Origin of the sequence: Chryseobacterium sp. Leaf405, from assembly GCF_001425355.1 — a bacterium.
Lineage (GTDB): Bacteria > Bacteroidota > Bacteroidia > Flavobacteriales > Weeksellaceae > Chryseobacterium.
Map to the genome: position 1 here is coordinate 1,153,431 of NZ_LMQN01000015.1, position 57,671 is coordinate 1,211,101.

The following is a 57,671-nucleotide window of genomic DNA, read 5'->3' on the forward strand; positions in this document are numbered from 1 at the left end:
AAACGGTCTTTCCGGAACCACTTTGCCCAATAATAAGATTTACTTTTCCTTTTTCAAAAGTTGTTGAGATCCCTTTTAGTACTTCAACTTCTTCAAAACTTTTCTTTAAATTTTTTACCTCAATCATTAGCTTAATATTAATTGGGTTAACAGCAATTCTGAAAGGATAATGAAAACCATCGTCCAAACTACTGCCTGTGTACTTGCTCTACCTACTTCCAAAGAACCTCCTTTTACATTATAACCGAAATATGAAGGTACGGTTGCGATGACAAATGCGAAAACAATAGTTTTAGTAAATGCATAATAGATGAAAAGATTAGGCATATACATTTGTATACCAGTGATATAATCGTTTGTTGTCCAGTTGCCTGTTAAAATTCCTGCAATATATCCTCCGCCAATACCAAAAACAATACTTATGGCAATTAATAAAGGATTAAAAATCATACAGGCGAGTATCTTTGGTAATATCAGGAAGTTAGGTGAGTTTACTCCCATAATGTCCAATGCATCAATCTGCTCAGAAACTCTCATTGTTCCGATACTTGATGCAATATATGAACCTACTTTTCCGGCTAAGATCAAACTGATAATGGTAGGTGCAAATTCCAATACCAGAACTGCTTTTGTTGCATATCCTACAAATGAAGTAGGTATAGGGAAATCTGAAGCGTCAAAGTTATTAAACATCTGAATAGCAACAACAGCCCCGACAAATATAGATGTAAAGATTACCAACCCAAAAGAGTTGACTCCCAAATCGTTGATTTCTCTCATGAACAGCTTCCAGAATACTCTCATTTTCTGAGGTTTCTGCATAGATTTACCCATGAGGATAATGTATTCTCCTACTGCTGTAAAAAACTTTTTTACCATTCTGCTAAATTAGACTTTTTTTATTGAATTAGATTAAAGTTAAAAGCAAGACTCAGACCAGATATATATTAAAAATTAATAAAATTTTTAAACTTTACTTGGCATTTTTATCTCCGCCAATAACCAGTAAAATGGTCTTCAAAATGATGACCAAATCCAGAACAAAACTCCAGTTTCTTACGTAAAAAGTGTCTGCCAATACTCGCTTGTTCATTTCCACTTCTACATCTCCTGCATCACCACGCAGTCCATTTACCTGTGCAAGTCCTGTAATTCCCGGATTTACCATGCTTCTCAAGCTGTAACGTCCGATTTTTGGTTTATAATAATTATCGACAGCCAACATGTGCGGTCTTGGTCCGACGATTGACATTTGTCCTTTTATTACATTCAAAAACTGTGGCATTTCGTCAAGACTTGTTTTCCTTAAAAACTTTCCTATTTTGGTAATTCTTGAATCATTTTCCTCTGTTGTTTTGGTGGAAGATTCATCATTTACGATCATCGTCCGGAATTTAATGCAGTCAAAAACCTCTTCATGAAAACCATATCTTTTTTGTATGAAAAAAACAGGCCCTTTTGATGAAGATTTAATTAAAATAGCGATAATTGGAAATAACCACGAACAAATTCCAACCAAAACGATAGCTGAAAAAATGACATCAAAGGTTCTCTTTAATAAAAAGTTAGAATAATAATCCAAAGGATATCTTGCCTGATTAAGAACGGGCTGCGTTTGAATATATCCCATATCATACAAGAAAAAATCGGTTTGTGTGATGCTGGGAATCAATGAAATATGAACTTTATTGGCTTCTGCTAGATTGAAAAGTTCTTTTTCCGTACTTTCATTATAAGAATTTTCCGTGGGTATAAATAAGGTATGAATCCCATTGGCTTTCCAAAATTCTATTAATTCGTTTGCTTGTATTTCAGGCTTGTCATATTCAAAGATTTTATAACCGTAATCTTTTCTTTCCTTTAAAATATTCTTTAAAACTTCTGTTGAACTGTTTTCATTTAAAAACATGATATTTCGGTGGTTAATCCCTAAACTTCGGAAATATTTAATTCCAAAATAAATTAAAGATTTAGCGAAGAAAATAAAGAAAAACAGATAAAACGAAAGCCAGTAGATATCAGAATTGAAAAATACATTATAACTGACTTTCCCGATCAGTAAAACACCGATAATAAACAATAGAAAATGTACTAAAAGTCTTTCTAAAAATAAAGTATAGGTAAGGTTTCTTGGAATATTATAAATTCTTGTTCTGCCGCTCAGAAGCATCCAGAACAAAAATAATAATACCAATGAAAAAATATTCTGATACCAGGTTTCCTGATTGTATTTCAGTTCTGCGTTTCTGCTTAGAAAAAAGAATATAAAAACCGATGCAATAACCAAAAGGTCAAGCAAAATAATAATCGATTTTAGGTATCTAGAGTATCGAATTCTCTGCATCTATCGGTTTTAACGGATACGAAAGGCTAAGTTACATATTTTTACGGGATATTCAGATACTTGTGAGTCTGAACTGATGCCCGCCATTCAGGATGCTTTAAAATGAAGTCTGTGATTTTCGGATACATTTCATCACGCTTGCTCCATTCGCTCTGAAGATATAATGTGCAGTTTTCTGAAACTTTTGCTGCCTGCTCCTGTGCAAATTTAAGGTCATTATTATTGAAAACAATTACTTTAAGTTCACTTGCCTTCTCATAAATTTCTTCTTTTGGAAGCCCTGTTTTCTTTGGGGAAAGCGTTATCCAGTCGATTTGCCCGCTCATCGGATAAGCACCGGAAGTTTCAATATGAATGGTACAGCCTAACTGTTTTAATTTTGAGGTTAAAATATCAAGATTCCACATCAAAGGTTCTCCACCTGTTAACACAATTATTTTACAGTGGCTTGCCGCCGTTTCTGCAATCTCCTCAGCATTCATTAAAGGATGAAGATTAGGATCCCAGCTTTCCTTCACATCACACCAATGACACCCCACGTCGCAGCCACCCAATCTGATGAAATAGGCTGCTTTTCCTGTGTGTGCTCCTTCTCCCTGAATAGTGTAAAAATGCTCCATCACCGGGAGCATTTTACCTTCTTTTAATAATATATCTTCTACTAAATTCATTTTAAATTAGTCATTATAGACTGAAGTTTTGTAGGCAATGATGGTATTTTTCATCAACATTGCTCTTGTCATAGGTCCAACTCCCCCCGGAACCGGCGTTATCCAGCTTGCTTTTGCGGCACAGCTGTCGAAATCTACATCACCTGCCAGATAATATCCTTTTGGAGAATCGTCATCTACTCTTGTAATTCCTACGTCTACAATCACCGCCCCGTCTTTAATCATTTCACCTTTCAAGAAGTGAGGATCTCCCAACGCTGTAATGACGATGTCTGCTTTTTTAGTATACTCTTCGATGTCTTTTGTGTAAGAGTGCGTCAGCGTAACAGTTGAATTTCCCGGGAAATCTTTTCTTCCCATCAAAATACTCATTGGTCTTCCAACAATTTTACTTCTTCCGATGATTACACAGTCTTTACCTTTTGTTTCAATATTGTATCTTTCCAATAATGTTAAGATTCCGAATGGAGTTGCAGGTAAGAAAGTATCCATTTCCAGAGCCATTTTCCCAAAATTTGTAGGATGGAAACCGTCAACATCTTTTCTCGGATCAATTGCATTGATTATTTTTTCCTGATCAACTTGGTCCGGCAAAGGCAACTGAACGATAAAACCATCTACAGATTTATCTTTGTTAAGTTCCTCGATTTTTTCCAACAATTCAGATTCAGAAACTGTGCTTGGAAATTTAACTAAGCTCGACTGGAAACCTACTTCTTCACAATCTTTTACTTTTGCATTTACATACGCCTTGCTCGCTCCGTTGTTTCCAACAAGAATGGCTACCAAATGTGGTGCTCTTCTTTTGCCTGCAAGGATTTTATCAACTTCAACCTTGATTTCCTGTTTTATTTCTTTAGATACTTTTAATCCGTCAAGAATTTCTGCCATTTTACTTTTATTGATTTATTTTTACTTTTTCTCTAAAATCAGCATATCCTGAAAGTTTACATCAGGATGTTTTCTGGAAAATTTGCTCCAGAAACCTTTTATTTCATTTACTTTTTTCAATCCGCTTTTTTCGATCATTTCTAAAAGCTTACTTTCTTCGATAGCAATATTTGCTTCCACAAGATTTTCATCCAAAAGCCTGTATCGATCTTTTTTCACAGGAAATTTAAAGCCCGGAAAATTTTCCAATTGGTCATTTTCGTGATACGTGAAAAAAGTAGCCAGACATTTTCCTCCCGTTTTTAAAACTCTGTGGATTTCATTCAAATAATTCTGAATATCCTCAATTTTCATGTGGGTAAACACCGAAAAAAGAAAAGTTTTATCAAAGCTATTATCTTCATAAGGAAATTTAAAATCTTCCGATTTTCCGCTGTGCGAGTTGTATAGCGAATTGTGTAGCGGAACATATTTAAAATTAAAATTAGGATATTCTTGGTGAATATTTTTGTTACACCAGTCAACTCCTTTTTTTACTACATCAAAACCATCATATTTACCTTTTGTGCCTAAATATTTGGTTAAAGGAACTGCCGTTCTTCCGATTCCGCTTCCGATATCCAAAACGGAGTCAGTTTCCTGAATATCAATATATTTCTTTAATAAATGTAACTGATGCTCACCTTGTTTTATGAAATCTCCGGAACCAATAAAAATATCTCCCCTGGCAGGAGTATATTGATCTCTTTTCCCTGTAAGTCTTTCATAAGTATCTATTGGAAAATAATAAATCTTCCGTGCATAGAACCTAAGTTCGGGCGACAGTTTATAATAAAGATTTCTTTTGATCATTGTATGTTACTTAAAATCCTTATAATAATTAATCAGTCCGTTTGTAGAACTGTCATGAGAACTGATTTTTTCACTATTTTCAAGCTCCGGAAGAATTTTAGTAGCTAAAACTTTTCCCAGTTCCACACCGAATTGATCAAAACTGAAAATATTCCAAATCACACCCTGAACAAAAATTTTATGTTCATACAAAGCGATTAATTGTCCTAATGTAAATGGAGTTAATTCTTTGAATAATATAGAGTTAGTAGGAGTGTTCCCTTGGAAAACTTTATAATTTAGTAAAAAATCAATTTCTTCATCAGATTTTCCTGAAGCTTTTAATTCTGCTTCAACTTCTTCTTCTGTTTTTCCGAAAGCTAATGCTTCAGTCTGAGCGAAAAAGTTTGCCAATAAAATGTCCTGATGGTTGGAAACTTTGTTGGGACTTTCTACATACGCAATAAAATCGGCAGGAATCAATTCTGTTCCCTGGTGAATCAATTGATAGAATGCGTGTTGTCCGTTTGTTCCGGGCTCTCCCCAGATAATTGGTCCTGTTTCGTATTCTACGAATTCACCGTTTCTGTCAACATATTTTCCGTTACTTTCCATATCTCCCTGTTGGAAATATGCCGGAAATCTGTCTAAATATTGAGAATAAGGAAGAATGGCAACCGTGGTGGCTGCATAAAAATTACGATACCAAATTCCAATTAATCCCATTAAAACAGGAATATTTTCACCAAAATCTGCTGTCTGGAAATGTTGATCTGTATCGTAAGCTCCTCTTAATAACTGTTCGAAATTTTCATAACCTACCGCAAGAACGATGCTTAAGCCAATCGCACTCCACAATGAGTATCTTCCACCAACCCAATCCCAGAATTCGAAGATATTTTCTTCTGCAATCCCGAAGTCTTTAACTGCTTGTACGTTAGTGGATAAAGCAACGAAATGTTTTGCTACATCTTCCTGTTTTCCAGCTTTTAAGAACCAATCTTTTGCAGAATTAGCATTGGTCATTGTTTCCTGAGTGGTAAATGTTTTGGAAGCAATAATAAATAAAGTTGTTTCAGGATTTAAATTCTTAACAACTTCTGCCATATGATTTCCGTCTACATTGGAAACAAAATGAACGTTTAACCTTGTTTTAAAATGCTTCAACGCTGAAACTACCATCACGGGTCCCAAATCTGAACCACCGATTCCGATGTTTACAATATCCGTAATTTCTTTTCCGCTAAAACCTTTATGATCTCCTGAAATAATGCTTTCAGAAAAAGATTTCATATGATCTAGAACTCTTTTGATCTGGGGTTTAATATTTTCACCGTCTACCAAAATTTCTTTATCAGAAAAATCTCTCAAAGCGGTATGTAAAACTGCTCTTCCTTCTGTCTCATTGATTTTATCGCCTGAAAACATTTTAGAAATTGCATCTTTCAGATTACATTCTTCCGCAAGATTTAATAAAATATTTTTTGTTTTAGAATCGATTAAGTTTTTAGAATAATCAAACAGGAAATTGGGTCTTTTGATTGAAAATTCATTAAAACGGTTCGGATTATATTCAAAAAGGCTTCTTAAATCGAAGTCATTATTTGCGAATTGCTCGTCAAGCGCTTTCCAGCTATTGGTTTGAGTAGGATTTATTTTTGATAGCATATTTTAGAAATTATGGTTTATAAAGCTTCGGATTTAGGATTGTTGAATACCAAATCCTCAAGCAAAATTATTGATTTGCAAATTTACGGAATTTTAATCCAATGATGTTAATTGATGATTAAAAATCAATCGGTGAGTTCGAGCTGAAGAGAAAGTCTTCGGTTATTATCTCTGTCGGAATTATTTTTATCGAGAAAATCTTTATAACTAAGCCAGCTTTCTTGTCTGGATGTTCCTGCTTTTTAGAACAATTTTTCCCAGAATTCAGATTTCGTTGTTGTTTTTCTAACGTTAACTACAAGGATTTATTGAATGGAACATTACTAATAATTTAAAACCTCCAGATGGATTCCGGAGGTTTCTTGTAAAACGTTAAAATTTATATGGATAACCCGAAGGTTAGAATAGTTTTATATTTCAGAAGTGTTTGAATTTGTTTTTTTAACTGATTTTCTCTTTTTATAGAAAAATAAAATAGCGGCTCCGATTAATAATATTGGCCAAATCACAATTAATCCTACAACAATTCTCTGAATTAAATAATATCCTTCTACAAAAGCTGATTTTGCACTGTATATGAAATCGAATTTATATTTATCGTCAATACTTTTTGTATTGGTAACGGCGATTTCAGCGATACGAACTTTCGGTTCTTTAATGTAAATATCGACGGTGCTGTATTTCAGATTATCAGTTACGTCCATATTTGCCAGTTTTTGTTGGTTGTTTTCCAACATATTTTCGTCGTCAAGTTTTACTTTGTCTTTGTTAGTTTTTAACTCAGAAATATTTTCACTCGTTTTTTTGATTCTCTTACCTTCTAATTCAGCGTATTTTATACTTGAAGTCACATCTTCCGCATTGATGGATCTTGAGTTCAGGAAAAGTTTTTTGTTATTGATGGATGTTAATAATTCTCCCAGTTTTTCGGTTGGAACTCTCACCTGCATCGTGTTTTCCGATTGATATTTTTTCACCAACATTGCTTCTTCATTTGAGGTGTCGTAAGTGTCTTCCGAAAGGACATTACTTTTTAAGTTACTGTGAGTTACAAATCCGCCCAATTCCTGAACCGATTTTTCGATTGAAATGGTTGCGTCATAAACATCTTTCACTTCCATATTCACATCTGCGGTTTTAATGAATTGCTTGTCTTTCAATTTCATTGTTGCCACAGAGGAAATACTGTCTGAAGTTATTACTGTTGCTGAATCTGCAGTTGCATAAGATTCGAAATCTGCTGTAGCTTCTCCTTTTTTACATGAATAAATTCCTAATAAAAGAACAGTTGCGATTGATAGTCTGATGTAAGTTGGTTTCATGATATTTATTTTTTAATGTTTTGCTTATTCCAAAGTTCAGAATGAATCCTTTGTAATATTTGAAAATCGCAGGTAAAAAATTTGTAAAAAGAAATTCTGTTTTAGATGATTAATATTCAGTTATTTGTAAAATAAGGTCGAATAAATCCGTTTGTTTTCGGAGTAATTTTTGCTTATCTTTTACAAGTCAAACACACAAACAATTACTATGTCAAATACTTTTTCCAAAATCAGAAACGCAATAGAATTATTCAAATCAATTGATTTTGATCAGTTAAGTACTATTTCTCAAAAAGTAAATCTTCCGAAATTGATGGAAAACTTTTCTAAACTCGATGATAAACAGTTGAGTGGAATGATGAAAATGCTCGATCCTAATAAAAAGAAGAAAGAACTTCCGCCAATTGACGGGGATTTTTACGATATTTATCACACACTTTCGCCAGAACAAAGAGAAATTCAACTAAAAGTAAGAGCTTTCATGGAAAAAGAAGTAAAACCTCTGGTGAATCATTATTGGTTAAGAGACGAATTTCCACATGAATTAATTCCAAAATTTCAAAAGCTTAATATTTGCGGTGTAACCTATGAAGGGTACGGCTGTCCAGGAATGCCTTTTTTAATGGAAGGTGTTATTGCTATGGAAATGGCAAGAATTGATGCTTCTATAGCGACTTTTTTTGGAGTTCAGTCGGGATTGGCAATGGGTTCAATTTATATTTGCGGTTCCGAAGAACAAAAGCAGAAGTGGCTTCCTCAGATGCAGAAGTTTGAAAAAATTGGTGCATTTGGTTTAACGGAACCGGAGGTTGGTTCCGGAGCTGCGGGAGGTTTAACAGTAACCTGCAAAAAAACTCCTGAAGGCTGGATTTTAAATGGTCAGAAAAAATGGATCGGAAATGCAACGTTTGCCGATTTAATTATTATTTGGGCAAGAGATTTAGATGACGGAGAAGTAAAAGGTTTTATTGTTGAAAAAGATAATCCTGGTTATTCTGTTGAAAAAATTAAAGGAAAAATGGCGTTGAGAATCGTTCAGAATGGGTTGATTACGTTAAAAGACTGTTTAGTTACTGAAGAAAACAGGTTGCAAAACGCAAATTCATTTAAAGATACAGCAAAAGTATTGAGAATGACTAGAGCGGGCGTTGCTTGGATGGCAACAGGTTGTGCAAGAGGTGCTTATGAAAGTGCCTTGGCTTACACAAGAACTCGTGAACAGTTCGGGAAACCGATCGCTTCTTTTCAAATGATTCAGGGACATTTGGTAGAAATGTTGTCTAATCTTACCGCAATGCAGACGATGGTTTTCAGGCTTTCTGAAATGCAGGATGAAGGAATTCTTAAAGATGAACATGCCTCTTTGGCGAAAGTTTTCTGCACGTTGAGAACAAGAGATATTGTTTCAAGAGCCAGAGAAGTGTTAGGAGGAAACGGAATTTTATTGGAATATGATGTAGCAAGATTTGTTGCCGATGCAGAAGCAATTTATTCTTATGAAGGAACGAAAGAAATCAATTCCTTAATTGTCGGAAGATCGATTACAGGCTTCAGTGCCTTTGTATAATATTGAAAGTGAATGGTCAATTGTCAATTCGCTTTGCCTGTCGATTTTAAAATTCACTTGCGAAGCAAAATTCACAATTGACCATTCATTATTTAACTCACTAAGGCTTTATATTTTTCTTTATTATCAATAATCATCCACAGATTGATGAGAAAAAGAACTCCGGCAATTGACATTCCCATTGGAGACTTATCCATAGTGAAAATGTGAACGACAATTCCAACCATTACAGGTAGAATAGCGATGGCGCCTAAAGCTCTTGTCTTCGGAAAAATAAATAATAATCCACCAATAATTTCTACAATTCCGACTAATGGCATCAACCAATGAATTTCTCCAAACGCAGCGAAAAGTTTCAACTGTTCCGGTGTTGGTTTTTCCATGGGCATATAATTAAAGAACTTGTTTAATCCGGCATTAATAAACATCAATCCGAAGAGTAAGGAGAAGATAAATTTTACGATTTTCATGATAATTGATTTTAATCAAATTTAAATAAAATTATAATCTGTTGATTAAAAAGGAAATAAATTTTAAATGTTTTGAAAATTATTCATGAATTAATCCATTTCTTTCAAAGTAATATTCTTTGAAATTTTGTAGCTCTTTTTCTTCTTATTAGGTTTTTCCTCTTCACCAAGAAGTTCCCCCCATGGTTGTAAGCCTTCCACTCGTTCAAAAATAATTTTAATGATGGCAATGGCTGGAATACAAAGAAACATACCGGAAATTCCCCATAAGTGTTCACCCAATAGAATGCCGATGAAAGAAAACAATGCGTTTATTTTTACTTTTGAACCAACAACAAAAGGAAGTACAATATTTCCGTCAATGGCATGTACAGCAACGTAGCCAATAGCCACATAAATACAAGTAGAAACTGAACCCGTAGCAAACGCTATAAAACACGAAATCAACAATGAAATGCAGATTCCGATGTAAGGAATGACATTTAATAATCCCGTTAAAACGCCCAAAAGGATAGCATATTTCACCCCAAGAACAGAAAGTAAAATGGTAGTAAAAGTAGAAACAATAATCACCTGAAGGCAAAGCCCAATGATGTATCGTTTGGTCATTATTCTTACTTCAGAAACCACCTCCTGTACGCTTGCCTGATGTTTTTCATTAAATACATTAACGATAAAATTATTTAAAATCCTTCTGTAGTTTAAGATAAAAATGAAAAACAGAATAAAAAACGCCAAAAATCCTAAACTGCTTGAAAATATACTGAATGTAAATCCTAAAATTACACCTGATGATGACAGAAGTTTGCTCAATCCCTGATCCAGATAATCAAGCTGTTCCTTAATTTTCACATTAAAAGTATGAGATACCCAGCTTTGAAGATTGGCAAAAACTTTGGTAGACTGCACTTTAAGATGTGGAATATCTTTTGAAAAATCCGATAACTGGGATCCGAAGAAAAATATTAATCCTGTAAGAATGACCAACATGATCATTACGGAAAGAATCGTAGAAAACGACCTGGGAAATCTTAATTTTCGTTCTAAAAAATTAGAGAACGGTAAAAAAAGCATTGCCATTAAAAATGCCAGAAAGAACGGCGCCAAAATGCTTTGACCTAATTTAACAAGATATCCAATGCCAATAATGGAAATGATTGCCAAAGCCAGTTTTAGCAAAAATGGAAGTTTAAAAAAGTTCATACTCAAAATTGTGATTGATAAAAATAACGAAAACTGATGAATTTGCAGATTAAAATATAATTAATTCAATATTCACTCCCTCTAAAATAGTGCCTAACTTATCTAAATCGAAAACACGTCCCAAAATATGAGACGTGTTTTCTTTTATTGAGAATGTTGATATAGTTACGAATTATTTTTCAATGGCAATTTCAATGACTTCCTCCATTTTGTTGACATAATGGACGTTCAGGTTTTTCAGATAATCTTTTTTGATTTCTTCAACATCTTTTCTGTTGGCTTCACAAAGAATTACGTCTTTAATTCCTGCTCTTGTTGCAGCGAGTAATTTTTCTTTAATTCCACCTACAGGAAGTACTTTTCCTCTTAAGGTAATCTCGCCGGTCATCGCAAGATGCGGTTTTACTTTTTTATTTTTAAAGGAAGAAACCATCGAAGTCAGCATTGCAATACCTGCAGAAGGTCCGTCTTTCGGAGTTGCCCCTTCAGGAACGTGAACGTGAATGTTTTTCTTTTCGATATCATCCTGAGAAATTCCCAGTTCATCGTGTTTTGCTTTAATGTATTCCAAAGCAATCGTAGCAGATTCTTTCATGACAGTTCCCAAATTCCCTGTCATCGTTAAAGCACCTTTTCCATTGCTTAAAATACTTTCAATGAATAAAATATCTCCGCCAACGCTTGTCCACGCAAGACCGGTTACCACTCCGGGAACATCGGTTAGCTCGGCTAAACTTTTCGGTCGTGGAACTCCTAAAATTTCATCTACTTTTTCAAGAGAAATTGTTGTGTTATATTCCTTAGCCAAAGCTGTCTGTAAGGCTACCCAACGGGCAATTCCGGCAAGTCTTTTTTCTAAACTTCTTACTCCGCTTTCAGATGTATGAGCTTCAATGATATGTTTTAATTCAGGATTTCCCAATTTGAAAGATTTTGCTGTCAAACCGTTTTCTTCCTGTTGTTTTTTAATTAAATGTCTCTTGGCAATCTCAATTTTTTCTTCTAATGTATATCCCGCAATCTGAATGATTTCCATTCTGTCCAATAACGGTGTCTGAATTGTTGATAATGAGTTGGCTGTAGCGATAAACATTACTTTAGACAAATCATAACCCATTTCCAGGAAATTGTCGTAGAAAGCTTTATTTTGCTCAGGATCAAGAACTTCTAATAATGCGGAACTTGGGTCGCCGTGCATTCCTTTTCCTACTTTATCAATCTCGTCCAGAACAATCACAGGGTTAGATGTTCCCGCTTTTTTAATGGATTGAAGGATTCTTCCTGCCATTGCGCCGATGTATGTTTTTCTATGACCACGGATTTCGCTTTCGTCATGAAGTCCGCCCAAAGAAACACGTACATATTTTCTTCCCAAAGCATCCGCAACCGATTTTCCCAATGAAGTTTTACCAACTCCCGGAGGTCCCACCAACAGTAGGATAGGGGATTTCATGTTATTTTTTAATTTTAAAACAGCCATGTGTTCCAAAATTCTTTTTTTGATATCTTCTAATCCGAAATGTGCTTTATCTAAAATTTTCTGTGCCTTTTCGATGTCGAAAGTATCTTTGGTAAAAGTATCCCAAGGTAAATCTGTAAAGAAATCCAGATAATTTCTCTGCACATTATAATCAGGAGAATTAGGATTCTGACGTTGTAAACGGTTGATTTCCTTTTGGAAATGCTCCTCAACTTCCGTATTCCATGTTTTCTTTCCGGCTTTAGCAATAAGATCTTCTACATCACTTTCTGGTCCGCCACCCAATTCTTCCTGAATGGTTCTGATTTGCTGGTTCAGAAAATATTCTTTCTGCTGCTTATCAAGATCTTTTGATGTTTTCTGATGAATCTGATTTCTCAATTCCAGTTTCCTGAAATCTTCATGCATCATTTCGTAGCACTTTTTGGCTCTTTCTATTAAATTTTTCTCTTCAAGCAGTTTCTGCTTCTCTGTGGAAGGGAAATTAGAGTTGGTGCAGATGAAATTTAACAGATCATCATTATTGTTGATATTTTTTATCGCAAAATTTGCGGCGTTTGGAATGTTAGGATCTAGTTCAATTATTTTTAACGCTAAATCTTTTACGTTTTCCAATAATGCTTCGTACTCTTCTTTATTTTTAGCTTTAGAATCTTTTAATTTAGAAATTTCAGCCTTAAAATAGGGTTGAAGTTCAACAAACTTTTTAACCTTAAATCTGTGAAAACCTTTTGTGATAGCCGTAATGTTTCCTTCAGGAAGTTTGATGATTTTAATGATTTTTGCCAATGTTCCCACCTGGTAAATATCTTTTTCAGAAGGTTGCTCCAAATCAGAGTTTTTCTGGCTAACAATTCCAATTAAATCACCGTTTTTTTGGGCTTCTTCCAGCAATTGTATAGATGTTTTTCTCCCTGCAGTAATAGGAATTACCACATTAGGAAACATTACCATATTTCTTACGGGAAGTATAGGGAATATCTTTTGTTCGGAATTTTTTTCACTTTCCGAAAGGTCTTCAAGGTTGATTTCTTCTGCTACAATATCAAATCCGTCACTTATCATTTCCTCAAGACTCATATCTTCAAATTCTGTCATAGTTAATCGAATGACAAATTGTCATTTTTCGTTTTAAATCGTTAACGTGAAATTTCACAATATGCGCTGAAAACGGATGGCATATTATGCTTTTGTAAAATGCACAAGACCTGTGCCATTTGTTTTTTACTAAAAAATACGGTCAAAATTTCCTTTTTTAGATAATTTAAATTTTAAAAACTAAAATAAATACTCAGGATTTCCGTAATTTCTTAAAAATGTGTATTTTCGCAAACTGATAAAAAACTATAATATATATAATGGCGATTTTAGGACAAATTAGGAGTAGACCTTGGCTTTTGATGGGAGTAATTGCACTGGCGCTTTTGGCGTTCCTTGTGAATCCCGACAGCATTGATAAGGTTTTTGGTAAAAATCCTGATGTTTTAGGAAAAGTGAACGGTGAGAAAATCACCCGGGAAGAGTTTAACGATCAACTTTTCGTGCTACAACAACAGGCTGAGCAGCAAGGTCAACCAAAAAATGGTCTTGAAGAGCAGGCATGGCAGTTATTGGTTCAATCTAAACTTATTAAGCAGCAGTTTGAAAAAATGGGCTTTGAAATGACAGAAGATTATTTTTGGAACCAGCTTCCATATGATCAGATGTTTGCCCAGCAAAAGCAGTTCTTTGATGAGAAAGGTAACTTTAAAACTCAGGAGCTGAAAAAACAGATTGAAGAGATGAAAGCTACTTCTCCCGAAGGATACAACCAATGGTTGAAAACCAGAAAATCGATCGAATACAGATTGATGGCGAGACAAGTGTTTGCTAATGTTTCTACAGGTATTACGACAGGTAAGAAAGAAGCTGAAGAATTGATGAGACAGAGAGATCAGTTAGCTGATATCGATTTTGTAAAAGTTGATTACACTTCTTATCTTCAGAAAAATAATATTAAAGTAACTACAGAAGATCTTGCTAATTATATCAAGCTTCACCCTGTAATGTTCAAAGCTGAAACGAGTAGAAATTTAGGAGTTGTTTATTTCCCTTCTACACCAAGTGCAGCTGATGATGCAGCAGTTCAGAAAGAAGTGACAAAACTTTTCTCGGGAACTGATGCTAATGGAGGTGGTGAAAACTTCCAGAATACTAAAAATGATTCAATGTTTGTAATGGCTAATTCTGATATGCCTTACAATAGTCAATATGTGCCGGCAAACCAATTACCTCAGACGATTCAGGGGCAAATTGCTACTGCTGCTATCGGGCAGACTTTTGGTCCGTACAAAGAGCAGAACTTTTATGTAGTTTCTAAACTTTTAAATAAGAAAACTTCAGATTCTACATTGTCTAAGCATATCTTAATTGCTTATAAAGGAGCAGAAAGATCTACAGCGACAAGAACAAAAGAGGCTGCTAAAAAGACTGCCGATAGTTTATTGGCTGTAATTAAAGCTAATCCTGCTGCATTTGCTGCAGGTCTAAAACTTTCTGACGAACCAAATGCAGTTGAAAGAAATGGTAGTGTGGGCTGGACAACTCCTGAAAGCCAATTTGCACCGGGATATTTAAACTTCTTGGCAAGTAATGCAAAAGGTTCTACGGGGTTGGCAGAAACAGAATTTGGGTACCATATCATCAATATTGAAGATAAAAAAGCAGGGGCAATGGGTTATAAAGTAGCTCATTTGGTAAAAACTGTTAAACCTTCTGATGCTACCGAAGCTGAAGTAAACAAAAATGCAAGCAGATTTGTTCAGCAGGTTCAAGGGAAATCTTATAACGATTTTGTAAATCTTGCTAAAAAAGCAAATTATAAATTTACCAATGCTAAACAGACGAAGAGATTCGACGGACAGATTCAGGGGTTAGGAACAGATAAAGATTCTGATATTCTTTCTTGGGCCTTTGATAAGAAAAGAGAAAAAGGAGATACTGAATTATTTACAGTAGACGGAACAGGAGATAAAATTGTTGTTTATTTAAACGGTAAGCAGGAAAAAGGAACTGCAGATCCGGAATCTGTAAGAGATCAGATTGAAACAGTTGTTAAAAATAAATTAGCAGCAAAACAGATTTCTGAGAAAATTGGTAAAGCAGGAAGTTTAGATCAGATTGCTAAGCAATTTGCAACGACAAAACAATCTGCACAGGTAAACTTGTTAAACCCGTCAGTAGCAGGTTCTATGGAGCCTAAAGTTGCTGGTGCTGCATTCGGAGTTGCGAAAGGAAAACTTTCTAACCCAATTGAAGGTGGTACGGGAGTTTATGTTTTGATCAAAAAGAACGAAACAACAAACAAACAACCTGGAGACCTTAAACAGTTTACGGAGTCAGTTAATCAGAGAAGTGCAGGAATGTTCGGTCAGGCTTGGTTAAAGAGCTTGCAGGACAATGCAAAGATCGATGATTACAGAATCGAAATCTGGGATAAGTTAGGTTCTCAGCAATAATTGAGAATTAATTTTCACAATTATAAAAAGCGGCAAAGTTTTTGCCGCTTTTTTTGTATTTAACCCAGAGCAATAAAGAAGAAACATTAATTTAAATGTAGTATATTTGCTCATTAGAAAAATTTAGCAAGTGAAGTTCAGTAAAGAATTAAAAGCTGGTGTAATAGCACTATTAGCCATCGTTGGCTTTGTTGTGTTGTTTCAATTTATGAAAGGCAGAAGTCTTTTTACTACCGACAATATATTTTACGCACAATATGAAAATGTGGAAGGATTGGCACAATCTTCTCCCGTTTCAATCAATGGGTTGAAAGTAGGGCAGGTTGATAAAATCATACCTCATACATCGAAAGACGGGAAAATTGACTTTCTCGTGAAAATTACTGTTGATAATAATTTTGAGTTCTCAAGAAACTCAACATTAGAAATTTTTGAGCCTAGCTTAATGGGGGGAAAAGAGATGAGAATCAACTTGATGTATGGCGGACAAACGGCAAAAGACGGAGATACGTTGAAAGGTGCTTTCAAATTAGGAACTCTGGGAAGTCTTTCTTCTCAGGTAGGTCCTGTAAAAGATCAGTTGCAGACTGTTTTGTATCGTGTAGATTCATTAATGTCAAGTGCTAATCAGGTGGTGAATGCGCAAAACCGTGAAGAAATCAGATTACTGTTGGCGAATCTTAATAAAACAGTTGGAGCCTTACAAACTACAGCAGGAAGTGTAAACGCTTTGGTGGGTCATAACGATCCAAAACTTCAGAAGGTGTTGGATGATGCAAGTTTAACAATGCAGAGTGGTAAAGTTACTTTAGATAAATATGGTAATTTGGCAGAAAGTATAGATACTAAAAAACTGAACGCTACAATTGCCAATCTCGATCAGACAGTTAGCAAATTAAATAATGTCGTAGATGGTGTCAACAACGGTCAGGGGAGTTTAGGTAAAATCATGAAAGATGAGGAATTATACAATAATCTAAACGCCGCTTCTACAAATTTAAATTTATTATTAGAAGACGTAAAAGCTCACCCTAAGAAATATGTTAATTTCTCTGTTTTCGGAAAGAATAACAAAGACTAAACTAACTTACCATGCAATATATCGATAATATAATTTTTCTGATTTTATTAGTTGCAGGTTTTGGACTGTTTGCAAAAAGTCTGCAAAAGATATACAGAAACATCAGATTAGGAAGAGAAATCAACCGAAGCGACAGAAAACCCGAACGATGGGAAACCATGGCAAGGGTGGCAATGGGACAGAGTAAAATGTCTAAACGTCCTGTAGCAGGAATTTTGCATCTTTTCGTATATGTCGGTTTCGTTATTATTAATATTGAACTTATTGAAATAATTGTTGATGGAATTTTCGGGACTCACCGATTTTTATCAACAATCTTAGGTGATACTTTTTACAGTTTCTTTACTGCAACATTAGAAATTTTAGCACTTTTAGTAATCATTGGAGTTGTAACTTTCTTTATCCGTAGAAACTTTTACGGTGTGAAAAGGCTTACGATGAAGGAACTTTTCGGATGGCCAAAAGATGATGCCAACTGGATTTTGATTATTGAATTTGCTTTAATGTTGGCTTTTTTCACCATGAATTCTTCGGATTTTATTCTCCAGATGAATGGTTTTGAAGGTTTTCATCATATAGGATCATTTCCAATCAGTGAAATGACATTGGTTCCGTTTTTACAAGTTTTCAGTTTTGATAACGGGTTTTTATTCATGATTGAAAGAGGAGCCTGGTGGTTCCACTTTGTAGGGATCTTGTTCTTTATGAATTATCTTTATTATTCAAAACATTTACATATTATTTTAGCTTTTCCAAGTACTTGGTATGCTAACTTAGAAGAGAAAGGAAAATTCAATAATCTGGAATCTGTTACCAAAGAAATTAAGCTCATGATGGATCCCAATGCAGATCCTTACGCTGCTCCGGCAGCAGGTGATGATGCAGAAGCTCCTTCAAAATTTGGTGCAGAAGATGTGTTTGATTTAAACCAGGTACAGTTATTAAATGCTTATTCATGTACAGAATGTGGTCGTTGTACTGCAGTTTGTCCTGCAAATATTACAGGTAAAAAGCTGTCTCCGAGATTGATCTTAATGAAAACGAGAGACCGTCTGGAAGAAGTAGGAAGAAATATCGACAAAAATGGTAAGTTTGAAGATGATGGTAAAAAACTTCTAAACGATTATATTACAAAAGAAGAATTATGGGCATGTACAACGTGTAATGCATGTACAGAAGCTTGTCCTGTATTGCTTGATCCGCTTTCAATTATTTTCGAAATGAGAAGATTCTTGGTGATGGAACAGTCTGCTGCTCCTAAGGAATTGAATCTGATGATGACAAATGTCGAAAATAATGCGGCACCTTGGCAATACAATCAGGCAGACCGTCTGAATTGGGCAAATGACTAATCCATTATGCAAAAGGTTATTCGCTTTTTGGAAAAAAATGAATTAGAAATAAGAATTTCCTTCTATTTGATTATTATAAATATTGGATGGATTTATTTTATAGTTGAACTTTTTTCTGGATGTAACTTTAATGATAGTGTGTTTAATTATTCTCTGTGGATGCCTTCAGTAATTTTTGCGATCTATTTAGTTATCAAAAAGTTTAATTCAGGAGAATTTTTGTTTTTTGTGCCTGTAAGATTTGCATTATTTTATGTTTTCTTTCATTCTTTACTGTTTAATATTGCTTATTTAAGTCATAACATGATTTTAAATCGTCAAAAATACAACGAATTGGAAACGTTTATCGTTTATACTTTTGATGATCATGAAGAAAGAACAATAACCTTTGTTGAAAAAATTTATAACAAAATATTTAAATAAAATTCATAATACAAATGGATTTCACTATAAAAACAATGGCAGAATATGCTGCCGAAGGAAAATCGCCTGAAGTTTTATTTTGGGTGGGTTGTGCAGGAAGTTTTGACGACCGTGCCAAGAAAATTACGAGAGCATTTTGCAAAATATTAAATAAAATCGGTGTTGAATTTGCTGTTTTAGGACAGGAAGAAAGCTGTACCGGAGATCCTGCAAAACGTGCCGGAAACGAGTTTGTGTTCCAGATGATGGCAATGACGAATATTGAGGTTCTGAATGCTTATGATGTGAAAAAAATCGTTACTGCTTGTCCGCATTGTTTTAATACGATCAAGAATGAATATCCTAATTTAGGAGGGAATTACGAAGTGCTTCATCACACACAATTCCTTAAAAACTTAATGGAAGAAGGTAGATTGAAGATTGAAGGCGGAGCTTTTAGCGGTAAGAAAATTACTTTTCATGATCCTTGCTACCTTGGAAGAGCAAACGATGAGTACGAAGCACCAAGAATGCTTTTGGAGAAGCTTGATGCCGAGCTTGTAGAAATGAAACGTTGCAAAACCAACGGATTATGTTGTGGAGCCGGTGGTGCACAGATGTTTAAAGAACCTGAAAAGGGAAAAAAAGATATTAACGTCGAAAGAACTGAAGAAGCACTTTCTTACAAGCCAAAAGTGATTGCAACAGGCTGTCCTTTCTGTAATACAATGATGACAGACGGTGTAAAACACTTCAATAAAAACGATGAAGTTGTAGTAAAAGATATTGTTGAACTTCTTGCTGAGGCAGAAGATTTATAAAACTCAATCTCTTAATGTAAAATTATGAAAATCGAAGAATCAAATATAGTAGAAGCTAATGATTACAGAGTGATCATATATCCAGCGTCAAGACCTTTGGAAACTAAAGAAGCTAAAGTAATTACAGAAAAATTGTATGACTTTTTGGCAACTTGGGCAGCGCATGGAAAACCTCTTTCGTCGTCTTTTAAAATTGAGAAAAACCAGTTTATTGTTATTTGTGTTGATGAAGAAAAAGAAATGGCTTCAGGATGCAGTATTGATGCGTTGGGTAAGGTGATGAGAGAAATTGATGAAGAATACAAATTGGGTTTATTCGATAGAATGAAGGCGAGCTTTGTTGAAAATGGAGAAGTAAAAACACTGAAACTGATTGATTTTAAAAATAAAATCAGAAATAATGAAATTTCGAAAGAAATTGAAGTTTTTGATTTCTCTAAAAATACCTACATGGAATTCATCGGCAACTTCCTGTTACCTTTTGAAAGAAGCTGGGCTGCCGGAATTAAATAAAATCTCTTCAATTAAATAAAAATAAAAGTGGAAATTTTCCACTTTTTTGCTTTCGTGTATATTTGTAAAAAATTCTATCAATAATAGATTTTGGTTGCTATAATTCTAAAATAATGTCTAAAATTCTTTTCTTAACTACCGCCCACCGATACGATGATGACCGAATTTTCTATCATCAGGCAAAAGCACTTCGAGATCAGGGTAATGAAGTTAAGATTTGCAGTCTGTCAGCAGAATTTCAGGGTATTATTGAAGGAATTGAAATTGAATCTTACTCGGTTATTGATAAAAATACAGAAGAGAAAACGAAAGTTTTCGAAAGAGTTTGCGATTTTTTTGATCCCGACTGTATTATTGCTTCTGAACCTTTGGCGGTAATTGCCACTAAGAAGTTTAAAAAAAAGAAAAAAATCAGTGTTGTTTACGACATTACAGAATGGTATCCTTCCATGAGAATGGTGGAAAATTTTTCTTTTCCAATGAATGTGATTCATGCGGTCAAATTTTTCTTGATTCAATTATATGCGGGATTGATAAGCACTCATTTTATTTTTGGTGAAAAAACTAAAAAATTTCCACTGGCTTATTTTTTTCCATTTAAAAAGAACTTGATTTCGCCCTATTATCCTGATGATATTTATATTCAAAAAAATATTAAAAAGCTGAATCCTAATAAAATCACGCTTTGTTATACCGGTCAGTTTTCGGAAGAAAAAGGCATCGGAAATTTTTTTGCTGCGATTGATAATCTTAGAAATAAAAAACCTGAATTAGAAATCTATATCCTTTTAATTGGTGGTTCAAGGAGAGAAAAAGATGCAGAATATTTTTCAGAATTGGTTCAAAAATATCAGTTTGAAAATATCAAGATCGGAAAATCAACTTCATTTGAAACTTTTACCGAAGCGTATGAAGATGCAGATATTTGCTTTGATTTAAGAACGGTCAATTATGAAAATCATCACTGTCTGCCGATTAAAATATTTTATTATGCAGCATCGGGAAAACCTGTAATTTATACAAATCTAAAGGCAACGAGAGAGCATGTAGATGTTTCGAAATTCGGTTTTCTGGTTGATCCGGAAAATGCTGAGGAAATTGCGAGTATAATTCTTACATATATCGAAAATCCTGAATTATATTCAAATCATGCCAACAACGCAAGGCTTGAATATGAAAACAAATACAACTGGAACAGTATCAAGGATTTGTTTGTAAATTTCATCAACAAATCGATGCAATAAGATGAAGCAAAACACTATTTTGAAAACGTTCGTTTCCCGGTTTTTAATTTTGATATTAAATTTCGGATTGGTTATTTACTCTGCTAATATGTGGGGAAGTGAAGGGAAAGGAGTGATTTCAATAGTAATTGCAGATCTTACGATCATAAGCTTTTTCGCCAATATTTTTGTGGGAAGCAGTATGAGTTATTTTGCCTCAAAATATAAAGTCGAACAGGTGTTGCCTTTTGCTTATGTCTGGTCGATCTTAATCGGGATTGTAATTCCTGTTATTTTTAATTTTAATCATGCTTCAGAATATTTCGGTTATTTGATTTTATTGTCGGTGCTATCTTCGCTTTTAGCGGCAAATATTAATTTATTTGTAGGAATGCAGAATATTAAAATGTTTAATTTGTATACTGTTTTACAGCAGATTATTCATATTATTTTTATTGGAATTATAATTTATATCGTTAAAATTACTTCGGTTAATTCTTATTTTATTGCACAGATTATCTGTTTTGGAGTTTTATTTTTGATCAGTGCATTTCAGGTTTTGAAACATTGCCAATTTTCAAATATTTCTTTTTCAAAATCGATTGGTGCTAAATTGTTCGATTACGGTTGGAAAACGCAGTTGAGTGCTTTTTTACAGTTTTTGAATTACCGTTTGTCTTTTTACTTTCTTGAATATTTTAAAGGAATTGTAAGTGTAGGAATTTTCTCTGTTGGAATTGCCTTTTCTGAAGCGGTCTGGACGGTTAGCAGAAGTCTTTCGGTCATTCTGTATGCTGATGTGGTGAATAATACAGATTCAAATATTGCCATTCAAAAAACCAAAATTTCATTGAGAATCAGTTTTTTAATTACACTGTTGTTCATAATTGTGATGTTACTAATTCCGGCAGAATTGTATTCCATGATTTTTGGAAAAGATTTTAGCCAGACAAAAGAAATTATTCTTTTTCTTTCACCGGGAATTTTAGCTATTGCGGTCAGTAATATTATCGGATATTATTTCGCCGGAATCAATAAATTGAGAATTTTAAATGTAAAAGCCATTATTGGACTTATTTTTACGGTTGTTTCATCATTTTACATTATTCCGAGATGGGGAATTCGTGGCGCTTGTATTGTTACATCTATTTCCTACTGCATTTCTTCAGCAATTTTATTCTGGAGATTTTATCAGTTAACAGAATTTCATATTCAGGATTATGTACTGTCGAAAACTGAAATTAATTTACTTTTAAATAAGATAGTAAAGAAAAAATAACGCAATAAAATTAAAATAAGTTTTTATCTTTGTTGGAAATGAGGAATATAATTTTTGGATTTGTTATTGTTTTTTTTGCGTTTCTAAGCTGTAGAAGCGGAGATGATGAGGAAATACGAAAAATAGATCAGATCTTGAATATTTATATGAAAAATGGTTTAGGGCGAGATTTATTTCATAAAAAGAACGACACCACATATTTTACTTATTTCATGACTGATGTTAATGGAGTTGCGGATAATACTCCGGTAAGCAGTTCCTTAAAAGCGACTGCAGATTCCACGCTTTATATAGAATATTTGGCAGGAGCTAAAAGAGTAGGGTTGGATACAATTGATCCTAACAATAGAACATATCATTCAGTAATTACGTTATCATTAGTAAAAAGGTTGAATAATACAATTCTTGATACCATTAATGATAGATTGGAAATCCAATATAGAATGACACCTTCAGTTTTTGAAGTCTCGAAAGTGTATTATAATGATACGTTGAGATTTACAAAACAACCGGGAGGTTCCAATGTAGTTACTATCGTAAAATAATTTTATAAATTTGCAAAACTGTTGGCATTTAATGATCAACATTCTAATAACTAACATCTAAATAAAATGTTACAAGTCAATTTTTTGCGCGACAACAAAGAGCGCGTTTTAGAAGGTCTTAACAAAAGACAATTCAAAAATCTTGAGTTGGTAGACGAGGCTATTGCTACTGACGAAGAAAGAAAAAAAATTCAGTTTGAATTAGATTCTCAACTTTCTGAAATCAATAAAATCTCCAAAGAAATTGGTATTTTAATGAAAGAAGGAAAAAAAGAAGAAGCTGAATCTGCAAAATCTAAAACAGCACAATACAAAGAGTCGACGTCGGAATTGAAGTTGCAACTTAGTAATTTAGAAGAAGCTTTATTAAATATTTTATATCAATTGCCAAACATTCCAAATGAATTGGTTAAAAAAGGAGTTTCGGCTGATGACAACGAAATCATCTACCAATCTCACGATGTAGAAGGTTTGGGCGAAGGTGCAATTCCTCACTGGGAACTGGCAAAAAAATATAACCTTATCGATTTTGAATTAGGGGTAAAAATTGCTGGTGCAGGTTTCCCTGTTTATTTGAATAAAGGAGCAAGATTGCAAAGAGCTTTGGTTCAGTATTTCCTAGATAAAAACGTTGAAAAAGGATATATGGAGGTAAATCCGCCTCACGTTGTCAATGAAGCTTCAGGATATGGAACAGGACAATTGCCAGATAAAGAAGGGCAGATGTATTATATTCAGGCAGACGATTTATATTTAATTCCAACGGCGGAAGTCCCTGTGACGAATTTATATCGTGATGTTTTGTTGGATGAAAAAGATCTTCCTATTAAAAATACGGCATTTTCTCAATGCTACAGAAGAGAAGCGGGAAGTTATGGGGCTCATGTAAGAGGTTTGAATCGTCTTCATCAATTCGAAAAAGTAGAAATCGTAAGACTTGAAAAGCCTGAAAATTCTTACGCTGTTCTGGAAGAAATGGTAGAACATATCAAAGAAATTTTAACAGATCTTGAACTTCCTTACAGAGTATTAAGACTTTGTGGTGGAGATACAGGTTTCGCTTCTGCGATGACGTACGATTTTGAAGTTTGGAGTGCCGCTCAGGAAATGTGGCTCGAAGTAAGTTCTGTATCTAACTTTGAAACGTTCCAGGCAAACAGATTAAAATGCCGTTATAAAGCAGACGGAAAAACTCAATTGGTTCACACTTTGAATGGTTCTGCAATGGCATTGCCTAGAATTATGGCAGCTTTGCTTGAAAATAATCAGACGGAAGAAGGCATTAAGCTTCCTAAGAAAATTGCTGAATATGCGAGGTTTGATGTAATTAATTAATAAAATCTCTTTAACATAAAATTAAACCACTGTTTTTTACAGTGGTTTTTTATTTGATAGCTCTTTTAATTATCTAACTTAAAATAAGCGAATCATTCAATCTGAATCTTTAATGAATTTTGTTGACGATGAATTTCCGTTTTTATCAATCATTTGCAAAACATAGTTTCCTTTAGCTAATCCTGATACATTAAGTTGTGGATTTTTAGTTACGTTTTTTTGAGAATAAACTTGTTGGCCGACAAAATTAAAAATCTTTAATTCTACCAAATCATCAGTCGATTTTACATAAAGCAGATCTTTTACAGGATTAGGATAAACAGATGTTTCACCATTAATTTCAACTGATTTTACGCCCAATGTACCCGAAGAATTAATTTTTACATAGGAAAAATTCCCCTGCAAGACACTAGCATCGCTTGACCAGCAGGCTGTAAAAAGACTCCCATATCCTGCAGTGCTTATTCCTGCGGCATGAATTGATGTTGAACTGCCGTTGCTTCCTGTATGGCGTATTTCTATAACAAGATTGTTACCTGTATAAAGATAAGGAGTGGTAAAATTTATATTGAATGTAAAATTAGTGCCGTCTGAAACTGCGTTTGCAGGAATTAATAGGCTTCCTGAACGTACCTGTGTCTGCGCGCCCACTATATTTGCCGCAAAATTAAGCTGTCGGTCTGCGGGCTCTACACCGTTACTCAGATAAATCTGATAATCAGAAAATGTAGTATCTGCAACTGGCCAGGACGCCGTAACGGTTGTCGGAAGTCTGAATGATATGGAGGTAAGAGATTTTCCTGCTAAAGCCGTAAGTTGCGAATCATCAATGATCATTTGATAATTTCTCGCAACATTAGCAAGAGGTCCCGTAAATGAACCTGTTACAGCTAAGTTTGGAATTGTTAACGAACTTTGAGCTTTCATTACAGAAGACAACAAAATAATACTTACAATAATGATATTTAGGACAATTTTTTGATAAGAATCCCACAGGAGATGTATTTTAGAAAACTGAAATTTGTGAGAAGGTAGTTTTTTATTCATAATATGATTTTAGGTATAAGAAAGATACAAAAAAATGATTATTCAACATAATATTATTTAATGAACTATACTTATAATCATATTACTTTATTAATGCATATTTAATAGAAAACTATTGCTATTTTCACGGTTTTTATTTATTGATAATTGAATTTTTGGGATGTAAAATTGAATTTTTATTATCATTTTTTAGCTTAAATTAGTATAGCTTATGTAAAATAATATGTTACACCAAAAATGAATTACAATAATGATAATTTTAAAATGAGTGATAAAAAATCGGACTTTGTTGTATTCAAAATTATTTATCCTCTGATCGGCTTGCTGATAGTGATATTAAATCCTTTATCCATTTTTGTAATTGCATTATTGGTAAGTCTGCCTTTTTATTTCATCATTTTTAAGAGTGATATCGGTAAACGGACATTTTTATTTCTTACTGGAGGATTGTATGTTTTGTTTTTGCTTATGTATTCTGTTTCACCGAAAATTCAATACTTTGAATTTAAATTCAGTCACAACAACTGGATAGAGGTGGACGGAAGAATAACAGACTTTAGCATCGACTGGAAAAGTGGTAAAAATCGCAAATCGATTGCTGATATTAAATATCAATTCAAATCAAATGACCATACATATGAAAGAGAAGAAACGGGTGCGGTCGTACATTATACAAATTCTATCTTTTGGGATTCTGAAAAAGATAAAATGAGGTCGAATGCAATTTTAGAGAACGATGTGAAAGATTATATTAATGAAAAAAATTATAAAATTTTATATCATCCTAAAACACGAAAAAGTAAGATAATGATGCCGTTGAATATGTTTTTATTTTCAAACTCCGGCGGATTTAATATTATTTTTACTACTTCTAAAATATTTTTGATTCCTTTACTATTGATGTTTATTATTTTTGGAAATACCTCCAAACGGAAATAGGTTGTTGGGAAATTTTAATGACAATTTGCATTATGCGGATGTGTACTGTGATCACCAGGCAAATGACAATCTCCTTGATTATCTTTTGAAATCGTCATCGCTTCAGCTCTTGGTGATAGATAAGGAATGCCTAATTCTAAGCCTCTTACAATAAATAATGCGCCTAAAATAATCATAACAACCGGAATCACTTTTAAAACTTTTATCCTGAAAGCCTGATTCATGAGATTTCCGACTAAAACTATTGTAAACATGAACGGAAGTGTTCCCAAGCCAAATAAAGCCATATAGGAAGCTCCCTGCCAAATTCCCCCACTTGCTAAACTTGCTGTTAATGCCATGTACACCATTCCGCAGGGTAAAAATCCGTTGAGAATTCCGGTCGTGAATCTGGAACGGTAATCTGCTTTTTGAAGTAATCTTCCCAAGTTGGATTTAACTTTAAATAAAAATTTTGAAAAGAAAGGAATTTTTGAAGCGAAATCTTTTCCTCCAAAAGAAAAAACAGCCATGATAATCAGTAAAATCCCAACAGCAATGGTCAGGTATTTCTGAATACCCGCCATTTCAAATCCTTCACCTATTATTCCCAGAATCGCTCCCAATAATGAATAGGTGAAAATTCTCCCAAATTGATATGTAAGATTCTGAAGATAAAAATTGGTAGCCTGTTTTTTAGTTAATCCCATCGACAAAGCAATAGGTCCGCACATTCCGATACAGTGAAATCCGGATGCAAAACCCAAACCGAGTGCCGATATAATAAGTGCTATTTCCATATTACATCATAATCCAATCTGTAGTCAGTTTTATCTTTTGTCCAGCTTAATCTTAATGTATAATTTCCCATTTTCAAAACTCCCGCAGGAATTGTAAATGACTGATTGGCATCAAGCTGCACAGATTTTTTAATATCCAAATTCTGGTCGTCGGTTCTGTTTAATACAAATTTTGCTACCGTATTCTTGTTATCATAACCTTTTGGAAAAGTTACTTTTATTCCAGCCTGATTCTGGCTGTAGACCGGTTTTTCCTCCAGTTGATCTCCTCTTTTTTTGGCATCGATTACATCCTGATATTTTAATTCTTCTTCATAATAATTATCGGTTACCATTTCCGAATTTTTCTGTCCATTGGGGAAGAGAAATAACATTGACAGTATGAAAATAATGAATGACAATAATGCAATTACGACTCCGTGCCCCCAGGTAAAGTTCTTCATTTCTTAAAATTAAAATTGTAATTTAAAAGGTCCTTCGAAGTAAGTCTGGTAAGAATCTACCAATTTCCCCTTCATATCATAAACCCCGATGGTAATATTTTGTTTTGAAAGTTTCATGTCATTTTCAGGGAAACTGACATTAATTGTTCCTTTCGTTATTTTATCTCTTTCTACAACAATCTTGCTTGACTCACTGTAAATAACTTCTCCGTGTATTGGTTCGATTATTTTAACAGTAACCATTTTTTTATCGTTGGTTTTATTCAGGAAAGTATAATTATAGGTATTGGTAATTTTTCCGTCTCTTATAAAGAATGTACTTCCGGCAGGTTTAATGAATTTAGCTTCCATTTCTCCTCTGCTTGAAAGAAGATACCCTAAAAATACAGTTAAAAGAACAAGAACAATAGCAAAACCTTTCATTCTTCCTGAAAACTTAAATTCAGTTTTGTTCTCAATTTCGTTTTCAGTAGCATATCTGATCAATCCTCTCGGAAGACCCACTTTATCCATTACTTCATCACAAGCATCGATACACGCTGTACAGTTGATACATTCCAATTGCTGACCGTCTCTGATGTCAATTCCGGTCGGACAAACTACAACGCATTGGTGACAATCGATACAATCGCCTTTTCCTGCCGCTTTTCTGTCTTCGCCTTTTCTCCATTTAGATCTGTTTTCACCTCTGTTGAAATCATAAAAAACGTTTACTGTGTCTTTATCGATTAAAACTCCCTGCAGTCTTCCGTAAGGACAAACCAATGTACAAACCTGCTCTCTAAACCACGCAAATACAAAGTAAAATGCCGCAGTAAGCAGAATCATTACGATAAAATTAGTTGGATGGGCAAATGGTCCTTCAGAAATAATTTTTAAAACTTCCTCATATCCTACGATATACATGAACATGAAGTGAGTGATAATTAATGAAATAATAATGTAAACGGTCCATTTCAGGCCTCTTTTCCAAATCTTTTCGCTGTTCCATTCCTGTCTGTCAAGCTTCATTTGCTTGTTTCGGTCTCCTTCAATAAGATATTCTATTTTACGAAATATAGATTCCATAAAAATTGTCTGAGGGCAAATCCACCCGCAGAAAATTCTTCCGAATGCAATCGTAAAAATGATAATAAACAGTAAAGAAGTAATTGCCCCGACAGTTAAGATGAAAAAATCTTGCAAATAGAAAGGTTGTCCGAAAATAAAAAATTCTCTGTCAATTACATTAAATAAAACAAGTGGGTTCCCATTGATTTTGATAAATGGAAAAACGAAATAAATGATAAGTAAGAGATAACTTACAATATTTCTGTAGTTGGTATATTTTCCTTTAGGTTTTCTGGGATATACCCATTTCCTTTTACCGGATTGATGCATTGTCCCGATAGAATCCCTGTAAGTCTCAGGATCCAGAACCTGCCCCTGTCCGCCGCGTACTTCTAAATCTTCTATATCTGACATTTTATATTTATTTTAAAAAAGAAAAAACATAATTCGTTACTATTTTTAGTTAATAACAAATTATGTTTTTCATATGTTTTAATTTATTTGAGTTAAATTATTCTTTTTCCCAATGTGCCTCGTCTCCGTAAGGTTTTGCTCCTCCCTGAGCCGGAGTAATTGGCGGTTGCTCCTGATTAATATGATATACATAAGCTGCTACATTTTGAATATCAGCCCCTGTTAAAACACCATTTTTACCCCAAGCCTGCATTGCTGTACCTGTTACTCCATTTTCTACAACGTGGAATACGTTTTTGAATAATGTCTTTTCAGGTTGGTTATGCCAGAAGTTATCCGTCAAGTTTGGTCCGATACCTCCTTTACCACCTTCAGAGTGACAAGTAACGCAGTTTGTTTTGAATATCTCTTGTCCTGCAGCGATGTTATCAGCAGAATATTTTGCTGATTCTATCGTGATAGGAGGCTGAGATGCTTCATATTCTGCGATGCTTGCTAATTGCTCTTTATATTCTTGCTCATATTCACTGATTGGGTGTGCAAAGTTTGTGAAAGAATATGCAGATATATATACGATACAAAAAGCAGTCCCAAAGTAAAATAATCCTACCCACCATTTTGGTAATTGGTTATCAAGCTCCATAATTCCGTCGAAACCATGATCGATAAGGATATCTTTTTCTTCTGCAGCAGATTGCTTTTTAAATGCTGCGTCATACATTCTTTTTAAGAATGGAATTTTCTTCTCAGCTAAATAGGCTGCTTTTTCTTCTGCAGATAACTTTTTGAATTTATTATTTTCAATCAAATCTCCGATAGCACTGTGGATGTATGCCAAAATAGCAGCAATTACAACAGTTCCCCAGAAATAAGGTGATCCTAAGAAAGCATAGCTTTGTACAAACAGATAATAAAAAACTATTAAAAGTCCAATGATTATTAAAATGTTTATAACAACCGGTGTTCTTTGTTTCATAATAAGTTGTTTAATTTTTTAAATTAAAAATATCATCATCTTTATCGTCCCCCAAAGGTGCTTCTTCTTCTTCTTTATAGTATTTTTTAGGTCTGCTAAAAACATAAATTATAAGAGAAACGAAAAAAAGCATAAAGAAAATCAGAGCCAATATTTGGTAAAAACCAGCATTGTCGGTATTGGATAATATGTCTTTAAAGTTTTGAGGTATCATGATGTGAACCTTTTAATGATTAGTTATTACTTGCTGTTTTTATTTCAGTGGTCTTGATATCTGTTCCTAATCTTTGAAGGAAAGAGATAAGAGCTACAATTTCTTTTTTCTCTAATTCTCCCTGAGGTCTCTTAGCATAAGCATCTTTCAAATCTGGTGCCTCAGAGTAGATATCTTTTACAATTTTCGCTGCCTGATTGTTTGCCCAAGTATTTGCAGAATCAATTTCAGCTCTTGTGTAAGGTACATCAAATGTATTTTTCATTAAAGACATTTTAGCAACCATTTTAGATCTGTCTAAGTTATTTGCAATCAACCAAGGGTAACGAGGCATGATAGAACCTGCAGAGGTAGATCTTGGGTTATACATGTGCTTGTAGTGCCAAGAACTTGGGTTTTTACCACCTTCTCTATGTAAATCCGGTCCTGTTCTTTTTGATCCCCAAAGGAATGGTCTGTCATAAATGAATTCTCCCGCTTTAGAATACTGTCCGTTTTTACCGTTAAATCTTGTAATCTCATCTCTGAATGGTCTTACCATCTGTGAGTGACAAGCGTTACAACCTTCTCGGATATAAATATCTCTACCTTCTAATTCTAGTGGAGAATATGGTTTAACTGCTGAAATGGTTGGTACGCTTTTCTTCAATGATAGGGTAGGGATGATTTCTACCATACTACCGATTGAGATCGTGAATAATGACAATACAGTCAATAATAATGGAGTTCTTTCCAACCAAAGGTGGAATCCTTCTCCTTCTTTACGTTTGTTTCCGATGTTAGCCAAAGCCGGAGCTTCTGCAGGAACTTCTTTCTGAAATGATCCTTTTCTAACAGTCATGAAAACATTCACTACCATTAATAAACCTCCTGAAAGATAGAATAAACCTCCTACGAATCTTAATTTATAATAAGGGATAATTGCAGTAACCGTGTCCAACCAGTTTTTCCAAACTAAAGTTCCGTCTGGGTTGAATTGTTTCCACATTAATCCTTGCGTAAATCCTGCGATATACATTGGTACTGCATAGAAAATAATTCCTAAAGTTCCCAACCAGAAATGCCAGTTTGCCAATTTTAAAGACCACATTTTGGTTCTCCACATGATCGGTACCAAATAATAGATAACACCGAATGCCATGAAACCATTCCATCCTAATGCTCCTAAGTGAACGTGACCAATAACCCAGTCTGTAAAGTGACCGATTTTGTTGATGTTTTTTGTTGCCAAAAGCGGACCTTCGAAAGTTGCCATACCGTAACAAGTAACAGCTACAACGAAGAATTTCAAAATAGGATTTTCTCTTACTTTATCCCAAGCCCCTCTTAAGGTAAGAAGTCCATTCAACATACCTCCCCAAGATGGTGCGATCAGCATGATAGAGAAACCAGTTCCTACTGCCTGCGCCCAAGCCGGTAAAGCGGTATACTGAAGGTGGTGAGGACCAGCCCAGATATATACGAAGATTAATGACCAGAAGTGAATAATCGATAGTTTATATGAAAATACAGGTCTGTCTGCTGCTTTAGGTAAGAAATAATACATTAAACCTAAGACCGGAGTCGTTAATACGAATGCTACCGCATTGTGACCATACCACCATTGTACAATGGCATCTTTTGCTCCTGCATAAGCCGAATAAGATTTCCAGCCAGAGAAAGATAAAGGTACTTCTAAATTATTAAAGATATGAAGCATTGCTACGGCAACCCAAGTTCCAAGATAGAACCAAATGGCAACGTAAAGGTGTCTTACCCTTCTTTTTCTGATTGTTAAAATCATGTTTACACCGAAAATAATCCAAGATACAGCAATTAAGATATCGATTGGCCACTCATGTTCAGCATATTCTTTTGAAGTATTGATCCCCATAAAGAATGTAATGAATGTAGCTACAATCATAAACTGCCATGTCCAGAAATGGATCCATGAAAGCGTATCGCTGTACATTCTTGTTTTTAATAATCTCTGTGTAGAGTAATAAACTCCTACGTACACAATGTTACATACGAATGCAAAGATTACGGTGTTGGTGTGCAACATTCTGATTCTCCCGAACCCAAAGGCACCCTGCGTGTTTATTAAACCCTGTATATTACCCGATGCCAAACTATTGATGGTTGTATCATCAGTCCCAAAAAAGAATTCTGGAAGCTCCGGATAAAAAAGCATTAATGCCGCTGTAAGCCCGAACGTAAACCCTATGATCCCAAAAACTATGGTCGCATAAAGAAATGCCCGAACAATACTGTTGTCATAACTAAACTTTTGTGTTTCCATATCAACTATTCACTTTTTTCTTCAATTTTATTATTTTCTCCTTTTTCTGTATCGCTTTCTTGGCCTGGCTCTTCTTTTTCTTTGATTTCATCAGAGTCAAAGAGGATTCTTACAGCTGGAGACTCATCGTCTTCAAACTGTCCTTTTCTGGCGTATACAATAAAGATTACCAGGAAAACAGCAGCCAAAGAAACGCTGCATAGGATCATTAAATATAGAATATCCATCAGCAACAAAATTAACCTATTTTCGGGGTTCAAATTTAGTGAAAAATAATGACTTTCATCACGAAATACGGGTTTTGGCTAATTTAAAATCAGTCTAAATAAGCCATTCTAAGCCTGTTTTTTGAAATATTTTCGCCCCAGAATCCAAGTTGAAAAAGTGGTAAATGAAACTACGGTTATAGAACTTGCCGGCATAAATAATGCTGCAAAAAGAGGATGCATGTGTCCTGTAACTGCGTAACTTAAACCAACGATATTGTAAAGAAAACTTATTATAAATGTTATTTTCACAATGGTGATCGAGCCTTTACAAACATTCAGGTAATTGTTCAATGAGACCACCTTTTCACCATTCATAATCACATCAGAAGAAGGCGTAAAGCTGTTGGAGTCATCTGCAATGGCAATTCCTACGTTGCTTTGTTTCAATGCTCCGGCATCATTTAATCCGTCGCCAAGCATGGCTACTTTTAGATTCTGATCCTGAAGGTTTTTGATGTAATTCAGTTTATCTTCCGGATTTTGATTGAAAGCCATTCCCCTGTAACTCGGAATTAATTCTTTCAACTGATTTTCTTCTGAAGAATTATCACCACTTAATATAAAAATGTTGTAATGAGTAAGTTTTTTGAATAAATTTTTAAGGTTTTCACGGTATTCATTTTTAAAGATAAATTTTCCTAAAAATTCACCATTCTTACTAATATAAACCGCTGTTTCAAGATTTTTAGATTCCTGATTATTGTAACGTGCAGAACCGATTTTGTAACTGTTTCCTCTTACGATCGCCTCATATCCCTTCCCTGAAATTTCCTGAAATTTTTCGACAGGTAAATATTCGTCTTTTGCTTCAATGAATTCATATAAAGATTTAGAAAGCGGGTGATTTGAGTTCTTTAGTAAAGACTTGATATTCAGTAAATCAAATTCTTTAATTTCATCACCTTCAAATTTGATATTTGATTTTTTCCGGTGTGTAATTGTTCCGGTTTTATCAAAAACAATCGTATCCAATTTGGCAATTTTTTCGATCGTTAAGGTATCTTTTACATAAAACTTATTTCTACCTAAAATCCTCATAATGTGGCCAAAAGTAAACGGTGCAGACAGCGCAAGTGCACATGGGCAGGCAATAATCAAAATGGCAGATATCACCTGAAACATTTTATTCAAATCAATAAAATACCAATATGTTCCCGCAATTAATGTAATACCTAAAATGATAAATGTGAAATATTTACTTACGTTATTAGTCAGAGTATCAAGTCCGGTCTCATGTTTCTTGAAAGCTTCCTTGTTCCAAAGCTGGGTAAGGTAACTTTGATCAACATTTTTGATAACTTCCAATTCCAAAGACGAACCAATTTGTTTTCCTCCGGCAAAAATTTTGTCGCCGGGTTGTTTATTTATGGTTGCACTTTCACCTGTAATGAAACTATTGTCGATATTTCCTTCACCATTAATCAAAACTGCATCAACGGGAATAATTTCCTGATTTCTAACTAAAATTCTGTCTCCGATTTTAATTTCTGAAAGTAAAATATTGTCTTGTTTTCCCTGAAAATCAACTTTTGTTACCGCAATCGGGTAGAAAGATTTGTAATCTCTGTCGTAAGAAAGCGCGCTGTAGGTTCTCTTCTGAAAGATTTTACCCAAAAGCATAAAGAACAGCAATCCGCACAATGTGTCAAAATATCCTGGGCCATAATTGGTGGCAACTTCATATAAACTTCGTCCGAAAAGAACGATAATTCCCAAAACGATAGGAACATCAATATTGACGATTTTGTTTTTTAAACCATACCAGGCAGATTTATAATAATCTGAAGCAGAATATACAACAACGGGAATTGCCAAAACACACATCAATGCTCTGAAAAGTCCTTTGTAATGTTCCATCCAATAGTCTTCACCGCCGATGTATTCAGGGAAAGCAAGGAACATTCCGTTACCGAAAGCAAAGGCTGCAATCGCAAACTTTACCAGAAGTGATTTGTCTAAATGTTCTACATTTTTATCTGCCGTTTCAAGGCTGATGACGGGTTTGTACCCCAAATTAGTTAAGAAATTAGCTAATTCGCTTAATTTTAAATCGTTATGGTTGAATGAAACCTGTAAGGTCTTTCTTGTGAAGTTAACCTGAGAATAGTTAATTTTATTATTAATCGTATGTAAGCTTTCAAGAAGCCAAATGCATGATGAACAGTGGATTACAGGGATTTTGAAAGTGATTAAACTTGTATTGCCTTCTGAAAAATCCGTTACTTTTTCAAAAATTTCCGGAGTGTCTAAGTAAGCATATTGAGTAGAACTTTCGTCACTCGGACGAATCCCGGCTCTTTTATTTAATTCATAGAAATTACTTAGATTATTGGTATTTAGAATTTCATAAACAGACTTACAACCGTTGCAGCAGAAAATCCTTTCGTCAAATAGAATTCGTTCTTTTTCTATCCCTTGGCCACAATGAAAACAGTTCTCGCTCACCTTCATAAATTATTGAACTACAAAATTATAACATTTTTTTTTGTTTATCGAGTTAAAAAGTTCTATTTTTGTGATAAATGTCATATTAACATGTCGCAGGAACAACAGATTGAAATTGAAGAGAGGTTCGCAAGAGTTTTTAATGATAAATCATTCAAGGAAAGACTTTCCAGCGCTGATTTTGAGAAATATATTAACGCAAAAAAAAAGCTTACTTTTCAAAAGCATGATACTATTTTTGAAGATGGTGAGACTCCGAAAGGAGTGTACTTTTTAGAAAAAGGAGCAGCTAAGTTATCAAAATCGGGAGCTTTCGGAAAAGATCAGATTCTAAGATTTATTAAAGAAGGGGACATCATCGGTTATCGTTCTTTACTTTGCGGGGAAAATTTCCAGGCAAAGGCTGAGGCAATGACAGATATTGAAGCTACTTTCTTACCTGCCGAAGTTTTTATGTATTTACTGGAGGTAGATCCAAAACTTTCTTTCGCAATGCTTCAGAAGATTTCTTACGAATTGGGAGAATCTTCTAATACGATTACTTTCTTGGCTCAAAAAACGGTAAGAGAAAGATTAGCAGAAATACTAATTCTTTTAGAGCAAAAATTGGGCGTTGATCCTGAAGGATTTATTAAAATTTCTTTAACGAGAGAAGAAATTGCCAATATCATCGGAACTGCTACAGAAAGTGCTATCCGTTTGATTTCGGAGTTTAAAGGAGATCAGCTCATCGAAGTAGACGGAAGAAATATCAAAATTCTCAACCACGACAAATTAATGAAACTAGGACACGTAGTTTTATAAATCATACAAAACTTTAAGTCGGCCAGGTGCCGACTTTTTAACTTTTAAAATAGATACAATTATGTCTGTTCATTCTGAAATTAAAAAAGTTACGACTGAAACCTTGCGTAAAATGAAATTCGACAAGGAAAAAATAACAATGCTTACGGCATACGATTTTACCACTGCGAAAATGGTAGATGCAGGAGGAATAGATGCTGTTTTGATCGGAGATTCGGCTGCTAATGTGATGGCTGGCTTTGAAACGACGTTGCCAATTACTTTAGATCAAATGATTTACCATACACAAAGTGTGGTGAGAGGAACAGACAGAGCTTTGGTGATTGCTGATTTACCGTTCGGAACATATCAGAGTAATCCGGATATCGCTTTGCAGTCTGCAGTGAGAATGATGAAAGAAGGCGGAGCTCATGCGATTAAAATTGAAGGTGGAAAAGAAATTTCAAAATCAATAAAAAAAATCATCAATGCTGGAATTCCGATTATGGGACATTTGGGATTGACGCCGCAATCTATTTATCAATTCGGAACCTATAAAGTAAGAGCAAAAGAAGAAGCTGAAGCAGAAAAATTAATCAACGATGCAAAATTGCTTGAAGAATTAGGCTGTTTTGGAGTTGTTTTAGAAAAAATTCCGGCAGATTTGGCTAAAAGAGTAACAGAATCTATCTCGATCCCAACAATTGGAATCGGAGCCGGACCTGATTGCGACGGTCAGGTGTTGGTGTACCACGATATGGTTGGAATGAATCAAGGTTTCAGCCCGAAATTTTTAAGAAGATATCTTGATTTATACACAGAAATCACAGGAGCGGTTGCTCAATATGTGAAAGATGTGAAAAACCAGGATTTCCCTAACGAAAAAGAAAGCTATTAATGAGAAATCAACAATCTACTCAGGGAATTTTATCAATCATTGCATTGCTTTGTCTTGCTGTGGGATGGTTCAATCTTTTCTCTCCGGAAATCAATGTTTTATTATCCCGAAAAGTCTTCTATATTTTAATCGGAGCAAGTTTTTTCCTGCAGGCACCTTTCATGAAAAATCAAAATTTTACGTACGCAATGTATGCTGCAGCTGCAGTTTGTGTGCTTGGAGGTTTATTAATTCCAATAGGTTCAAAATTGGAAACTATTAAAACCATTGGGCTTTTGGGAGGTATTATTCTTTCAATTGTCAGTCGACCTTCTTATCGTCAGTAAAGTATGGAGGATCAGATTGTTTATGAAGACAACCATCTTTTGGTAATCAATAAAAAAGTCGGGCAGCTCGTTCAGGGCGATAAAACCGGCGACGATTCTTTATTAGAATTAATTAAGGATTTTATAAAAAAAAGAGATGACAAGCCGGGAAATGTATTTCTCGGTTTGGTTCATCGTATCGACAGACCGACTTCAGGTTTAGTGATTTATGCTAAAACTTCCAAAGCATTGTCTCGTTTGACTCAAATGGTTAAAAACCGGGAGGTTAAAAAAACGTATTGGGCGGTTGTGGCAAAAGATATGATTCCCAAGACGCAGCGATTGGTTCATTATTTACAGAAAAATGAAAAGAATAATAAAGCAATCGTTTTCACCAAAGTGACTGAAGGAGCAAAAGAAGCCGTTCTTACGTATAATGTGATTAAAACATTGGATAATTATCTTTTACTGGAAATCGATCTTGAAACAGGAAGACATCATCAGATCAGAGCACAATTATCAAAAACAGGTGTTCCGATTAAAGGAGATTTAAAATATGGTGCACCACGCTCCAATACGGATGGCGGAATTAATCTTCACGCCAGAAAACTGGAATTTATTCATCCTGTAACTAAAGACAATATAGAAATTATCGCACCCGTTCCACAAAATGATGCGATTTGGAGGGCTTGTGAAGAATAAATAAAAAATTTAGAGGATGGAAACTGAAGGTGATTCGGTTTCCATTTTTTTTATTTAAAAAGTACTTACATTCAAAAACGTATTTCACAATATTAAAACTTCCTGCTTCCATCATTCCGTCTCTATCTTCACTAAAATTTTGCACATTTCAAAAAAATAACTACCTTCGTCCCACACTTTAGGGGTGTCTGTTGAAAAACGGGCTGAGAATTTACCCTTTGAACCTGATTTCTAGATCATACTAGCGTAGGGAAAAGTAGATGACTTTTGCTGTACATTCTATTGTACAATAACAGCCATTCCTAAGGTGCATTTTAAAAATGTTAGGAATGGAGCTTACAATTAACCACACGACAAAAAATTTTGAAGTACTTCCCGAAAACCTGGAAGCGCTCATTGCTATAGAATTACCTGAAAAGAAAAAAGGTATTGCCGTAGCGCTCAACAACCGCATTGTTCCGCAGTCATTCTGGGCGGAAACCATTCTCAACAACAGAGATTCAATTTTAATTATCACTGCCACTCAGGGCGGCTAATTTTCATAAAAACCAAATTATTTTATGGCTCACAAGATCACACGTTCGCCGTTTCCGAACTCAAAAAAAATCTATGTTGAAGGGAAAATTCACCCGATCAATGTAGCGATGCGGGAAATCCAATTAAGTCCAACAAAATTGACTAACGGAAAGCTTGAAGAAAATCTACCCGTTACAATTTACGATACATCAGGACCTTACACCGACGAAAACTCTGAAATTAATATTGAAAAAGGACTTCCAAGAATCAGGGAACAATGGATTTTAGACAGAAATGATGTAGAAATTCTTGACGGAATTACTTCTGAATATGGGAAAGCCCGACTTGCCGATTCAAAGCTAGATGAATTGCGTTTTTCTTACAATCACAAACCGAAAGTGGCGAAAGAAGGACAGGAAGTTACGCAGTTATACTACGCAAGACAAGGAATTATCACTCCCGAAATGGAATATATTGCCATCAGAGAAAACCAAAAAATTGAGCAGTTGGATTCTGTTTCAAAAGATATGGCATTCCAACATTCGGGAAACAGTTTTGGCGCACGAACTCCAAAAAGCAAAATCACTCCCGAGTTTGTAAGAGATGAAATTGCAGCCGGAAGAGCAATTATTCCAAATAATATCAATCATCCTGAAAGCGAACCGATGATTATCGGAAGAAATTTCTTAGTTAAAATTAATGCCAACATAGGAAATAGTGCCGTTTCATCAAGTATTGAAGAAGAAGTTGAAAAAGCAGTCTGGGCGTGTCGATGGGGAGCTGATACGATTATGGATCTCTCAACCGGAAAAAATATTCATGAAACCAGGGAATGGATCATTAGAAACAGTCCGGTTCCGATTGGTACCGTTCCGATTTACCAGGCATTGGAAAAAGTGAAAGGGGTCGCAGAAGATTTAACATGGGAAATTTTTAAAGATACTTTGATCGAACAGGCAGAACAGGGAGTTTCTTACTTCACGATTCATGCCGGAGTTTTGTTGAGATATATTCATTTAACAGCAAAACGTGTTACGGGAATCGTTTCCAGAGGAGGCTCTATCATGGCAAAATGGTGTTTGTTTCATCATAAAGAAAACTTTTTGTATACGCATTTTGAGGAAATCTGCGAAATCATGAAAAAATATGACGTCGCATTTTCTTTGGGCGACGGTCTTCGTCCGGGTTCGATTGCCGATGCTAATGATGAAGCACAGTTCGCAGAATTGGAAACCTTAGGTGAACTGACAAAAATCGCCTGGAAACACAACGTTCAGGTGATGATTGAAGGTCCCGGTCATGTTCCGATGCACATGATCAAAGAAAATATGGAGAAGCAACTGGAAGTATGTGATGAAGCACCATTTTATACTTTAGGTCCTTTAACGACAGATATTGCTCCGGGTTATGACCATATTACCTCAGGAATCGGAGCGGCAATGATTGGTTGGTTTGGTTGTGCAATGCTTTGCTATGTAACACCAAAAGAACATTTAGGACTTCCAAATAAAGAAGATGTAAAAGTGGGAGTTATCACGTATAAACTGGCTGCTCATGCTGCTGATTTGGCAAAAGGCCATCCAGGGTCGCAATACAGGGACAATGCTTTAAGTAAAGCCAGATTTGAATTCCGTTGGGAAGACCAATTTAATCTTTCATTAGATCCTGATACGGCAAGGTCTTATCATGATGAGACACTTCCTGCCGACGGAGCAAAAATTGCGCATTTCTGTTCGATGTGCGGACCAAAATTCTGTTCGATGAAAATCACACAGGAAATCCGTGAATCGGCAGAAAAAGGAATGTTCGACAAATCTCAGGAATTCATCGAAAAAGGGAGAGAAATTTATATATGATCATCGTAATCACTCCCGAAAAAATTATTGAAAAAGAAACTGAAGTCATTAATGAATTGTTTCAGGAAGGTTTGGATTTACTTCATATCAGAAAACCATTCATTAATTCGGAAGAAATGACGGATTTTATTCAAAAAATAGATTTGAAATTTCATGCTCAATTAGTTTTACACAGCAATTATAATGTGGCGGAAAATTTTAAGATCTCAAGACTTCATTTCAAAGAAATTGACAGGCAAAATGATTTGTATAAAGCTTTCATAAATAAAACGATTTCAACTTCTGTTCATAATATTGAAACTTTTAATGAATTAGGAGAAGAATGGGAATATTCTTTTATCGGCCCGGTTTTTCCGAGTATTTCTAAAAAAGGATACGGTAAAAATTCAACGATTTTGAATGATATTAAAAAACGAACTCATTCAAATGTAAAACTTGTTGCTTTGGGAGGAATTAATGAAAAAAATATCAATAAAACTTTCGAAAGTAAAATAGACGGAACGGCTTTGTTAGGCGCAATTTGGCAAAATGATGAACCTGTAAATGTATTCAGGAAATGCAGGGAGAACGTCCTTTCGTGATGAGCATTGCAGGCTACGACCCAAGTGGCGGAGCTGGTTTGTTGGCAGATATTAAAACATTTGAACAATTGAAAGTTCAGGGATTAGGAGTTTGTACGGCAATTACAATTCAGACTGCTTCTCAATGTTTGAGTTTGAATTGGCAACCTTTGGAAGAAGTTTTAACTGCAATTAAGGTTTTAATGAAAAATTATCACGTTGAAGCAGTAAAAATCGGAGTGGTAAAAAATACAGAATTTTTAAGTGAAATTATTAAAACAATTCAATTGAATAATTCTGAAGCAAAAGTTGTTTGGGATCCAGTGTTGAAAAGTACTTCAGAGTTTTCTTTTTTTGATTTGAATACAATTTCTGAGTTGAAGAATGTTTTGGCTGAAATTGATTTAATCACTCCAAATTATCATGAATATCAAGTTTTGAAAGAAAATCTTTTTGAAAACTTAGAAAATTATTGTCCGGTTTTAATAAAAGGAGGGCATCGGAAAGATCAATTAGGAATAGATATTTTAATGGAGAATGGAAAAGAAATTTCAATTCAACCTAATAACGAAACTTATTTTTATCCAAAACATGGTTCGGGTTGTGTGCTTTCTTCGGCTATTGCAAGTCATTTAGCCAAAGGAGAAAACTTGGAACACGCCTGTAAAAAAGGAAAATTATACATCGAAAAATTTTTAATAAGTAATTCAACTTTATTAGGATTTCATTCAAATTAAATCATGGAAAAATTACAATACATCTCTCAGGGATTTACCATAGAAGAACAGGAGCTGAATATCAGAAAAGCTCTTGATTACGGAGTTAAGTGGGTACAAGTACGTTGGAAAAATGCTCCTGAAAATGAATTTATCAGGCTTTGTGAAATTTCAAAAAAACTATGTTCAGATAATCAATCGGTTTGTATTATCAACGATCATGTTCAGATTGCAAAAAAAGTTGATGCAGACGGCGTTCATTTAGGTTTCAAAGATACATCCATTGAAATTGCCAGAGATATTTTAGGTGAAAATAAAATCATCGGCGGAACGGCAAATACTTTTTCAGATGTTCTTCAAAGAATGAAAGAAGGATGTAATTATATCGGTTTAGGACCGTTACGATTTACTTCAACAAAAGAAGAATTAAGCCCAATTTTAGGTTTTGAAGGATATAAAAAAATCATTGATGATTTAAAAGAAAGGTCATTAGAAATCCCAAAAATAGTTGCCATTGGCGGGGTTGTTTTGGATGACATAGAATTATTACAACAAATCGGAATTTACGGCGTGGCAGCTTCAGGACAAATTACTCATCAGCCATCCATTATCAAAGAATTTAAAAAAGTTTTACAATGAAAAATCAACCATTACTCATAGCAGACAAAACTTTCGAATCTCGATTGTTTTTAGGAACAGGAAAATTCGGAAATCTTTCAGAAATGACTGATTCAATCATCGCTTCAGGAAGTGAGATGGTAACAATGGCATTAAAACGCATCGATTCGCAATCTTCAGAAAATGATTTATTGAATGCTTTAAAACCTGCAAAATCTCATCTTTTACCCAATACCTCAGGGGCAAGAACAGCTAAAGAAGCAGTTTTGGCGGCACAATTGGCAAGAGAAGCCTTAGAAACCAACTGGGTGAAACTGGAAATTCATCCTGATCCGAAATATTTATTGCCTGATCCTATTGAAACATTATATGCAACGGAGGAATTGGCAAAATTAGGATTTATCGTCATGCCATATATCCATGCAGATCCTGTATTATGTAAACGGTTAGAAGATGTTGGAACAGCGGTTGTTATGCCTTTGGGAGCTCCGATTGGAACTAATAAAGGATTGAAAACTTTAGACTTTTTAGAAATAATTATTGCTCAAAGTAACGTTCCTGTTGTGGTTGATGCAGGAATCGGAGCGCCTTCCGATGCGGCGAAAGCAATGGAAATGGGTGCTGATGCAGTTTTGGTGAATACAGCAATTGCAGTGGCACAAAATCCTGTGAATATGGCATTGGCTTTTAGGGAAGGCGTAATTGCCGGTAGAAGAGCTTTTGAAGCGGGTTTGGGAGCTATCGGAAATCATGCAGAAGCATCAAGTCCGCTGACATCTTTTTTGTTTGATTAAAATTAATTTTATGAAGAGTTTTCTAGATTTTTTTGAAAAATATCAATGGAATGAGGTAAAATCAAAGCTTGAAAAAGTGACTTTGTCTGATGTGGAAAATAGTCTTCAAAAAAAGAATAAAACAATAGAAGATTTTCTGAATTTTCTTTCACCGGTTGCTGCTCAGAAATTAGAGTTGATGGCAAAAATGACACAACAACTTACGCAAAAACGGTTCGGAAAGACTATTCAATTGTATGCGCCGTTGTATTTGAGTAATGAATGCCAAAATATTTGTACGTACTGCGGTTTTAGTTTAGATAATTCAATCAAAAGGAAAACTTTGACTGATACTGAATTGATGATAGAAGCAACAGTTTTAAAATCAATGGGAGTGAATCACGTTTTATTGGTGAGTGGAGAAGCAAATAAAACGGTCGGAATTGATTATTTTTTGAATACTGTTCGTTTGTTAAAGCCTCATTTTGCCAATATTTCCATTGAGGTTCAACCTTTATCGGAAGATGAATATCTGGAATTGCATGAAGTGGGAGTCAATGCTGTGTTAGTTTATCAGGAAACCTATCATCAGGAAGTTTATAAAGAATATCATCCGAAAGGAAAAAAATCGAATTTCAATTTTCGTTTAGAAACGCCCGACAGAATTGGAAGTGCAGGAATTCATAAAATGGGATTAGGCGTTTTGTTGGGTTTGGAAGATTGGCGTGTAGATAGTTTTTTCAACGCACTTCATATTGATTATCTTCAAAAGACCTATTGGAAATCTAAGTTTTCAGTTTCGTTTCCAAGACTTCGACCTGCGGAGGGAATTATCGAACCGAATTTTATCATGTCAGATAAAGATTTGCTTCAATTAATCTGCGCTTACAGGATCTGGAATGAAGATTTAGAAGTTTCTATTTCCACAAGAGAAAACGAAAAATTTAGAAATAATATAATTTCATTGGGAGCAACCGCAATGAGTGCGGCTTCAAAAACAAATCCCGGTGGTTATGCGGTGGACAAAGAATCGTTGGAACAGTTTGAAACCAGCGACGAAAGAAGTATGGAAGAAATGAAAAGTATTATCAAAAGAGCAGGTTATGATCCTGTAATGAAAGATTGGGATGCTGTTTATAGCGGAATTTAAATTGAATTTTTATTGATTAATACTTTCACAATAAAAATATAAAATATGGTGAGAACATAATGGGCGTCATTTCGGGTATATTTTTGAAAAACAATCGCATCGAGAAATTTTATTTAATGAAAGTTCCCGATACACTGCTCTCCATTTCATTGCGAAAAGCACTCGAACTTACGTTGATTCAACGTTGATGATTCAAATAAAATCAAAAAACATGAAAAACGCAGACATCTTTACCAGATACAGCCGACAGATTTTTATCGAAGAAATCGGACTCGAAGGTCAAAGAAAGATAATTAATGCTAAGATTCTGGTGATTGGAGCTGGCGGATTGGGAAGTCCTGTGATTCAATATTTGGCAGCGGCAGGAGTCGGAATTTTAGGTGTTACCGATTTTGATGAGGTTGAATTACATAATTTAAACCGACAAATCATTCATAATGAAAACTCAGTTGGGATTTCTAAAATGAAAAGTGCTGAGCAGTTTGTGAAAAATCTTAATCACCAAGTCAAATTTGTTGGAATTGAAAAGAAAATTGATGAATCCAATGCAGAAGAAATGATTTCCCAATTTGATATTATCGTTGATGGTTCTGATAATTTTAAAACGAGATATTTAGTTAATGATGTTTGTGTGAAATTGAAAAAGCCTTTGGTTTATGGAAGTATTCTCGGTTTTTCCGGACAGGTTGCCATTTTTAATTATAACGGAAGTAAAAATTTAAGGGATATTTTCCCGGAGCCACCTTTTGATGAGAATATTCCCGATTGCGATAGTCTTGGCGTTTTGGGAACTTTACCGGGAATTGTGGGAAGTATGATGGCAAATTTAGCGTTGCATAGTATTATGGGTTTACCATTGCCATTAAATCAACTAACACTGATTGATACGCTGAATTGGCGATTTCAGACGATAAAATTCTGAAATTAGTAAGTAAAATAAAAAAGCAGTGAAATTTTCACTGCCTTTATTTATTGTGCCTGTTGCATTACGCCACCACTTTCTTCTTTCTTAGTACTGTTCAGAATATTAGGATCTTCTTTTGCCAGCTTATTTTTTGTTGGAATCTTATAATTAATAGACAATCCGAAGTTTCTACTGTCATATTTATTTCTCAACATCACACTTTCGCCTCCTCCCGGCGGGTTCGAACGTATCTGCATTACCTGTCCATTGAAAATATCGTTCGCAAAAACAGACACCGTAAGACGGTTATCCATGAATTTTTTCGTTAACGTAATATCAACATTATTGTTAAATGGTTTTTCTGCTGTGAAGTAGAAATATCCCGCTTTCGGAGTTAAATAACTATAATTTGCCGTTAATTTGATTTCTTTTGGTAAAATTACCTGAGCCATAGCGTTAAAAATCCAGAAGCCTTTATTGTTCAAATTGTCAATGTCATGTTTCTGATAACCGGCGTATAAGTACATGAAGTTAATTTTATCTGGATTAAAATTAAATTTCATGATCTCACTTAATGGTTTGCTGAAAATCATAAACGGAACCGGCAATCCAAGATTAAAGTTGTGAATTCTCATACTTGAAATATTCACCTGCTCATTATAAAGATTTTTTCCGCTTTTTCTAATGATTTGCGCGACCTGATTTTTCGCTGAACTCACGCTGTATCCTATGAAAGCATAATCGAAAGCAGAGATTTTTATTTCATAATTGTCAAAAATCGTAGGTTGAAGATTTGGGTTTCCAGTTACCTGTGTGTTGGGTCCCTGAAAAGTTGTGTTATTCGGGTTTAGCGCAGAAATACTTGGTAAACTTATCTTTTTATTATAATTCGCAGCAATATACACCTGATTCATCAAATTATACTGAACACTCGCATTTGGGAATAACTTAAATTTATTGAAAGGAATCAAATCCTTTTGTACAATAGCATTTGTACTGTCAATTACTCTTGTTACACCCGAAATATCATAGTTTTCTGCACGTGTTCCTAAAATGAAATCAAATTTTTTCAATTTAGCCTGAAACTCCAGATACGTTGCAGTTGTCTGTCTTTTATATTCTAAGTTGGTTAAGCCTTTGCTTTCGGTATCAAAATTTTGATTTTCGTACAATCCTCCCAAACTTACTTTTCCGCCATCCAAAATCTTTAGAGGCTGAGAATAGTCTACTTTAAAATTGGCAATTTTCATATCAGATGTATTGCTCAATACATTTCCGTTTGAAATTGGATCTACATCTTCGTCCGGATTACGGTAAATTACATCTCTGAAAATATTGTCCTGATCGAATCTACTGGTAGATTTTGTATATCCAAACTGAAAATCCAGTTTCTGTGCTTTATCTGTAAAACGTTTTTGATAGGTAACGACCGCTTCCTGTCTTGTGTTAAAAGTATGTGCGGCATCAAAAGCTTCAAAATTTCCTTCTCTTATGCTGTCTTTAATATTCTTATAAGGCAGATCTGCAAAACCATTACTCAAAGTATAATTGTCATTATTGTTATGGTAAATATCATAATTCAGCAATAATCTGTCTTGTCCGAGATCAAAAGTCAACCCCGACTTTGCAAAATATCCACGGCCCAATCTGTCGGTATTACTTAATAACAGGTTATTCTGATTGGTGTCCATCATGCTCTCACGGTAATTTTGTCCGAAGTTCAGCTGCCATCCAAAATATTTATTTCTGGCATTTAAATTCATAGAATTACTCGTTCTGCTTCTGAATTTATCATAATTCGTGAAAGAATAATTTCCGGAATAGGTTGCTGTTAAATATTTATTGGCATTCTTATTCGTAATAATATTCATGATCGCACCTCCTGATGTTGCAGGAAATTCTGCTCCTGGCTGGGTAATAACTTCAATTCTATCTACAGAATTTGCAGGCATACCTTCAAGAAAAGAATTGAGTTCGTTGGAAGTTATATTTAAAGGTCTTCCATTTAAGTAAACGTCCAGAACTTTCCCCTGATACATCATTCCGGCAATGTCTGTAGAAACAAGACCCGGAAGTTTTTTGATGCCTTCCAGCACATTTCCGTTATTCAACTGAGGCTGTTCCGAAAAATCGAAAATAGTACGGTCTGCCTTTTGTTCAACGGCTTTTTTAGTTTTGGTAATAACGACCCCTTCAATTTGCTTTTCCTTGGTCTCTTGGTTATTAGTTTTTTCCTGAGCATAAATAATTATTGATCCTAGAAAAGATAACGCAATAATTGTTTTTTTCATAATGTTTTTCCTTCTACAGAGTTAGACGTTGAAAAATAGCAATTGTTACAACAAACTGTGAAATATTACAAGATAGTTAGAGCACAACAAAAAAGCAACTCCAATCTGAAGTTGCTTTTTCTATTATTAATTAAAATCTAACAATTAATTTTCCTGTTGTTTGATTAAGTTTAACGCTGAACCCGCTTTAAACCAGTCAATTTGTTGATCATTGTATGTATGGTTTGCCATAACAATGTCTTTAGTTCCGTCATTATGGATGAATTCCAACGTTAGTTGTTTTCCCGGAGCAAACTGATCAAGATCTAAGAAATTGATTACATCATCTTCTAAAATTTTATCATAATCAGCCTCATTAGCGAAAGTTATTCCCAACATTCCTTGTTTCTTCAAGTTTGTTTCGTGAATTCTTGCAAATGATTTTACCAACACTGCTTTTACGCCCAAATGTCTTGGTTCCATTGCAGCATGCTCTCTTGAAGAACCTTCACCATAATTCTGATCTCCCACAACAATTGAAGGTACACTGGCAGCTTTGTAAGCTCTCTGTACGGCAGGAACTTCTCCGTATTCTGCAGTCAATACGTTTTTCACTTTGTTAGTTTCCATATTGAAAGCATTTACAGCCCCGATCAACATATTGTTGGAAATATTATCCAAGTGACCTCTGTATTTTAACCAAGGTCCCGCCATAGAAATATGGTCGGTTGTACATTTTCCGAAAGCCTTAATTAAAAGTCTTGCACCGATAATATTTTTACCATCCCAAGCAGGGAATTCTTCCAATAACTGAAGTCTGTCTGAAGTTGGGCTCACCTTTACAACAACAGAAGAACCGTCCGCAGATGGTGCCTGATAGCCGTTATCATCTACTGCGAAACCTTTTGCAGGTAATTCAAAACCTTTTGGCTCGTCTAATTTAATTTGCTCGCCAGCTTCGTTGGTTAAAGTATCAGTAATTGGATTAAAGTCTAATCTTCCTGAAATAGCAACCGCAGCTACCATTTCCGGAGAAGCTACGAAAGCGTGCGTATTTGGATTTCCATCTGCTCTTTTTGCAAAGTTTCTGTTGAAAGAGTGAATAATTGAGTTTTTCTCTCCTTTTTCAGCACCTTCTCTGTCCCATTGTCCGATGCAAGGTCCGCAAGCATTGGTAAAGATTCTTGCGTTCTCAAATTTTCTGAATGAATCTAAAAATCCATCTCTTTCTGCTGTAAATTTTACCTGCTCAGAACCTGGATTGATTCCTAGAATTGCTTTTGGTTTAACGCCTTTTGCAACTGCATCTTCTACGATAGAAGCTGCTCTTGATAAATCTTCATAAGAAGAGTTGGTACAAGAACCGATTAATGCCCATTCAACTTCCAAAGGCCATCCGTTGGCTTCTGCCTTAGCTTTAAACTCTGCAACCGGAGTCGCTAGATCCGGAGTAAAAGGTCCGTTTAGATGAGGTGTTAATTCTGAAAGGTTGATTTCAATAACTTGGTCAAAATATTGTTCCGGATTAGCATATACCTCAGTATCACCTGTTAAATGTTCAGCGATTACGTCGGCTGCATCTACAACGTCCTGTCTTCCTGTAGAAGCCAAATATCTTCTCATAGAATCATCATATCCAAAAGTAGAGGTAGTGGCTCCGATTTCAGCACCCATGTTACAGATTGTACCTTTACCTGTTGCTGAAAGAGATTCAGCTCCTTCTCCGAAATATTCTACGATACATCCAGTTCCACCTTTTACGGTAAGAATTCCTGCTACTTTTAAGATAATATCTTTTGCTGCAGTCCATCCGGACATTTTACCGGTTAGTTTTACACCGATTAACTTTGGCATTTTCAATTCCCAAGCCATTCCTGCCATTACGTCTACTGCATCTGCACCACCAACTCCGATGGCAACCATTCCTAAACCTCCTGCATTTACTGTATGCGAGTCGGTTCCGATCATCATACCTCCGGGGAATGCATAATTTTCTAAGACAACCTGGTGAATGATTCCGGCACCCGGTTTCCAGAAACCGATTCCATATTTATCACAAACTGAGCCCAAGAAATTGAAAACTTCTGAATTCTTATTAAGACCTTCCTGTAAATCTGCCTGTGCGCCCACTCTTGCCTGAATCAGGTGATCTGCATGAGCCGTTGACGGAACGGCAACTTTAGCTTTTCCTGCCTGCATAAATTGTAAAAGTGCCATCTGCGCCGTTGCATCCTGCATAGCCACTCTGTCTGGTGCAAAGTCTACATAAGAGTTTCCTCTTTCGTGCGCTTTGGTAGCATTACCTTCCCAAAGATGGGTGTAAAGAATTTTTTCTGAAAGAGTAAGAGGTTTCCCAACGATCTGTCTTGCAGCAGCAATTCTCTCAGGATAACGCTCATACACTTTTTTAATCATGTCGATGTCGAAAGTCATATCTGTTTTAATTTTTCTTTTTCCAATAAATTTTTCCGTCAGTAAATCCAATAATACAGCGGAAAAAATTTCTTACTTCAACTCATCAAAATCTATTCCTTCAATCCATAAACAGGAATGAATATAACGATAATTGAAATTATTTATAGCTATCAATTTAAGGAAAAATAAAATTTTGATCGTTGATTTAAGTTAAAATAATTTTGTAGAACCCTTAAATAGAAATGTTCTAAACAAAAAAGAAAGATTCTAATCCAATGGGTTAGAATCTTTCAATATTTAAAAAGCCTTGCGACTTATTTTTAAATTGTATTAATGACCAACTGCAACCAATTCTTTGATTGGCGGTACAAAAGTAGTCAAATCAATTCCTTCAACTGCTTCTTTGTATTCTTCAATACTCGGAATTCTACCGATGATAGCCGATAAAACTACTACCGGAGTTGATGCCAATAACGACTCTCCTTTTTTACGTTCTGAATCTTCAACCACTCTTCCTTGGAAAAGACGGGTAGAAGTTGCCAAAACAGTATCTCCTTTTTCTGCTTTTTCCTGATTACCCATACAAAGGTTACAACCTGGACGCTCCAAATACATGATGTTTTCGTATTCTGTACGAGCGGCACCTTTAGGCGCATTATCATTAAATTCGAAACCTGAATATTTTTCTAATAATTCCCAGTCTCCTTCTGCTTTCAACTCGTCGATGATATTGTAAGTAGGAGCAGCAACCACTAACGGAGCATTAAATTCTACTTTTCCATTCTTTCTTTCAATATTTCTCAACATTTGAGAAACAATTTTTAAATCTCCTTTGTGAACCATACAAGATCCCACGAAACCTAAATCTACCTTTTTAGAACCACCATAATACGTCAGATCTCTGATCGTATCGTGAGTATATCTTTTAGAAACATCTTCATTGTTAACATCCGGGTCGGCAATCATTGGTTCAACAATTACGTCAAGATCAACAACTACTTCAGCATAATATTTAGCATTTGAATCTGGAGTTAACGCTGGTTTTTCACCTGATTTAATCTCTGTAATTCTCTTGTTTGCTTTATTGATTAATCCCTGAAGAACCTGGTTATGGTTATCCATCCCTTTGTCGATCATGATCTGGATTCTTCCTTTTGCAATTTCCAAAGATTCAATTAAAGTATCATCTTCAGAAATACAGATAGAAGCTTTAGCTTTCATTTCTGCAGTCCAGTCTGTAAATGTAAACGCCTGGTCAGCAGGAAGAGTTCCGATATGAACCTCAATAATTCTTCCCTGGAATACGTTTTCGCCAACAAATTGCTTCAACATTTGAGCCTGAGTTGCATGAACTACATCACGGAAATCCATGTGCTGTTTCATATCACCTTTGAAAGTCACTTTTACAGATTCCGGAATCGGCATTGATGCTTCACCTGTAGCCAAAGCAAGAGCAACTGTTCCTGAATCGGCTCCAAAAGCAACTCCTTTAGACATTCTCGTGTGAGAATCTCCTCCGATGATGATTGCCCATTCGTCAATCGTAATATCGTTAAGAACTTTATGAATAACATCTGTCATAGAGTGATATTCACCTTTCGGGTCACGAGCTGTGATCAAACCGAAATCGTTCATGAATTTCATTAATTTAGGAATATTAGCCTGCGCTTTTTTGTCCCAAACTGAAGCTGTATGACAACCTGACTGGTAAGCACCGTCAACAATTGGTGAAATCACCGTGGCTGCCATAGATTCCAATTCCTGTGCAGTCATTAAACCTGTTGTATCCTGAGAACCCACAATGTTTACTTCCACACGAACGTCTGAACCGGCGTGTAAAACCTTACCTTGAGGCAAACCAACAGCATTTTTATTAAAGATCTTTTCAACCGCCGTTAAACCAACACCTTCTTTAGTAATTTCTTTCGATGGCGCATAAACTGCAGGAATTTCAATTCCTAAAATGTTAGATGCCCAAGTCTGTAATTTTTTACCAAAAACAATAGCATAAGATCCACCAGCTTTGATGAATTCCATTTTTTGTGGCGTGAAAGATTTAGAAATATCTTTTAGTTCCTGATCGCCGTTGTATAATTTTTTGGTCTTAGTATTAATGGTAAGAACAGTTCCTGTTGCTACAGAATATTTTTCTTCAAGAATGGGCTCATCATTTTCGTTACGAATAACATTTCCTTCTGCATCCAGCTTTTTCACCCAGTTTTGAAGGTCGATACCAATTCCACCGGTTACGTCAACCGTTGTCAGGAAAATTGGAGAAATACCATTGGTTCCTGCTACGATTGGAGCAATATTTACGAATGGAATATAAGGACTTGCCTGTTTACCCGTCCAAAGTGCTACGTTGTTTACACCTGACATTCTGGAAGATCCAACGCCCATTGTTCCTTTCTCAGCAATCAACATGACGCTTTTATCAGGATGTTGTGCCTGCAAAGCCTGAATTTCTTTCTGAGCTTCAGGAGTCATCATGCATAATCCATGAAGCTCACGGTCTGATCTTGAGTGTGCCTGATTTCCCGGAGACAATAAATCCGTAGAAATATCACCTTCACCTGCAATATAAGTTACTACTTTGATTTCTTCAGCAGCTTCCGGAAGTTTTGTGAAAAAATCTGCCTGTGCGTAACTTTCAATGATTTCTTTAGCAATTTCATTTCCGCTGTGGAATGCTGCTTTCAAACGGTCAGTGTCTGCCTCGTAAAGGAAAACTTGTGTTTTAAGAACCTCTGCAGCTTCTTTAGCAATTTCAGCATCGTTACCTAACGCTAAATCTAACAATACTTCAATAGAAGGTCCTCCTTTCATGTGAGATAATAACTCAAACGCAAATGCGGGAGTTATTTCTTCTAATACAGATTCACCTAAAATGATTTCTTTTAAAAACTTAGCTTTAACTCCTGCCGCACTTGTCGTACCGGGTAAAGTGTTATAAATAAAAAATTTAAGAGAGTCAGCTCTGTGTTCATTAGCTGTATCTTTAATTTGAGCAATAATTGCGCTTAATAATTCTGCACTATCAATCGGCTTTGGATGAAGCCCCTGATTTTTTCTTTCTTCAATTTCTTGGATATAATCCTGATAAATATTCATATAGAAGTCTTTTCTTTTTTAATTAGATTTGCTGCCGGTTATTTTAAACTACAAAAATTATAATAATGTTATTGAGTTAATTGATAAAACTAACGATAATAAAGCAGCATAATCTATATTTGATTAAAAATGGTGAGATAATGTTTTGTCCAAAGATAGAGTACGAATGTTCTTCTTAAAGTGTGATCTGCTGACCACAAAAACTCTTTTGGGTAACGTTTGGTGATATTTTTGATCGTAATTTAATCAAATATCTTATTTCAAAACGCTTTAAAATTATCAAACATTTAAAAATGCTCCCAAATTTACGAATTTCTACTATTTTTTTTGATTTAAATTATTTAGATTCTTTATAAATATGAATTTGATGTTTTCTATTTTTAACCATATTTTTGCAGCAAATGATGATTATGAAAATTACTTTTAATTTTTTATGCCTTTTTATTTCGATATTCGTTTTTTCTCAATCAAAAGCTGTTAAAAAGCAGCTTGTAAAGAATGTATCAAAATCTATTTCCAAGAACACATCGGTTCAGCAGAAAAATAATAATGATTTACCTGTTATTAATGAAGAACTTCCGGTTTTGATTCCAAAAAAGAGAAACGGCAATTTTGGCTATGTAAATCAGAAAGGTAAATTTATCATTCAACCTGAGTATCATATTGCTGTATTTTTCTATGAAGACTGCAATCTTTTAAATTCTCCAAACCAAAAAGTCAGAAAATTTGGATCGGCAGAATATGCTACGGTAGAAAAAAATGAAATTTCTTACAGGGTTGATAAGCAAGGAAAAAGAGTATATGAATTTAAGAAATCTGATCTTGGGCAATGTGCTCATAAAGAATATGTTAAACAGCTGTTTCAGGGATATGTGATGAATGGATTTTATGGCATTATTGAAAAGGCTACGTTTAAAAATCCGGCAGATTATAAGCAGTTTCAGATTTATCCTCAATATGAATATTTGTTTATTCTGGAAGGTGATGATGTTTCTAACCCGATGATTGTGGCTACAAAAAATGATATGTTCGGCGTTATTGATAAGAATAATAATATTATAATTCCATTTGAATATGTCGATATCAAACGAAATTTCAGTTGGAAATTAGGGAAAATGTTTGAGGTTTCTAAAGATGGGAAGAATTATTATTATGTAGATTCTCAAAACAAGACGTATTAAATTTTAACTCAGACAATTTAAGTATTACATTTTAAAAATCAACTCTGAAAAACACATTCCACGATTTCATAAATTTTTTGTAATTTCGCCGTTGAAATAAAGGGGTGCTGTAACAAGCTGAGATTATACCCAATGAACCTGGAACGGGTAATGCTGTTTAGGGAAATTAAAAATGAGCAATAAGTAATAGACAGTGAATAATTTTCAACGATTACTTATTACCGATTACTAATTACTCATCATAATCCGCCCCTTTTATTCATTAAATTTTAAAGATTTATAGAATGAAAGGATTATTTTTTTTAGGGCTTACCGTTGGCTCATTCGCTTTTTTACAAGCTCAAAATACCGATTCCTTGAAAATAAAGGAAATTGAAGCCGTTAATTTTACCAAAAGACTTCCCGTTGCCAAAGAAATCATCAATGTTGCCAAAGATTTGGATAGTAAAAATCTTGGACAGGATTTACCGATTTTACTGAAAAACCAAACGTCTATTATTTCAACTTCGGATGCCGGAAATGGCGTTGGATACACGGGTTTTAGAATTCGTGGAGTCTCCGGAAGTGCCATCAATGTGATGATGAACGGTGTTCCTTACAACGATTCCGAAAGTCAGGGTACTTTTTTCGTTAATGTGCCGGATTTAACGAGTTCTGCTTCACAAATCGTGATTCAAAGAGGAGTTGGGACATCGAATAACGGAGCTGCTGCGTTTGGCGCAAGTATCAATGTTCTTTCAAAAGATCCGGAAGATAAAATGTATTTTAAGACAGATGACAGTTACGGTTCGTTTAATACATACAAATATTCTGCTGAGGTTGGCTCAGGAAAATTCTGGGGAAATCGTCTTTCTGTGATGGGACGTTACACTCATATTAATTCTGACGGGTATATCGACAGAGCGTCTTCTAATCTTAATTCCTATAATTTCACGGCACTTTTTGAAGAAGGAAAGACAAAAATCCGTTTGATGGCATTTGGCGGAAAAGAAAAAACTTATCAAGCCTGGAACGGAATTGACAGAAAAACTTGGGAAACAGATCCGAAATTCAATTATTCAGGAGCAATTTATGATTCAAATTGGGAAAACATTGTTGGCTTTTACGATAACGAAACCGATAATTACAGACAAAACCATTATCAGTTGCTTTGGGAGCAGAAGTTTAATGCTCGATGGAATTTAGAAACGACTTTACATTATACAAAAGGGAAAGGATATTACGAAAATTACAAGCAGGGAGATCCTTTTGCGAGATACAATTTGGCTGATGTAAATGGTGAGGAATATTCAGATTTCATCAGAAAAAAATGGCTGAATAATGATTTCTACGGAATGGTTTCCACACTTTACGGGAAACTCGGAATTGTAGATCTTAATTTCGGAGCGGTTGCCAATCAATATTACGGAAGACATTTCGGAAATGTGACGGGTGTTTTCCTGCCTCAGATCGATGAACATGAATATTATAGAAACCGTTCCGTGAAAAACGAAATGGCAGGTTTTGCAAAAGCGTTGGTTCGGGTTAATGATTTCGAATTCTTCGGAGATTTACAATTGAGAAATATCGATTACGATACAAAAATTATCACTGCAGGAGATGATGAAGGTGCAGATTTAGATAAAAAATGGCTGTTTTTCAATCCAAAAGTCGGCGTTAACTATAAAATCGGAAGCGGGAAAGTTTTCCTTTCTTATGCTCATGCTCACCGTGAACCCAATCGAGATGATTTATTAGCAAATAATGATGTGAAAGCAGAAAAACTGCACGATTTCGAAGCTGGTTTTGAAAGACAGTTTGGCATCGTATCATTTACGGCAAACTTATATTATATGTATTATGTCAATCAGTTGGTATTGAATGGCGAACTGAATAATGTGGGCGCATTCATCAGAACCAATTCCGGGAAAAGTTACAGAAGCGGGATAGAAGTTGGAGCGTTGGCAAAGATTTCAAAACAGTGGGAAGTGACAGGAAATGTGAGTGTATGCAACAACCGAAATTTAGATTTTAATATCGAAACAGAAGATCAGCCGAAAAGTTTGGGGAATACCCAGATTTCTTTCTCTCCAAATTTGATTGCGAACTTAGGATTGAGATTTAATCCAAACAAAAATTTCCAGTTTGTTTTGCAGAATCAATATGTCGGAAAACAATATCTCGACAATACAGAAGATCAAAATTTACAATTAAAAGATTATTTACTGACCGATTTTAACGCACAATATCAGTTCAAGATTAAAAATAATGACATTGCTCTGAAATTATTAGTGAACAATATTTTCAACAAAAAATATGTCAATAACGGAGCTGTTTACGACAGTGAACCTTACTATTTTTCTCAGGCAGGAATCAACTTTATGTTCGGAATCAGCTGGAAAATCCAGTAATCAGCACAGAATATTTTACATCGTATATAAAAGTGAAATATTAGATTTAATTTTTTTAAGGCTGCTTCGGCAGTCTTTTTTTTGTTGGAAGCTTTTCCAGCTATCCACTCATACTCCTCACGCCGCCGCATTTTCCTCCGCCTGCTGTGGGGTAACCGTTTCTATCTGGGCTATGAAATTCTGACTGCAGAAATGAATTGTTATTAATCTCAATCTTTATCATCACCGAATCTCTCAAAAAGTCATGAAAAAGTCATAAATTTGCCACCAAATGAATATTTCAGCTTACATTTTAGAATATTTGAAACAATTCGGGACAGCAACCGTTCCCGGATTTGGAGTATTTTCCCTTGAAAATTCCAAGGCGATTATCAATTCCGAAAATGGGAGTATTCTGCCTCCCGCAAGCAAAATTGTTTACAAACCGGATTATGAAGTGCAGTCGGATGATCTTGCAACTTTCATCGGAACTCACAAACAAATGCCTTTTGAAGCTTCTAAAACCGATCTTCAGATTCAAACCGATTTCTGGAAGAAAAAATTGCAGGCAGAACAGAAATTAGAAATCCAGGGAATCGGCACGATTTATACCGAAGAGGGGGAAACTCATTTTAAAGGAAACAGATTACAGTCTGATCATCCGGATTTTTATGGCTTGGAAGAAATTAAAATTTCTGACATTGATAATAATAACGGTAAATTATCTCAAGTAGCAAATTCTGATAAAGATTACAAATTCAATAAATCTATCCTTTGGGCTTTCCTGATTATTATTCCGATTTTGGGAATTTTGTATGTTGCTTATACTCAACAGGAGCTTCTTTTTGGGAAAAAATCTTTTGATAAAACAAATATTTCGGTACAAACCAAAACACACAGAATTGAAAAAGATACTGTGAAAGTACAAACTTATACTCCGCCGGTTTTAGATTCTTTAAAAAAAGATTCAGTAAAACAACAAACCGTTCAGCCTGCATCTGGAAAAGGTGTTAAGGTTCCGGTGACGACAAACAACACTAAGAAATAAATGGCAAAAATAAAAAAAGCGTCAGATTCATTGACGATCATGACGAATATTGTTCTTCCCAATGATACCAACCAATTGAGAAATCTTTTCGGTGGTGAATTGTTGGCAAGAATGGACAGGTGTGCTTCTATTTCCGCAACAAGA

51 protein-coding genes and 1 riboswitch (2 of these 52 cut by a window edge) are annotated in these 57,671 nt (G+C 34.9%); of the genes, 28 read left to right on the plus strand and 23 right to left on the minus strand.

Annotated features, from left to right (window positions below):
* The 8 genes from ASG22_RS15220 to ASG22_RS15255 all read right to left on the minus strand — a co-directional run.
* Positions 1-127, minus strand: the 5' portion of a protein-coding gene (locus ASG22_RS15220) for an ABC transporter ATP-binding protein (RefSeq protein WP_055986406.1). 689 nt of this gene lie to the left of the window's left edge; the window shows 127 of its 816 coding nt (coding positions 1-127); its start codon is at positions 125-127; its stop codon lies beyond the left edge, outside the window.
* Complete coding sequence (locus tag ASG22_RS15225; RefSeq protein WP_055986409.1) at positions 127-879, minus strand: MlaE family ABC transporter permease; 753 nt, start codon at positions 877-879, stop codon at positions 127-129. Before ASG22_RS15225 ends, ASG22_RS15220 begins: the two co-directional genes overlap by 1 nt.
* A gap of 94 nt (positions 880-973) precedes the next feature.
* Positions 974-2,344: an exopolysaccharide biosynthesis polyprenyl glycosylphosphotransferase gene (locus ASG22_RS15230; protein WP_055986412.1), complete on the minus strand. Its 1,371-nt coding sequence runs from the start codon at positions 2,342-2,344 to the stop codon at positions 974-976.
* Positions 2,345-2,385: 41 nt separating this feature from the next.
* Positions 2,386-3,015: a 7-carboxy-7-deazaguanine synthase QueE gene (locus ASG22_RS15235; RefSeq protein WP_055986416.1), complete on the minus strand. Its 630-nt coding sequence runs from the start codon at positions 3,013-3,015 to the stop codon at positions 2,386-2,388.
* A gap of 6 nt (positions 3,016-3,021) precedes the next feature.
* Entirely contained in the window at positions 3,022-3,906 is an 885-nt protein-coding gene (locus ASG22_RS15240; protein WP_055986417.1) for a bifunctional 5,10-methylenetetrahydrofolate dehydrogenase/5,10-methenyltetrahydrofolate cyclohydrolase, read from the minus strand.
* A 21-nt stretch (positions 3,907-3,927) separates the two neighbouring features.
* Positions 3,928-4,758 carry a class I SAM-dependent methyltransferase gene (locus ASG22_RS15245; protein WP_082505018.1) on the minus strand — a complete coding sequence of 277 codons (831 nt, stop codon included), beginning with the start codon at positions 4,756-4,758 and terminating at the stop codon, positions 3,928-3,930.
* Positions 4,759-4,764: 6 nt separating this feature from the next.
* Positions 4,765-6,405, minus strand: coding sequence for a glucose-6-phosphate isomerase (gene pgi, locus ASG22_RS15250; RefSeq protein ID WP_055986420.1), 1,641 nt, complete (start codon positions 6,403-6,405; stop codon positions 4,765-4,767).
* A 410-nt stretch (positions 6,406-6,815) separates the two neighbouring features.
* Positions 6,816-7,727: a DUF4349 domain-containing protein gene (locus tag ASG22_RS15255; protein ID WP_055986423.1), complete on the minus strand. Its 912-nt coding sequence runs from the start codon at positions 7,725-7,727 to the stop codon at positions 6,816-6,818.
* Between the two features lie 208 nt (positions 7,728-7,935).
* On the opposite strand from ASG22_RS15255, the gene ASG22_RS15260 reads away from it, so the two are divergent.
* A complete protein-coding gene (locus tag ASG22_RS15260; RefSeq protein ID WP_055986426.1) occupies positions 7,936-9,294 on the plus strand; it encodes an acyl-CoA dehydrogenase family protein in 1,359 nt (452 codons plus the stop codon).
* A gap of 92 nt (positions 9,295-9,386) precedes the next feature.
* Here ASG22_RS15260 and ASG22_RS15265 read toward each other — a convergent pair whose 3' ends face one another.
* The 3 genes from ASG22_RS15265 to lon form a co-directional block, all read right to left on the minus strand.
* Positions 9,387-9,764 (minus strand): DoxX family protein, encoded by a 378-nt coding sequence (locus ASG22_RS15265; protein WP_055986429.1) that lies wholly within the window; start codon positions 9,762-9,764, stop codon positions 9,387-9,389.
* A gap of 90 nt (positions 9,765-9,854) precedes the next feature.
* A complete protein-coding gene (locus ASG22_RS15270) occupies positions 9,855-10,967 on the minus strand; it encodes an AI-2E family transporter (RefSeq protein ID WP_055986432.1) in 1,113 nt (370 codons plus the stop codon).
* 172 nt (positions 10,968-11,139) lie between these two features.
* A complete protein-coding gene (gene lon, locus ASG22_RS15275; RefSeq protein ID WP_055986434.1) occupies positions 11,140-13,545 on the minus strand; it encodes an endopeptidase La in 2,406 nt (801 codons plus the stop codon).
* Between the two features lie 260 nt (positions 13,546-13,805).
* Between lon and ASG22_RS15280 the strand changes: the two genes are divergently transcribed.
* The 10 genes from ASG22_RS15280 to serS all read left to right on the plus strand — a co-directional run bounded on the left by ASG22_RS15280 (position 13,806) and on the right by serS (position 24,495).
* Complete coding sequence (locus ASG22_RS15280) at positions 13,806-15,944, plus strand: peptidylprolyl isomerase (RefSeq protein ID WP_055986436.1); 2,139 nt, start codon at positions 13,806-13,808, stop codon at positions 15,942-15,944.
* Positions 15,945-16,074: 130 nt separating this feature from the next.
* On the plus strand, positions 16,075-17,025 hold the full coding sequence (locus ASG22_RS15285) for an MlaD family protein (RefSeq protein ID WP_055986438.1): 951 nt from the start codon (positions 16,075-16,077) through the stop codon (positions 17,023-17,025).
* Positions 17,026-17,036: 11 nt separating this feature from the next.
* Entirely contained in the window at positions 17,037-18,377 is a 1,341-nt protein-coding gene (locus ASG22_RS15290) for a (Fe-S)-binding protein (protein ID WP_055986442.1), read from the plus strand.
* A gap of 6 nt (positions 18,378-18,383) precedes the next feature.
* Positions 18,384-18,800: a hypothetical protein gene (locus ASG22_RS15295; protein WP_055986445.1), complete on the plus strand. Its 417-nt coding sequence runs from the start codon at positions 18,384-18,386 to the stop codon at positions 18,798-18,800.
* A 14-nt stretch (positions 18,801-18,814) separates the two neighbouring features.
* Complete coding sequence (locus ASG22_RS15300; RefSeq protein WP_055986448.1) at positions 18,815-19,600, plus strand: (Fe-S)-binding protein; 786 nt, start codon at positions 18,815-18,817, stop codon at positions 19,598-19,600.
* 24 nt (positions 19,601-19,624) lie between these two features.
* Positions 19,625-20,113, plus strand: coding sequence for a hypothetical protein (locus ASG22_RS15305; protein ID WP_055986449.1), 489 nt, complete (start codon positions 19,625-19,627; stop codon positions 20,111-20,113).
* A 113-nt stretch (positions 20,114-20,226) separates the two neighbouring features.
* Positions 20,227-21,357: a glycosyltransferase gene (locus ASG22_RS15310; RefSeq protein WP_055986452.1), complete on the plus strand. Its 1,131-nt coding sequence runs from the start codon at positions 20,227-20,229 to the stop codon at positions 21,355-21,357.
* Between the two features lies 1 nt (position 21,358).
* Entirely contained in the window at positions 21,359-22,615 is a 1,257-nt protein-coding gene (locus tag ASG22_RS15315; RefSeq protein ID WP_055986455.1) for a polysaccharide biosynthesis C-terminal domain-containing protein, read from the plus strand.
* A 38-nt stretch (positions 22,616-22,653) separates the two neighbouring features.
* A complete protein-coding gene (locus ASG22_RS15320) occupies positions 22,654-23,160 on the plus strand; it encodes a hypothetical protein (protein WP_055986458.1) in 507 nt (168 codons plus the stop codon).
* Positions 23,161-23,226: 66 nt separating this feature from the next.
* Positions 23,227-24,495: a serine--tRNA ligase gene (serS, locus tag ASG22_RS15325; RefSeq protein WP_055986461.1), complete on the plus strand. Its 1,269-nt coding sequence runs from the start codon at positions 23,227-23,229 to the stop codon at positions 24,493-24,495.
* Between the two features lie 96 nt (positions 24,496-24,591).
* On the opposite strand, the gene ASG22_RS15330 is transcribed toward serS, so the two are convergent.
* Positions 24,592-25,542, minus strand: a complete 951-nt coding sequence (locus ASG22_RS15330; protein ID WP_055986464.1) for a T9SS type A sorting domain-containing protein — start codon at positions 25,540-25,542, stop codon at positions 24,592-24,594.
* Positions 25,543-25,779: 237 nt separating this feature from the next.
* Here ASG22_RS15330 and ASG22_RS15335 point away from each other — a divergent pair, with 237 nt between their 5' ends.
* Positions 25,780-26,481: a hypothetical protein gene (locus ASG22_RS15335; RefSeq protein WP_055986466.1), complete on the plus strand. Its 702-nt coding sequence runs from the start codon at positions 25,780-25,782 to the stop codon at positions 26,479-26,481.
* A 14-nt stretch (positions 26,482-26,495) separates the two neighbouring features.
* On the opposite strand, the gene ASG22_RS15340 is transcribed toward ASG22_RS15335, so the two are convergent.
* The 8 genes from ASG22_RS15340 to ASG22_RS15375 all read right to left on the minus strand — a co-directional run bounded on the left by ASG22_RS15340 (position 26,496) and on the right by ASG22_RS15375 (position 35,352).
* On the minus strand, positions 26,496-27,260 hold the full coding sequence (locus tag ASG22_RS15340) for a sulfite exporter TauE/SafE family protein (RefSeq protein ID WP_055986470.1): 765 nt from the start codon (positions 27,258-27,260) through the stop codon (positions 26,496-26,498).
* Positions 27,251-27,703: a FixH family protein gene (locus tag ASG22_RS15345; RefSeq protein ID WP_055986473.1), complete on the minus strand. Its 453-nt coding sequence runs from the start codon at positions 27,701-27,703 to the stop codon at positions 27,251-27,253. The genes ASG22_RS15340 and ASG22_RS15345 overlap by 10 nt, the downstream gene beginning before the upstream one ends.
* Positions 27,704-27,712: 9 nt before the next feature.
* The gene (gene ccoG, locus ASG22_RS15350; RefSeq protein WP_055986475.1) at positions 27,713-29,167 is read right to left on the minus strand and encodes a cytochrome c oxidase accessory protein CcoG; all 1,455 of its coding nucleotides are present in this window, start codon (positions 29,165-29,167) and stop codon (positions 27,713-27,715) included.
* A 97-nt stretch (positions 29,168-29,264) separates the two neighbouring features.
* Complete coding sequence (locus ASG22_RS15355) at positions 29,265-30,143, minus strand: c-type cytochrome (RefSeq protein ID WP_055986479.1); 879 nt, start codon at positions 30,141-30,143, stop codon at positions 29,265-29,267.
* Positions 30,144-30,153: 10 nt separating this feature from the next.
* Entirely contained in the window at positions 30,154-30,357 is a 204-nt protein-coding gene (locus ASG22_RS15360; protein WP_055986482.1) for a cbb3-type cytochrome c oxidase subunit 3, read from the minus strand.
* Between the two features lie 19 nt (positions 30,358-30,376).
* Complete coding sequence (gene ccoN, locus ASG22_RS15365) at positions 30,377-32,638, minus strand: cytochrome-c oxidase, cbb3-type subunit I (protein WP_055986485.1); 2,262 nt, start codon at positions 32,636-32,638, stop codon at positions 30,377-30,379.
* 5 nt (positions 32,639-32,643) lie between these two features.
* On the minus strand, positions 32,644-32,865 hold the full coding sequence (ccoS, locus tag ASG22_RS15370; protein WP_055986488.1) for a cbb3-type cytochrome oxidase assembly protein CcoS: 222 nt from the start codon (positions 32,863-32,865) through the stop codon (positions 32,644-32,646).
* Between the two features lie 108 nt (positions 32,866-32,973).
* Entirely contained in the window at positions 32,974-35,352 is a 2,379-nt protein-coding gene (locus tag ASG22_RS15375) for a heavy metal translocating P-type ATPase (RefSeq protein ID WP_185113819.1), read from the minus strand.
* Positions 35,353-35,442: 90 nt separating this feature from the next.
* Here ASG22_RS15375 and ASG22_RS15380 point away from each other — a divergent pair, with 90 nt between their 5' ends.
* The 12 genes from ASG22_RS15380 (at position 35,443) to ASG22_RS15435 (ending at position 45,151) form a co-directional block, all read left to right on the plus strand.
* Entirely contained in the window at positions 35,443-36,156 is a 714-nt protein-coding gene (locus ASG22_RS15380) for a Crp/Fnr family transcriptional regulator (protein ID WP_055986494.1), read from the plus strand.
* 61 nt (positions 36,157-36,217) lie between these two features.
* A complete protein-coding gene (gene panB / locus ASG22_RS15385; protein ID WP_055986498.1) occupies positions 36,218-37,033 on the plus strand; it encodes a 3-methyl-2-oxobutanoate hydroxymethyltransferase in 816 nt (271 codons plus the stop codon).
* Positions 37,033-37,359: a hypothetical protein gene (locus ASG22_RS15390; protein ID WP_055986500.1), complete on the plus strand. Its 327-nt coding sequence runs from the start codon at positions 37,033-37,035 to the stop codon at positions 37,357-37,359. The genes panB and ASG22_RS15390 overlap by 1 nt, the downstream gene beginning before the upstream one ends.
* Positions 37,360-37,362: 3 nt before the next feature.
* On the plus strand, positions 37,363-38,040 hold the full coding sequence (locus ASG22_RS15395) for an RluA family pseudouridine synthase (protein ID WP_055986503.1): 678 nt from the start codon (positions 37,363-37,365) through the stop codon (positions 38,038-38,040).
* Between the two features lie 170 nt (positions 38,041-38,210).
* Positions 38,211-38,310: riboswitch (TPP riboswitch) on the plus strand.
* Between the two features lie 59 nt (positions 38,311-38,369).
* On the plus strand, positions 38,370-38,576 hold the full coding sequence (thiS, locus tag ASG22_RS15400; protein ID WP_055986865.1) for a sulfur carrier protein ThiS: 207 nt from the start codon (positions 38,370-38,372) through the stop codon (positions 38,574-38,576).
* A gap of 24 nt (positions 38,577-38,600) precedes the next feature.
* Positions 38,601-40,412, plus strand: a complete 1,812-nt coding sequence (gene thiC, locus ASG22_RS15405) for a phosphomethylpyrimidine synthase ThiC (protein ID WP_055986506.1) — start codon at positions 38,601-38,603, stop codon at positions 40,410-40,412.
* Positions 40,409-40,993 carry a thiamine phosphate synthase gene (locus ASG22_RS15410; protein ID WP_055986509.1) on the plus strand — a complete coding sequence of 195 codons (585 nt, stop codon included), beginning with the start codon at positions 40,409-40,411 and terminating at the stop codon, positions 40,991-40,993. The genes thiC and ASG22_RS15410 overlap by 4 nt, the downstream gene beginning before the upstream one ends.
* Positions 40,969-41,709, plus strand: coding sequence for a hydroxymethylpyrimidine/phosphomethylpyrimidine kinase (locus ASG22_RS15415; protein ID WP_055986512.1), 741 nt, complete (start codon positions 40,969-40,971; stop codon positions 41,707-41,709). The genes ASG22_RS15410 and ASG22_RS15415 overlap by 25 nt, the downstream gene beginning before the upstream one ends.
* Before the next feature lie 3 nt (positions 41,710-41,712).
* On the plus strand, positions 41,713-42,327 hold the full coding sequence (locus ASG22_RS15420) for a thiamine phosphate synthase (protein ID WP_082505019.1): 615 nt from the start codon (positions 41,713-41,715) through the stop codon (positions 42,325-42,327).
* On the plus strand, positions 42,324-43,100 hold the full coding sequence (locus tag ASG22_RS15425; protein WP_055986518.1) for a thiazole synthase: 777 nt from the start codon (positions 42,324-42,326) through the stop codon (positions 43,098-43,100). Before ASG22_RS15420 ends, ASG22_RS15425 begins: the two co-directional genes overlap by 4 nt.
* 10 nt (positions 43,101-43,110) lie before the next feature.
* Positions 43,111-44,229 (plus strand): 2-iminoacetate synthase ThiH, encoded by a 1,119-nt coding sequence (gene thiH / locus ASG22_RS15430; protein WP_055986521.1) that lies wholly within the window; start codon positions 43,111-43,113, stop codon positions 44,227-44,229.
* Between the two features lie 211 nt (positions 44,230-44,440).
* On the plus strand, positions 44,441-45,151 hold the full coding sequence (locus ASG22_RS15435) for a HesA/MoeB/ThiF family protein (protein WP_055986867.1): 711 nt from the start codon (positions 44,441-44,443) through the stop codon (positions 45,149-45,151).
* 47 nt (positions 45,152-45,198) lie between these two features.
* On the opposite strand, the gene ASG22_RS15440 is transcribed toward ASG22_RS15435, so the two are convergent.
* From ASG22_RS15440 to ASG22_RS15450, 3 genes are all read right to left on the minus strand, one after another.
* Complete coding sequence (locus ASG22_RS15440) at positions 45,199-47,424, minus strand: outer membrane beta-barrel protein (RefSeq protein ID WP_055986522.1); 2,226 nt, start codon at positions 47,422-47,424, stop codon at positions 45,199-45,201.
* A gap of 144 nt (positions 47,425-47,568) precedes the next feature.
* Positions 47,569-49,836 (minus strand): aconitate hydratase, encoded by a 2,268-nt coding sequence (locus ASG22_RS15445; RefSeq protein ID WP_055986869.1) that lies wholly within the window; start codon positions 49,834-49,836, stop codon positions 47,569-47,571.
* 312 nt (positions 49,837-50,148) lie between these two features.
* The gene (locus ASG22_RS15450; protein ID WP_055986527.1) at positions 50,149-52,929 is read right to left on the minus strand and encodes a bifunctional aconitate hydratase 2/2-methylisocitrate dehydratase; all 2,781 of its coding nucleotides are present in this window, start codon (positions 52,927-52,929) and stop codon (positions 50,149-50,151) included.
* Positions 52,930-53,339: 410 nt separating this feature from the next.
* Here ASG22_RS15450 and ASG22_RS15455 point away from each other — a divergent pair, with 410 nt between their 5' ends.
* The 4 genes from ASG22_RS15455 to ASG22_RS15470 all read left to right on the plus strand — a co-directional run.
* Positions 53,340-54,110: a WG repeat-containing protein gene (locus tag ASG22_RS15455; protein WP_238586927.1), complete on the plus strand. Its 771-nt coding sequence runs from the start codon at positions 53,340-53,342 to the stop codon at positions 54,108-54,110.
* Between the two features lie 284 nt (positions 54,111-54,394).
* Positions 54,395-56,500 (plus strand): TonB-dependent receptor, encoded by a 2,106-nt coding sequence (locus tag ASG22_RS15460; RefSeq protein ID WP_055986531.1) that lies wholly within the window; start codon positions 54,395-54,397, stop codon positions 56,498-56,500.
* A gap of 271 nt (positions 56,501-56,771) precedes the next feature.
* On the plus strand, positions 56,772-57,527 hold the full coding sequence (locus ASG22_RS15465; protein ID WP_055986534.1) for a hypothetical protein: 756 nt from the start codon (positions 56,772-56,774) through the stop codon (positions 57,525-57,527).
* Positions 57,528-57,671: the 5' end (the start) of an acyl-CoA thioesterase gene (locus ASG22_RS15470; RefSeq protein ID WP_055986537.1), read on the plus strand. It continues 381 nt past the right edge of the window; the window shows 144 of its 525 coding nt (coding positions 1-144); its start codon is at positions 57,528-57,530; its stop codon lies off the right edge, out of view.

What these genes read in the sequence shown, in the direction of transcription:
- ASG22_RS15225 (WP_055986409.1), bottom strand. Translation starts at nt 879, where the DNA reads ATGGTAAAAAAGTTTTTTACAGCAGTAGGAGAATACATTATCCTCATG.
- ASG22_RS15230 (WP_055986412.1), bottom strand. Translation starts at nt 2,344, where the DNA reads ATGCAGAGAATTCGATACTCTAGATACCTAAAATCGATTATTATTTTG.
- ASG22_RS15235 (WP_055986416.1), bottom strand. Translation starts at nt 3,015, where the DNA reads ATGAATTTAGTAGAAGATATATTATTAAAAGAAGGTAAAATGCTCCCG.
- ASG22_RS15240 (WP_055986417.1), bottom strand. Translation starts at nt 3,906, where the DNA reads ATGGCAGAAATTCTTGACGGATTAAAAGTATCTAAAGAAATAAAACAG.
- ASG22_RS15245 (WP_082505018.1), bottom strand. Translation starts at nt 4,758, where the DNA reads ATGATCAAAAGAAATCTTTATTATAAACTGTCGCCCGAACTTAGGTTC.
- pgi (WP_055986420.1), bottom strand. Translation starts at nt 6,405, where the DNA reads ATGCTATCAAAAATAAATCCTACTCAAACCAATAGCTGGAAAGCGCTT.
- ASG22_RS15255 (WP_055986423.1), bottom strand. Translation starts at nt 7,727, where the DNA reads ATGAAACCAACTTACATCAGACTATCAATCGCAACTGTTCTTTTATTA.
- ASG22_RS15260 (WP_055986426.1), top strand. Translation starts at nt 7,936, where the DNA reads ATGTCAAATACTTTTTCCAAAATCAGAAACGCAATAGAATTATTCAAA.
- ASG22_RS15265 (WP_055986429.1), bottom strand. Translation starts at nt 9,764, where the DNA reads ATGAAAATCGTAAAATTTATCTTCTCCTTACTCTTCGGATTGATGTTT.
- ASG22_RS15270 (WP_055986432.1), bottom strand. Translation starts at nt 10,967, where the DNA reads ATGAACTTTTTTAAACTTCCATTTTTGCTAAAACTGGCTTTGGCAATC.
- lon (WP_055986434.1), bottom strand. Translation starts at nt 13,545, where the DNA reads ATGACAGAATTTGAAGATATGAGTCTTGAGGAAATGATAAGTGACGGA.
- ASG22_RS15280 (WP_055986436.1), top strand. Translation starts at nt 13,806, where the DNA reads ATGGCGATTTTAGGACAAATTAGGAGTAGACCTTGGCTTTTGATGGGA.
- ASG22_RS15290 (WP_055986442.1), top strand. Translation starts at nt 17,037, where the DNA reads ATGCAATATATCGATAATATAATTTTTCTGATTTTATTAGTTGCAGGT.
- ASG22_RS15295 (WP_055986445.1), top strand. Translation starts at nt 18,384, where the DNA reads ATGCAAAAGGTTATTCGCTTTTTGGAAAAAAATGAATTAGAAATAAGA.
- ASG22_RS15300 (WP_055986448.1), top strand. Translation starts at nt 18,815, where the DNA reads ATGGATTTCACTATAAAAACAATGGCAGAATATGCTGCCGAAGGAAAA.
- ASG22_RS15305 (WP_055986449.1), top strand. Translation starts at nt 19,625, where the DNA reads ATGAAAATCGAAGAATCAAATATAGTAGAAGCTAATGATTACAGAGTG.
- ASG22_RS15310 (WP_055986452.1), top strand. Translation starts at nt 20,227, where the DNA reads ATGTCTAAAATTCTTTTCTTAACTACCGCCCACCGATACGATGATGAC.
- ASG22_RS15315 (WP_055986455.1), top strand. Translation starts at nt 21,359, where the DNA reads ATGAAGCAAAACACTATTTTGAAAACGTTCGTTTCCCGGTTTTTAATT.
- ASG22_RS15320 (WP_055986458.1), top strand. Translation starts at nt 22,654, where the DNA reads ATGAGGAATATAATTTTTGGATTTGTTATTGTTTTTTTTGCGTTTCTA.
- serS (WP_055986461.1), top strand. Translation starts at nt 23,227, where the DNA reads ATGTTACAAGTCAATTTTTTGCGCGACAACAAAGAGCGCGTTTTAGAA.
- ASG22_RS15330 (WP_055986464.1), bottom strand. Translation starts at nt 25,542, where the DNA reads ATGAATAAAAAACTACCTTCTCACAAATTTCAGTTTTCTAAAATACAT.
- ASG22_RS15335 (WP_055986466.1), top strand. Translation starts at nt 25,780, where the DNA reads ATGAATTACAATAATGATAATTTTAAAATGAGTGATAAAAAATCGGAC.
- ASG22_RS15340 (WP_055986470.1), bottom strand. Translation starts at nt 27,260, where the DNA reads ATGGAAATAGCACTTATTATATCGGCACTCGGTTTGGGTTTTGCATCC.
- ASG22_RS15345 (WP_055986473.1), bottom strand. Translation starts at nt 27,703, where the DNA reads ATGAAGAACTTTACCTGGGGGCACGGAGTCGTAATTGCATTATTGTCA.
- ccoG (WP_055986475.1), bottom strand. Translation starts at nt 29,167, where the DNA reads ATGTCAGATATAGAAGATTTAGAAGTACGCGGCGGACAGGGGCAGGTT.
- ASG22_RS15355 (WP_055986479.1), bottom strand. Translation starts at nt 30,143, where the DNA reads ATGAAACAAAGAACACCGGTTGTTATAAACATTTTAATAATCATTGGA.
- ASG22_RS15360 (WP_055986482.1), bottom strand. Translation starts at nt 30,357, where the DNA reads ATGATACCTCAAAACTTTAAAGACATATTATCCAATACCGACAATGCT.
- ccoN (WP_055986485.1), bottom strand. Translation starts at nt 32,638, where the DNA reads ATGGAAACACAAAAGTTTAGTTATGACAACAGTATTGTTCGGGCATTT.
- ccoS (WP_055986488.1), bottom strand. Translation starts at nt 32,865, where the DNA reads ATGGATATTCTATATTTAATGATCCTATGCAGCGTTTCTTTGGCTGCT.
- ASG22_RS15380 (WP_055986494.1), top strand. Translation starts at nt 35,443, where the DNA reads ATGTCGCAGGAACAACAGATTGAAATTGAAGAGAGGTTCGCAAGAGTT.
- panB (WP_055986498.1), top strand. Translation starts at nt 36,218, where the DNA reads ATGTCTGTTCATTCTGAAATTAAAAAAGTTACGACTGAAACCTTGCGT.
- ASG22_RS15390 (WP_055986500.1), top strand. Translation starts at nt 37,033, where the DNA reads ATGAGAAATCAACAATCTACTCAGGGAATTTTATCAATCATTGCATTG.
- ASG22_RS15395 (WP_055986503.1), top strand. Translation starts at nt 37,363, where the DNA reads ATGGAGGATCAGATTGTTTATGAAGACAACCATCTTTTGGTAATCAAT.
- thiS (WP_055986865.1), top strand. Translation starts at nt 38,370, where the DNA reads ATGGAGCTTACAATTAACCACACGACAAAAAATTTTGAAGTACTTCCC.
- thiC (WP_055986506.1), top strand. Translation starts at nt 38,601, where the DNA reads ATGGCTCACAAGATCACACGTTCGCCGTTTCCGAACTCAAAAAAAATC.
- ASG22_RS15410 (WP_055986509.1), top strand. Translation starts at nt 40,409, where the DNA reads ATGATCATCGTAATCACTCCCGAAAAAATTATTGAAAAAGAAACTGAA.
- ASG22_RS15415 (WP_055986512.1), top strand. Translation starts at nt 40,969, where the DNA reads ATGCAGGGAGAACGTCCTTTCGTGATGAGCATTGCAGGCTACGACCCA.
- ASG22_RS15420 (WP_082505019.1), top strand. Translation starts at nt 41,713, where the DNA reads ATGGAAAAATTACAATACATCTCTCAGGGATTTACCATAGAAGAACAG.
- ASG22_RS15425 (WP_055986518.1), top strand. Translation starts at nt 42,324, where the DNA reads ATGAAAAATCAACCATTACTCATAGCAGACAAAACTTTCGAATCTCGA.
- thiH (WP_055986521.1), top strand. Translation starts at nt 43,111, where the DNA reads ATGAAGAGTTTTCTAGATTTTTTTGAAAAATATCAATGGAATGAGGTA.
- ASG22_RS15435 (WP_055986867.1), top strand. Translation starts at nt 44,441, where the DNA reads ATGAAAAACGCAGACATCTTTACCAGATACAGCCGACAGATTTTTATC.
- ASG22_RS15440 (WP_055986522.1), bottom strand. Translation starts at nt 47,424, where the DNA reads ATGAAAAAAACAATTATTGCGTTATCTTTTCTAGGATCAATAATTATT.
- ASG22_RS15445 (WP_055986869.1), bottom strand. Translation starts at nt 49,836, where the DNA reads ATGACTTTCGACATCGACATGATTAAAAAAGTGTATGAGCGTTATCCT.
- ASG22_RS15450 (WP_055986527.1), bottom strand. Translation starts at nt 52,929, where the DNA reads ATGAATATTTATCAGGATTATATCCAAGAAATTGAAGAAAGAAAAAAT.
- ASG22_RS15455 (WP_238586927.1), top strand. Translation starts at nt 53,340, where the DNA reads ATGAAAATTACTTTTAATTTTTTATGCCTTTTTATTTCGATATTCGTT.
- ASG22_RS15460 (WP_055986531.1), top strand. Translation starts at nt 54,395, where the DNA reads ATGAAAGGATTATTTTTTTTAGGGCTTACCGTTGGCTCATTCGCTTTT.
- ASG22_RS15465 (WP_055986534.1), top strand. Translation starts at nt 56,772, where the DNA reads ATGAATATTTCAGCTTACATTTTAGAATATTTGAAACAATTCGGGACA.